Source organism: Ferrimonas aestuarii (assembly GCF_005116665.1).
In the GTDB taxonomy this organism is placed as follows: Bacteria; Pseudomonadota; Gammaproteobacteria; order Enterobacterales; family Shewanellaceae; genus Ferrimonas; species Ferrimonas aestuarii.
Genome location: NZ_SWCJ01000005.1, coordinates 1 through 56,587 on the forward strand (window position 1 = coordinate 1; position 56,587 = coordinate 56,587).

The window sequence follows — 56,587 nt, forward strand, 5'->3', positions numbered from 1 at the left end:
CCTATAACAACTTGAGACCGCACCTTAGCCTGGGAATGAAAACCCCAAACGAGGTGCATGGAAAAGCCAGTTGCTGATGCAACTGGCTCTAACTGAAAAGTGTCAACGCATTTCAGGACGACACAGCAACTTACCGGTTTTAGTGAAAGGTTTTTACTCTACTTTGGTCGCAATATGTGATGGGTAAAGTCGATCTTCAGGTAGAAGCCTCTGGGCAGTGTTTGAATTTTGGCGCCGCCGGGACCGATCGCTTCCGTCAGTACCCTACTGTTGGCCGCTTTGGGGCGAAGTTGCAGCACTTCGCCATGACGGGCTGTGATGGACTCCACTTCCCCTAGGGCGACCCGTTCGATGATCTCCTCCCAGTCTTGCTGCAGCAGGGCCAATTCTTGGGCATTTGGACGCCACAGGATCGGCATGCCGATGATTCGATCCGCGACCGCAATTTGTCGCTCTGCCAGAATGGGAATCCAGAGTATGCACTGGAGTTTGTGGAAAACTGGACTGTCGGCCCATCGCAAGCCGGTTAGGTCTGTAAGTGGGCATACGCTAACAAAGGTAGTTTCCAGAGGTTTGCCATGTTGGTTAATTGGGATGGTTTTAAGCTCAATTCCCAATTGCTGAAAGTCTGGCTCCGGTTTTGAACCGGCACTGGCACCCAGCCAACGTTCCAATAACTGTCCGCCCCAGCCCTTGTGGTGCAGTAAGTTCTCGGGAACCTCAACATTAAGCTCAAGGGCCAGTTCGCCTAGAGTCCAACCCGCAATGGCTTCGGCCCGTGATAGCAGCTGGCTTTCGGATGTAGGTGAAACAATTTCCATGGCGGTCATTGTACCTGCTATTGGTTGTAGAAAGACAGCGGGTGTGGATTGGAAGGCCTTGTTGTGTGGATAAACCCATTGAGGCTAAAAAATAAACAGTAGTTTAAATTCAGAGTTATACCCTCCCTATAAGGATCACTAATTGTATGATTTATAGGGCTTTGATCTCGAAACTGAGATGAGAATGAGATTGTTGATTTTAGTTATCCCGTGAGTTGAGGGGGCTTTTTAACAGAGTTATGCACAGTTTGTAGGGATAACTTTTTGAATTTGATCCACAGACTGCAGCCAAGTGATGGGATCGTTGAGGAAAATTGGTCGAGAAATTTGGCACCACAAGTTGAAGTTGTTAGTCAATAGCAGGATGGTTAAACATTGACCAAAGGGGTTGCCTGTAATGAAATAATCTGGGGCTGGAGTTTAAGTTGTTGATTGTAATTGGCTTTTGGTTGTGTCGTGTTGGCGATATTAGTTCATTTACCTCTCTGATTTCATTAAATGTGGATGAATACCACCTTACAAACATGGTTATCCACAGAAGCTGTTAATAACTGCAGGTCGATAGTGGCCGCGATCTTGTCGCCTGTTTATAACTGGAGAGTTTTAGAAAAGTTACCCACTGCGCAATGCATGAGAGTTGGGATTGCGGCCTATGGGTAATCTGTGGAACAATCAACTTAAGTTAGAATTCAAACGGATGACAGCGTGATCGACAATGAAGGCTACAGAGCCAATGTCGGGATCATCATCTGCAATCGTCGAGGCCAAGTTTTGTGGGCTCGTCGATTTGGTCAACATTCGTGGCAGTTCCCTCAAGGGGGCGTCGACCAAGGAGAAACTCCTGAACAAACCATGTATCGGGAGCTCTTTGAAGAGGTCGGTCTGCAAAAATCGGATGTAAAGGTTTTGGCCGTTAGTCGCTCATGGTTGCGCTATCGATTGCCAAAGCGTTTGATACGCCAGGACTCAAAACCGGTGTGTATTGGCCAAAAACAGAAATGGTTCCTGCTGCAACTGGTCGCGGATGAGAAGAAAATCGATCTGCGTCGCAGTGGACACCCGGAGTTTGATGACTGGCGGTGGGTAAATTATTGGTACCCAGTGCGCCAAGTCGTTTCATTCAAACGGGAAGTATATCGAAAGGTGATGAAGGAATTTTCACCTATCGCCATGCCATTTCAAGAGCGTAGCGAGACCAGCAATCGCCGCCACCGAGATGGGAACTTTAAGGCAAGACGGCGAAGACGTAATCGATGATAACCACCTTACGCAGTTTAGTGCAGCGTGTTGCTGAAGCCGAAACCGTCGAGCAATCGATGACGGTTTTGGTGCAGCAGACTCGCTTTGCCATGAATACCGATTGTTGTTCCCTCTATCTGGTTGATGGGGAAGGGCTGATTTTGAAAGCCAGTGACGGGCTGGCCCCTCAGGCGGTTGGTCGCGCTAAGCTGCAACCCGGTGAGGGTATTGTCGGCATGGTGATGCGCCGTGAGGAGCCCATCAACCTCGCCGATGCCCCCTCTCATCCTTCCTTCAAGCGCCTTCCTGAAGTCGAGGAAGATGACTTCAAATCATTCTTAGCTACCCCCATAACCCACAGAAGTAAAGTGTTGGGCGTATTGGTGGTGCAGCAGAAGGTGGCTCGACAGTTCAACGAAGATGAAGAGGCGTTTCTGGTGACCTTGGCGTCGCAGTTGGTCCCTGAACTTCGTGAGAGTCAGCAGAGCACCACGTTGAGCCAAAGTGGTCCACGTCGTTGGAGTGCCCAAGTAGCCAGCACAGGCATTGCCGATGCAACCATCCTGTTAGCTCGCCCTCGCTTGTCTTTGGAGCAACCAGAGACCAAAGGCCAAGGAGAGGAGAAGGAGTGGCTGCGATTAGAGCGGGCGCTGCTGGCCACTCAAGATGAGATGGCCAGTTTAAGCAGCCGCCTAAGTGGCGATTTGGAAACTCAGATCAGCGCCATTTTTGATATCTATCAGTACCTTATTGCCGATCCTGTGATGCAGACGGATCTGATGCAAGGCTGCGACCAAGGCTGGTCCGCAGAAACCGTGGTCAGCAAGGTATTCATTAACTACATCGCTCGTTTTGAAGCGATGACCGATCATTATCTGAAAGAGCGCGCTTCCGATCTTAAAGATTTGGGGGAGCGCATCCTAGGCCAGTTGTCTCGACCGGGGCAGCCGGGCAAGGCGCCTAAGCAGCCTGTTATCTTGGTGGCCAAAGAGATCACCGCCACCATGTTGGCGGAGGTTCCTCGAGATAAGCTTGCCGGCATCGTCAGTGTTGAAGGGGGCTCTAGCTCTCATGCTGCCATTTTGGCTCGAGCCATGTCGATTCCAGCACTGTTCGGCGTCGAAGGTTTGCCGATGATCGCGGTGGCAGACAAACGCGCCATTGTGGATGCGGTTCGAGGGCAACTGCTTATTGAGCCAACGGAAACGGTGGCTCAAGAGTTCCTTCGGTTCCAATCGTTCTTGGCGGAAAAAGACGCCAAGTTTGAGAAGGGACTGTCTCGCCCAAGCTACTGCCAAGATGGTCAGCACATCCAGTTGATGATCAACGCGGGCCTGGTGGCTGAGGGTGAGCAAGTGGACAAAGAGAGCGTGGCTGGCATTGGCCTGTATCGCTCTGAAACGCTCTATATGATCCAAGATCACTTTCCTACAGAGCAAACGCAAGAGCGCGCCTATGGGCGAATTCTGAAGGCGCTTGGGGATAAGCCGGTGACCGTGCGGACCTTGGATATCGGTGGCGATAAACCGCTGAGCTATTTCCCCATTCGAGAAGAAAATCCTTTCCTCGGGTGGCGAGGTATTCGCTTAACCTTGGATCACCCAGAGTTATTTTTGGTGCAGGTGAAAGCGATGCAGCGGGCCAATATTGGCTGCGGCAACCTGAGAATCTTGCTGCCGATGGTGTCGTCGGTGGATGAGGTGAAGCAAGCTAAACGGCTGATTGAACAAGCTCGAATTGAACTCCAAGAGGAGTTTGAACAGGCGGTGCCACCGGTAGCCATCGGCGTGATGATTGAGGTGCCCGCGGTTATCTACTTACTGCCACAGCTTGCCAAGTTGGTGGACTTCTACTCCGTAGGCAGTAACGATTTAACCCAATATCTGTTGGCGGTTGACCGCAACAACGCTCAGGTGGCGGATCGTTTTGATCACTATCATCCAGCAGTGATTGCAGCTCTGGCGCAGATTGTGGCCAACAATCACGATGCCAAAAGCTTAAGCGTATGTGGTGAGATTGCCGGTGAGCCTGAGGGGGCGCTGATTCTGTTGGCTTTGGGCTATCAGGAGCTCAGCATGAATCGACCTAGCTTGGGGCGGATTCACCATCTGGTTCGACACCTGAATTATGGCGACTTAGCACAGTTGAAAGTGCAACTGTTGCAAGCAGAAACCAGCGCTCAAGTGGTTGAGTTAGCCCAAAACTGGATGCATCAACTGGGCTTGCAAGAGCTGTATCAAGTCGATTAAGGCCAAGTTGCTAATTCGATAAAATCGGGGATAGGCCGTAGTAAATGACGGCCTATCCCTTTATTCTTATGAACCAAATTATTGTTTCGACTCACAGAATAACGACTCATGACGGAATCCTACTTTATCTTTCCCCAGATCGATCCCATCATCGTTGAGATCGGTCCATTGGCGCTGCGCTGGTACGGCGTGATGTATCTAGTTGGCTTTATTGGTGCCATGTTTATGCTCAACCGTCACGCAGATAAACCAGGTTCCACCTGGACTCGTGAGCAGGTTTCCGATCTGTTGTTTTACGCGTTTTTGGGCGTGGTACTCGGTGGCCGAATTGGTTACGTGCTGTTTTATGGCTGGCAGTGGTTTATTGAAGATCCACTCTACCTATTCAAAATCACCGACGGTGGCATGTCATTCCACGGCGGCTTACTTGGGGTGATTACCGCCATGTTCTGGATCGCCAAGAGCCAAGGACGTACCTTCTGGCAGGTAGCGGATCTGGTGGCTCCTACCATTCCCATCGGCTTGGGCTTTGGTCGCATCGGTAACTTCATCAACGGTGAACTGTGGGGACGGGTTACCGACGTGCCTTGGGCGATCATCTTCCCTGGGGCAGGGCCGCTGCCTCGTCATCCCTCTCAGCTTTATGAAGCCTTCCTTGAAGGTTTGGTGCTGTTCCTACTGTTGGCGTGGTTTAAGAATCGCACCAACAAGCCAGGTGCCGTCGCGGGCATGTTCCTTGTGGGCTATGGCATCTCCCGTTTCTTGATCGAGTTTGTGCGCCAACCTGACGCGCACCTCAGCCTATACTGGGGTTTCTCCATGGGGCAGTTGTTGACCATTCCTATGTTGGCCTATGGCACTTACTTGATCGCTCGTCGTACTAAAAACGGATAATAATTAAATGAAGTCTTACCTCGACCTACTCGAACACGTCTACCAACACGGCAGCGACCGAGACGACCGCACTGGCACCGGCACCCGCTCGGTGTTTGGTCATCAGATGCGTTTTGATCTGAGCCAGGGGTTTCCTATGCTCACCACCAAGAAGCTGCATTGGAAGTCCATCGTTCATGAACTGTTGTGGTTCATCAGCGGTGACACCAACGTCAAGTACCTGCAGGAAAATGGCGTACGTATTTGGAATGAGTGGGCCACCGACCAAGGGGATCTGGGGCCGGTATACGGAGCTCAGTGGCGCCATTGGCGCACCCCAAATGGCGATGAACTGGACCAGTTGTCCAAAGCGATGGAAGATCTGAAGCTTCGCCCAAACAGCCGCCGCATTATCATCTCCGCTTGGAACCCTGCCGATCTGCCCGATGAAGGGGTAAGTCCATCGGCCAATGCTGAAAACGGCAAGATGGCTCTGGCGCCATGTCATGCTTTCATTCAGTTCTACGTGGCCAATGGCAAGCTGTCTTGCATGTTGACTCAACGTTCGGTGGATTGCTTCTTAGGCCTGGCGTTTAACATTCCAAGTTATGCGCTGCTGACCCACATGGTGGCCCAGCAGTGTGGTCTGGAAGTGGGGGATTTTGTTTGGAGTGGCGGTGATGTTCATATCTACCACAACCATTTCGAGCAGGTTCAAACTCAGCTGCAGCGTACCCCTGGCGCGCTGCCAACGCTGAAGATTGTGCGTAAGCCTGAGAGCATCGACGATTACCGCTTCGATGACTTTGAGTTGGTTGGCTATGAGCCACAGCCTCATATCCCGGCTCCAGTGGCGATCTAAACGGCGTTTGCATTACCGAAAGCCCCGAAGTGTGACCTGCGCTTCGGGGCTTATTTTTTGGGCTTTGACTTGCCTACTCTGCTAGATGTGTAAAATCTGCCCATAGTTGGCGCAGCCTCTTACAAATTAGCGATCTCTGAATAACTTAGGCTGTGGTAACCTGATGCCTCGTAACATTGACTTAGCCGAAGGTTTTGACTCTCTGCTATGTTCATTAAGTATTTTTGTTAGCTGGGGAATGGCCCGTTGGGGCATGGCGTTATGGCACATCTTAATTACAATCACCTGTATTACTTCTGGATGGTTCGCAAAAAAGGCTCGGTTACCAAGGCTGCTGAGGCCCTGTTCCTGACTCCGCAAACCGTTACCGGTCAGATTCGTCACTTGGAGCATCGTCTTGGAGGCAAACTGTTTCGTCGTCAAGGACGCCAGTTGGTGGCATCGGATCTGGGCGAGTTGGTGTTCCGTTATGCGGATAAGATGTTCAACCTCAGTTACGAGATGTTGGATCTGCTCAGTTACAATCAAGACAGCTCCATACTGTTTGAAGTGGGCTCCTCCGATGCGCTGTCAAAATCCCTTGCCAGCCGCTTGCTTCTGTCGGTGATCCCAGATGACGGCTCAATTCATCTATGCTGCTATGAGTCCGGTGAAGAGTCGCTGATGGAGCGTTTGTCCCAACATAAGTTGGATATGGTGATCTCAGGCAGTGATGCCGAGTCGCTAAAATACCCTGAGATTCTCAGTAAGAAGCTGGGGGAAACCGGGGTGAGCTTCTTCTCCATGAACGACGTTGATGGCCGCTTCCCTGCAAACCTTGACGGTGCCAGAGTGCTTATCCCTCATCGGAAAACCGCACTAGGCCAGCAGTTACTGCGTTGGTTTGATGAAGTTGGGGTGTCACCGGTCATCTTGGGCGAGTTTGATGACGCGGCCATGATGAAAGCCTTTGGTATGTATCGCCAAGGCATCTTTGTGGCGCCGACCCTGTATCGTGAAGAGTTGCTGGCTCAAGGGGTGCAGCTCATCGGCGAAACCGTGGACGTGAAAGAGCAGTATCACGTGATGTTTGCTGAGCGCATGATTCAACACCCTGCGGTTAAGCGGGTGCTGGAGACGGACTTTGATCCACTGTTCGCCGGCAAAGAACCGGCGTTCAGTCGATTCCAATCCAATAACTGAATTTCAATTTTTGGAGCAGCAATCGCTGCTCCATTTCATTAAAGAAGGTGGTTGTGACTCAAAAATCCTCTGAACAATCCTGGTATCTGATTGCACTTCTGGGTGTGCTTGCTGGCTTGACGCCTCTGGCCATCGACATGTATCTCCCCGCACTTCCTGCCATTGCCGACGAGTTTGAAACTAAGGTGGCCATCGCTCAGCTGAGCGTCAGCTTCTACCTAGTGGGTTTTGCTGTCGGCCAGCTGTTTTATGGCCCGCTGACGGATGCCTTTGGGCGGATGCCGATTTTGGCTGTCAGCCTGACGGTGTTTGCCTTTGCTAGCTTTATGGCGACCCTAGTTAACAGTGTCGAGGCGTTGATCGCAATGCGGGTCTTACAGGCGCTTGGCGGCGCTGGAGGCTCGGTGGTGGTGATGGCGGTGATGCGGGATCTGTATCAGAGGGAGCAGTTTTCCCGTGCCATGTCCTTTGTGATGCTGGTGATGAATCTGGCCCCTTTGTTGGCACCCGTATTGGGGGGCTTTCTGCTTACTCACGGTGGCTGGCGCGTCATTTTCTACCTATTGATGGCCATCGCCATTGGCATCACCTTGGCAATGCTGTTTGCGGTCGGGGAGACCTTAGCACCGGAGAAGCGTCAGCGGCTGAGTCTAAAACAGGCGATTGGCCAGTACGGCAATATTTTAGCTCACAGACAGACTCGGATGTACCTGACCATTGGCATGTTCAATTCGGCGGCACTGTTTCTGTTCATTACCGGTTCCTCGTATGTGTACATCCGCTACTTTGGTGTGCCAGAGGAAAATTTTGGGTATCTGTTTGGTATCAATGTGGTGATGATGATGGTGCTAACCAGCCTAAATGCCCGTTACGTGGCGCGGCTGGGTAGCCATAAGATGCTGCGGATTGGCCTGTGGATTACGGCGCTTGGGGGCGTGACCGCCCTAGTGGCTGCTGCATTGGGCACGCCTCATATTGCTTGGGTCATCGGGCCGGTGATATTGATCATGGCACCTTTAGGCCTAGTGGCCGCCAACAGCACCAGTTTGTCGCTGGATGCGTATGGTAAAGCGGCGGGCTCAGTGGCGGCCATTGGCGGAGCGCTGCGCTTTACCTCAGGTGCCGTGGCGGGAATGCTGCTTAGCGCTTGGCATCCGCAATCGCCGCAACCTATGCTGTTGGCCATGGCGGTATGCTCCGTACTGGCCTTGGGGTATTATGAGCTGATAACAAAAACTGCGGTAAAGGAATGACGATGGAAAATAGAGAACATATGGCGCGCCTAAAGTGGGCTTGTCGTCGCGGGATGTTGGAGCTGGATGTGTTGCTCGAGCCCTTTGTTGAGCGCCACTTTATGAGCTTGACCGTTGAGCAACAGGCAATTTTCGAGCGCCTGCTTTGCTGTGATGACCCGGAGCTTTTTGCGTGGTTTATGGGTCATGAAAAGTGTGACGACCCGCAGTTAGCGGCAATGGTGGCACTGATCCTTGAGCGCAACACCCAGGTCGCGTCGGCCTAACCCACCGAATCGGTGAGGCACTACAGCTTTACCGCACCCAAACGCCAGTGGCCGACATCAAGGTTGCTGGCGACCCTATCTCTTTGTGTGAGCCTGGGTCTTTGGCCCGAGGAACGCCTGCCTTGGCAGTGGCTGTGGCAATTGGTGGTGCTCATCGGTGGCGGTTATCTCCTATGGCGCCAACCACCACTGACTATCCCGTCGTTTACCTTGAATGAATCCGGTTGCGGTGTGCGTCTAGACAGCGGCGAAGCGATCGAAATTGCTGCAGGCTCCATGACGGCACCTGGATTGATTTTGCTTAAGATTGAGGGGGAGCGATTGCCTTGGTGGCTGTGGCGACGACAATACACAAAAGCCGAGTGGTCTCGGCTTATGCGCATTGTTTTGGGGTGTCGTCGCGACTAGTTGGATTGGCTCGGAGAGAGAACGGATGGCGTTGGATTTTCCAGTTGCTCAGGATAATCCAAGGTGTAGTGCAGGCCTCGACTCTCTTTGCGCATCATGGCGCAGCGGATAATCAGTTCGGCAATCTGCACTAGGTTACGGAGCTCCAACAGATCGTTGCTGATCTTAAAATCGGAGTAGTAGTCGTGGATTTCGCCTTTGAGCATCTCCACTCGGCGCAGGGCGCGCTGCAGCCGCTTATCGGTGCGAACAATGCCAACGTAATCCCACATAAATAACCGCAGTTCGTGCCAGTTGTGGGCGATAACCACGTGCTCATCGGAATCGGTTACCTGACTTTCATCCCAGTGAGGGATGTCGTCAATCCACTTAGCGTCGTCAAGCTGGTTAAAGATAGATCGAGACGCGGAGCGAGCAAACACCAAACACTCCAGCAGTGAGTTGCTGGCCATGCGATTGGCACCATGAAGGCCAGTGTAGGCAACTTCACCAACGGCATATAAACCGTTGAGATCGGTTTTACCGTCCAGATCCGTCATGACACCGCCACAGGTATAGTGGGCAGCAGGCACTACGGGTATCGGTTGTTTGGTGATGTCGATGCCCAAGCCTAAGCAGCGTTGGTAGATGGTTGGGAAATGCTTGGTGACGAACTCAGCGGGTTTGTGGCTGATGTCCAAATACATGCAGTCGGCCCCAAGGCGCTTCATCTCAAAGTCGATGGCGCGGGCGACCACATCACGGGGTGCCAACTCTTCGCGCTCGTCAAAATCGGGCATAAAGCGTGTGCCATCAGGGCGCTTTAGATGAGCGCCTTCGCCGCGCAATGCTTCCGTTAGCAGGAAGTTGCGAGCTTCGGTGTGGTACAAGCAGGTCGGGTGGAATTGGTTAAATTCCATGTTGGCCACTCGGCAGCCGGCACGCCAAGCCATGGCAATGCCGTCACCGGATGCCACATCTGGATTCGAGGTGTATTGGTAGACCTTAGAAGCGCCTCCGGTCGCCAACACCACAAACTTCGCGCGGATGGTTTCAACATGCTCAGCGCTGCGGTTCCAGACGTAAGCGCCCACCACCTTGTTGTCTCCGGCAAGGCCGAGTTTGTCAGTGGTGATCAGATCCACCGCATTGTAGCGTTCCATCAAGGTGATGTTGGCGTGTTGGCTGGCTTGCTGCTCAAGGGTAAGCTGCACCTCTTTGCCGGTGGCGTCGGCGGCGTGTAAAATGCGCCGATGACTGTGACCGCCTTCCCGAGTTAGGTGATAGCGGCTGTGACCATCATGTTCCTCTTCATCGAAGTCGACGCCTTTGCGGATCAGCCACTCCAGTGCGCGGCGTCCCTCTGAGGCAGTAAACTCGACTGCTTTGCGGTCGCACAATCCGGCGCCAGCAATCAGGGTGTCTTCGACGTGAGATTCAATGGTATCGTCTTCATCAAAGACAGCGGCGATTCCCCCTTGAGCGTAATAGGTGGAGCCTTCAGCCAGTGGGCCTTTGGCGAGTACCATTACTTGGCATTTATTGGCCAGTTTCAGAGCTAAGGTGAGTCCGGCGGCACCGCTACCGATGATTAACACGTCGGTGCTGTGTTCAATCCCTGCAGTCATTAGGTATTATGATGTTTGGAAAAGGTAGCCGTTATGGTACTCAATTCCTTGGGGAAGCAGCAAATTCTCTCTTTGAAAAATTTTTTTTTAATTAGTCACACTTTTTTACGAACTTTTACTACGCGCCGCAGTCTATTACTGTGCGTAAGGCAAGTAAAAGCAGAATCAGCAGTTTAGTTATGGGAGAAAGCTCTTAAGTGAAAGAGCCAAGCAGCGATCAGCAACTCGTCGAACGCATTCAGCAAGGTGATAAGCAAGCCTTTAATCTGTTGGTCATGAAGTATCAACACAAAGTGGCCAACTTAATCAGTCGTTACGTCAAAAACCAAGGTGACGTCGCGGATGTGGCCCAAGAGGCCTTTATTAAAGCTTATCGGGCATTGCCAAACTTTCGAGGAGAAAGTGCTTTTTACACCTGGTTGTACCGGATTGCAGTGAACACTGCCAAAAATTATCTGGTCTCCCAAGGTCGGCGGCCCCCAGCAAGCGATGTGGATGCCGAAGAAGCGGAATTTTATGACGGTGCAGATGCTCTGCGAGAGCATGCATCGCCAGAACGACAGTTGTTGTCAGATGAGATCAAGCAGGTGGTGTTCAGCACCATTGAAAGCCTGCCTGAGGAATTAAGGGTAGCAATCACGCTTCGTGAACTCGAAGGGATGAGTTACGACGAGATTGCGACCGTTATGGAGTGTCCGGTAGGGACGGTACGAAGCCGAATCTTCCGAGCACGAGAAGCAATTGATAAACGCATTCAGCCGCTTTTGGAGCGGTAGCATTAATCAAGGTGAGTCATGGTTACAGAACGTAAAGAAGCAGTGTCAGCATGGGTGGATGGCGAAGGCAGTGAGCTGGACCTGAAGCAGTGGCTGCGCGATGAGCCCAGTAAGGATGAGTGGGAGCGCTATCACTTGATTGGTGATGCCATGCGCAATGAGCTGCCTCAAACCCTGAATTTGGACATCGCCGCCAGTGTTGCCAGTGCGTTGGAAGATGAACCAACAGTGATGGCCCCGAAGCCTAAATCTGCAGTAACTGAGCGGATCTCTGGCAATGTTGTGGCGTTTTCTCGCAAGTTTGGTCAATACGCCATTGCGGCCACGGTTGCAGCGGTTGCTGTGGTGGGTGTTCAGCAGTATGGCAGTCAAAGCCAGATGCCATCACCAGTATTGAATACCCTGCCAATCATGGGCGCGCCGACTCCGGCTAGCTATCAAGCGAACACGCCATCGGTGCAGCAGGCTCAAGATAGCGAACTGCAAGCGCAAGAGCAGCGCCGACGTGTGAACGCTTATCTGCGAGACCACCTGTTGCAACAGCGATTAAAAGGGCATAATACCGCCAATAACGATTAAGCCCCTAATTACGAGGCTCACCTTGCGAAAAATTTGGCTGTTTCTAGCGTGGGTATTGGCGATGCCAGCCCACGCTGTCGACGACAACTCTCCAATCTCTTGGCTGCGTAAGATGCAAACCGCATTGAATGAAAGCCAATTTCAGTACTCTTTGATTCACCTACAGATGGACCACATTCGTCCTCTGCGATACCTGCATGGTGTGGTGGATGGTAAAGAGGTTGCCTATCTAGAACACCTTAACGGGCCTCGTAAAAATGTGGTCCGAGTAAATAATCAGGTCACCTATTTAGAACACGAAGTGAAACCCTATTCGGTTCAGTCTGAGCGGATCAGTGGTTTCATCCCACCGGCGTTTGGTACTGGCGTTGAGCGCTTCACTCCATTCTATCAGCTCGCTTTAGTGGGCAAAGATAGGGTTGCCGGCCGCTCTGCTCAGGTACTCAGAATCGTTTCAACGGATCGTTTCCGCTACAGCTACCAAGTCTGGTTGGACGTAGACACCGGCTTGCCGCTGCGTATCGATACTGCCAATGCCGAAGGGCATCTGCTTGAGCAATATATGGTGGTTGAACTGATGCTGTTCGAGAAGCCGGTTCCGGTTATCGCCGAGTTGGCGAAACAGAAGTGGCCACCGATTCTGGTTCCCGCTCAGCCCAGTGATAAGCAGCAGTGGCGTTTTGGCTGGCTACCGAAAGGCTTTGAAGTGACCCATGTGGATCAGCATCGCCTATTAGGTATTAATGAGCCGGTTCAGTATCTGTCATTGAGCGATGGTTTGACTGACATGTCGGTATACATCGGCTTAGTTGGTCCAAGTGAGCTGCCTTCTGACATCAGCGTAGGCAATGGCTTGTCTTTGGCGTCCGCTCGTCACGGCGATGTGGAAGTGGTTGCCGTGGGCAAACTGCCGAAAGAGACCCTAGCCAATGTGGCTGGTTCAATCTATCCGGTCACGGAAAAATGATCACCGCCTTGGGCCGAGTGGAGGCTTGGCAAGATGGCTGGGTAACGGTGAGTTGGCGGGCGCAAAGCGCCTGCGGCCACTGTGAACAGTCTGAAAGTTGTGGTACCTCAGCGGTGGCCAAAGCCGTTGAGGTTAAGCGCCAGCAACTTATTTTGCCTTATGAAACGCCCCTAGTCCCTGGCGCTCAAGTTCACCTGAGTATTCCCGAGCAACAATTGGTTACCGCTGCAGCGCTGGTTTATCTGCTGCCCCTGCTAGGCTTACTGTTGGGAGTGGGGTTAGGATCGGTGGTTGGGTTGGCTGAGTTACTAACGCTTCTGTTGGGCCTGACAGTAGGTAGCTTGGGGTTTTGGGTCGCCAGAACACTGGCACCAAGACTCACGCCTGTACCGAAAGTGACTCAGGTGCTATCTACTTCAGCACAAGAGAAAAACAGCGAATTTCAACCCTAACTGCAGCGCCTTTTTGCCAGCGGCAGTACTGGGCGTTGGAAATTGTCGTCAATGCCCATCAACGCTGATAGCAGCGGCGGTTAAAATCCGTTAAAATCCCCCCCCAATATCATTTGTTCCTGTAGTTTTTTCAAGAAGCGGCCTAGATGAAGCATATTCGAAATTTCAGTATCATCGCTCACATCGACCATGGTAAGTCGACCCTGTCCGATCGTTTGATCCAAGTGTGTGGCGGTTTGAGTGAACGTGAAATGGCCGCGCAGGTTCTCGATTCCATGGATCTTGAGCGCGAGCGCGGTATTACGATTAAAGCGCAGAGTGTGACTCTGGATTATGTCGCCAAAGATGGCGAAACCTATCAACTGAACTTCATTGATACCCCAGGGCACGTGGACTTTAGCTACGAAGTGTCCCGCTCTCTGGCTGCCTGTGAAGGGGCGCTATTGGTAGTGGATGCCGGTCAGGGCGTAGAAGCGCAGACCTTGGCAAACTGTTACACCGCCATTGAGATGGATCTGGAAGTTCAGCCAATTCTGAACAAAATCGATTTACCACAAGCCGATCCAGATCGGGTGGCCGAAGAGATTGAGGACATTGTCGGCATCGACGCCATGGAAGCGGTACGTTGTTCCGCGAAAACCGGCATCGGTGTTGAAGACGTGCTTGAGTGCATTGTTGAGAAGATCCCAGCTCCAGAAGGCGATCCAGAAGCGCCTCTGCAAGCCCTTATCATCGACTCTTGGTTTGATAACTACCTGGGCGTAGTTTCTTTGGTGCGCATTAAAAATGGCAGCCTGAAGAAGAACGACAAGATCAAGGTGATGAGCACCGGTCAGGTTTGGGGTGTGGATCGTCTGGGTATCTTTACTCCGAAACAGAAAGACACCACCGAGCTGAAAACCGGCGAAGTGGGCTGGGTAGTCTGTGGCATCAAAGAGATTCACGGCGCGCCTGTGGGCGATACCCTGACTCTGGCCAAGGGCGGTACCGACGTGGCATTGCCGGGCTTCCAGAAGGTGAAGCCGCAGGTATATGCGGGTCTGTTCCCGATCTCCAGTGAAGACTATGAATCCTTCCGTGATGCCTTGAACAAACTGTCGCTGAATGACGCGTCTCTGTTCTTCGAGCCGGAAACCTCCACTGCACTGGGCTTCGGTTTCCGTGTTGGTTTCCTAGGTATGCTGCACATGGAGATTATCCAGGAGCGTCTGGAGCGTGAGTACAACCTGGACCTGATCACCACGGCGCCAACGGTAGTGTACGAAGTGAAGACCACCAAGGGTGAAACCTATATGGTTGATAACCCGTCGGAACTTCCGCCGCTGAATAACATCGAAACCATTGCTGAGCCGATTGTTGAAGCCAACATCTTGGTGCCTCAGGAGTACCTAGGCAACGTCATTACCCTGTGTATTGAAAAACGCGGTGTACAGACCAAGATGGCTTACCACGGTAACCAAGTGGCAGTGACTTACGAACTGCCGATGGCGGAAGTGGTACTGGATTTCTTCGATCGCTTGAAGTCGACCAGCCGTGGTTTCGCTTCTCTGGATTACAACTTTATCCGTTTCCAGGAAGAGGACATGGTGCGTTTGGATGTGATGATCAACGGCGACCGCGTAGATGCGTTGGCGATGATTACTCACAAAGAAAACGCCCAGTTCCGCGGTCGTCAATTGGTTGAGAAGATGCGTGAGCTGATTCCTCGCCAAATGTTCGATATTGCTATTCAGGCTTCTATCGGCAGCCAGATTGTGGCGCGCAGTAACGTTAAAGCACTGCGTAAAGACGTAACCGCCAAGTGTTATGGCGGTGACGTGAGCCGTAAGAAGAAGCTGCTGCAGAAGCAGAAAGAAGGTAAAAAGCGCATGAAGCAGCTTGGCAACGTGGAAGTGCCTCAAGAAGCCTTCCTGGCAGTTTTGAAAGTCGGAGAGTAACTCAAAGATGGCAGCAATGTTTTCACTGTTCCTAGTACTGATCACCTTAGGTTCAGGTTTAATTTGGTTGTTGGATCACTTCTATCTGGCGCCAAAACGTCAAGAAAAACTGGCGTTTGCAGATGGTCAGACGGAAGGTGAACTTCCAGAAGAAGCCAAAGAGAAACTGGTGGCAGAGCCTTGGTTGGTGGAAACGTCGAAGTCCATCTTTCCGGTTATCGCGTTTGTAACCATTTTGCGTTCCTTCTTATGGGAACCGTTCCAGATCCCGTCAGGCTCAATGATGCCAACCCTGTTGGTGGGCGATTTCATCTTGGTAAACAAGCATGAATATGGCTTGCGGGATCCGGTATTTAGACACAAGTTCTGGGATAACGAGCTGCCATCACGGGGTGACGTGGTGGTGTTTAAATACCCAGAAGACCCTCGCGTTGATTACATTAAGCGAGTGATTGGCTTGCCCGGTGACAAAGTGGTTTACCGCAATAAAGAGCTCTTCATTCAGCCGAAGTGTGAAGCCGGCGTTGAGAAGTGCCCTGAGCTGCAGCGAGTTAACACCGCGAAGGTGAACAGTGGCCAGTTTAAGCAAGATGGAACCCCACTGCTGCGCCTTAAAGAGGATCTGCTTGGGGTGAACCACGATACCCTGATTAACCCTCGTCGCGGCGAGCCACTGCGTTACTATTATCAGCAGCCTGGCCGCACCACGGGTGAGTGGGTGGTTCCGGAAAATCACTATTTCGTGATGGGAGATAATCGCGATAACAGTACCGACGGACGTTTCTGGGGCTTTGTGCCAGAAGAGAATTTGGTCGGTAAAGCGACCGCCATCTGGATCTCATTTGAGTTCGAGCGTGGCGCAGACAGCATCCTGCCAGGATGGATTCCTACTGGAGTGCGTTTTAACCGCGTTGGCGGCATTCAATAAAGGTTAGCTGTGGCTGATTTAAACCGTTTACAGAAGTCGCTGGGCTATCAGTTCCAGCGGCTTGAATTGTTAGAGCAGGCTCTAACACATCGCAGTGCCAACAGTCGTCATAACGAGCGCTTGGAATATCTGGGGGACGCCGTACTGGGTGTGGTGATCGCCGAGGATCTGTTCCATCGTTTCCCTAAGGCACCTGAAGGCGACATGACCCGCATGCGTGCGACCTTAGTCCGTGGAGTGACCTTGGCTGAGGTTGCCCGTGAATTGAGTTTGGGTGAATACATCCGTTTGGGCTCAGGTGAACTCAAATCTGGCGGTTTCCGTCGTGAGTCGATCTTAGCCGATGCGGTTGAGGCGATCTTAGGTGCGGTATTCCTAGATGGTGGTATTGAGGCTTGTAAGCCGCTGCTGCTCAATCTTTGGAAACAGCGCCTGGATACCATCGAGCCGGGTGCGGGTCAGAAAGATCCGAAAACCCGTTTGCAAGAGTGGCTACAAGCTCGTAAGAAGCCGTTGCCAACTTATGAGGTGATCACCGTAACCGGTGACGCCCACAATCAGAAATTTACCGTGCATTGCCAAGTGTCGGCCCTCGAAGAGCCTGTGATGGGCGAGGGCAGCTCAAGGCGCAAAGCAGAGCAGGAAGCCGCCGGTAAGGTCTTGGAGATTTTACAAGTATGACCGATACCACCTATTGTGGCTTTGTCGCCATTGTTGGCCGTCCCAACGTGGGCAAGTCGACGCTACTAAATCGTCTGCTTAAGCAGAAGATCAGCATCACCTCTCGTAAGCCGCAGACCACTCGTCACCGTATCATGGGCATTCATACCGAAGGCCCGAAACAGGTGATCTTCGTGGATACCCCTGGGCTGCACATCGAAGAGAAGCGCACCATCAACCGTTTGATGAACCGTGCCGCAGCCTCCTCCTTGGCAGACGTGGAGCTGGTGCTGTTCGTGGTCGAAGGCACCAAGTGGACTGCCGACGACGAGATGGTGGTGAAGAAATTGCGTGGAGCTGGTGACCGTAAAGTGGCGCTGGTGGTCAACAAAGTGGATCAGGTTAAGGATAAGGAGGAGCTATTTCCTCATATCCAGCAACTGCAACAGAAGTACAATTTTGATGCGGTATTCCCTGTGGCTGCGGGTAAAGGCGGTAACGTTGACCCCATCATGGATATGGCGATGGACAGCGTGCAGGAGTCGATTCACTACTTCCCTGAAGATTACGTGACCGATCGTAGCCAGCGTTTTATGGCTTCGGAAATTCTGCGTGAAAAGCTGATGCGATTCATGGGAGATGAACTTCCCTACGCTGCCACGGTGGAGATTGAGCAGTTCAAAGTTGACGAGAAGGGCACCTTCCACGTTAACGCGTTGATTTTGGTTGAGCGTGAAGGCCAGAAACGCATGGTGATCGGCAACAAAGGTGACAAAATTCGCACCATCGGCCGTGAAGCCCGTCTTGAGATGGAACAGATGTTCGAGACCAAGGTGTATCTGGAGACCTGGGTTAAGGTGAAATCCGGTTGGGCTGACGATGAACGTGCCCTGCGTAGCCTAGGTTATGGCGACGACTGATCGCTTTGGGCAGCAACAGCTGGGTTGGCAATCTGCCTACCTGTTGCATGCCCGTCCCTATCAAGAGCAGCGGCAACTCCTTAGCCTGCTGACTGAAAACGACGGCGTCATTGGCGCCGTTGCTCGTACTTCTGGTAAGCAAGGTGGGCTAACCAAGGCCGCTTTACAGCCATTTAGGCCGTTGCGCGTTCAGCTAAGTGGCCGCACCAGCTTGAAAACTCTCTCTCAACTCGATGCCCCCAGCCTTCCCATCCCTTTAAGTGGTAAGCCCCTGTTTTGTGGTTTGTATTGCAATGAAATAGCGGTACGATTACTGCCAGAGCGACAGGAGTGTCCTGAAGTGTTTTCCGCATACCATCAGAGCTTGATGCAGTTGGCTCAAACTGATGAGCCTCAGTTGGTGTTGCGTTACTTTGAGTGGGCCCTGCTCGATCATCTTGGCTGTGCACCGTCATTGGCTGTGGACACCCAGGGGGAACCGCTGGATGACACCGCTCAGTATGCGTTAGTGCCTGAGCAGGGGTTTATGCCGGTGATGCACTCTGGTTATGCTGGGCAGATGCTACTGGGCTTGAGAGATCAGGCCTTATCAGAGATGCACCTGTCGCAAGCGAAGCACCTGTCTCGAACTTTGCTTAAGCCATTGCTTGGAGACAAGCCGCTGCGTAGCCGAGAACTATTTCAAACTAAAACATCAATAAGGACATCCGCACCATGAGCATACTATTGGGCGTAAATATTGATCACATCGCCACCCTGCGTCAGGCTCGTGGCACCAGCTATCCCGACCCTGTTCATGCCGCTGCTGTGGCTGAGCATGCCGGTGCCGATGGCATCACCATTCACCTGCGTGAAGACCGTCGCCACATTGTCGACCGCGATGTGGAAGTGTTGGCTAAAACATTAAAAACTCGCATGAACCTTGAGATGGCGGTGACCGACGAGATGCTTGAGATCGCCATCAATACTCAGCCAACTTACGTTTGCTTAGTGCCTGAGAAGCGAGAAGAGCTGACCACCGAAGGTGGTTTGGACGTGGCTGGCCAGCTGGATAAAATGCTGGGTGCGGTGTCACAGCTGAAGAGCGCTGGCATTAAGGTATCGCTGTTTATCGACGCCGATAAGGCGCAGATCGACGCAGCGGTCAAAGTGGGTGCGCCTTACATTGAGATTCATACCGGTGCCTACGCCGATGCGGAAACCGAGGCAGAACAGCAAATAGAGCTGGAACGCATCCGCGACGGAGTAAAATACGCTCACAGCCAAGGTTTGATTGTGAACGCTGGACACGGCCTTAACTATCATAATGTCAAGCCTATCGCTGCCATTGAAGAGATCTACGAGCTTAATATTGGCCACGCCATCATCGCTCGAGCAGCCATCGATGGTTTGGATCTGGCGGTACGTGATATGAAGCGTCTGATGATTGAGGGTCGCAATGGCCATTAAGGGCCTAGGCACCGACATTGTCGAGATTGAGCGAGTCGAGGCGCAGTTTGAGCGCCTCGGCGAGCGTTTTGCCGCTCGTATTCTGACTCCTTATGAACTAGAGCAGTGGCACGACTCTAAGGTTCAGGCACGGGTATTAGCCAAGCGCTTTGCGGTTAAAGAAGCGGTGGGCAAAGCCCTTGGCACCGGCATTGGCCGAGGGGTGTCATTTCAGCACATTGAGCTTCGTCACGATGTCAATGGCGCGCCGGTGCTTAAGCTAATCGGCGGCGCACTTGAGCGGATGCAGGCACTTGGGGCAAGGGAATCCCACATCAGTTTGGCCGACGAGCGTCGTTACGTGGTGGCGACCTGCATTCTTAGCAGTTGAAAGGACGTTAAAAGGTAAGCACGGTTGAGAACCCTATTTGGGTTTGGTGCTTCTGTTGTGGATTGGTGTAATTCAGATCAACGGTGACTTTCATTGGCCCCCATTGAATGCCACTGCCGATCTTGGCGTTGATGCCGCTTCGCACTGGGGCGGTGAGTGATGGGCCCTGTCGTACCGCCTCCCCAAGTTCGGTTTCTGTAATCCAAAACCCCGATTGCCACTGGCCTTTTAGGTAGGCTTTTGGGGTGGGATTGTAGTTAGGGTCTTGCCAAGTAAGTGGTGGTGGCTCAGGGATGGCGCTAAGGGCGTCATTCGCTTGGGCGTTGGTGATGTTTAATAAAACCAGACTTAAGCTGCCTGCGATGATGAGCACCTGCTTGAGCATTCTTCTCTCCCTGAAAAAGCCAGCCTTTCGGCTTAGCTTTTAACAATAGTTCAAGATGACTGATTTAGCGGGTGCTATTTTGCTACGGGCTCCACCTTGACCGTGGTTACCATGCTCTCGTTGGCATCCAGTACTTCAATCTTGTACTGGCCGATGGTGACGGTGGTGTGGGTTTCAGGGATCTCTTCTAAGGTCTCGAGTACCAGACCGTTCAAGGTCTTTGGACCATCGGTAGGGAACTGCCAGTTCATTTCGCGGTTCATATCTCGAATGTTGATGCTGGCGTCCACCTCAAAGCTACCATCTTCCTGACGGTTGATCTCATCACTGACCGCTGGCTGCAGTCCGGTGGTAAAATCCCCCACGATCTCTTCCAGGATGTCCTCTAGGGACACTAAGCCTTGGATGTCACCATACTCATCCACTACCAGTCCTAAGCGCTCTTTGGCGCGCTGGAACTTCAGTAGCTGAACATTGAGGGGCGTACCCTCAGGAACGTAGTAGATCTCTCGAACTTCCCGCAGCACCATGGCTTTGTCGGTAATGCCCCCTTCACGGGTCATCAATCGCAACAGATCGCTCATGTGCAGAAAGCCCACTACATCGTCAATGTTGTCTCGGTACAGCAATACTTTACTGTGGGGACTGTGGGTGAGCTGTTTCATCATCGCCTTGAAGTCATCGTTGATGTCGATGGCGTACAGGTCGTGACGGGGTACCATGATGTCTTCAACGGTGACCTTCTCCAGATCCAGAATCGACACCAACATCTCTCGGTGACGACGGGGGATCATGGCGCTGGCTTCGTTAAGCACCGAGCGCAGCTCATCCGCGGACAGGTCGTCGTCGCCGCTGGTACTTGGGGCGACGCCAACCAGCTTCAATAAGTTGTTACTGACCAGGTTAACCAGCCACACAAAGGGGTAGAACAACGTCATTAGTGGTTTTAGTACGACGCTGTTAGGAAATGCCAGTTTCTCTGGGTAGAGGGCGGCTAGGGTCTTTGGGGTTACCTCTGCAAAGATCAAGATCACCAAGGTTAAGCCCCCGGTGGAGATCGCTAATCCCCAGTCGCCGAATAGTCGCAGGCCAAGAACGGTGGCGATGGCTGAGGCGAAGATATTAACTAGGTTGTTGCCGATCAGAATCAGCCCGATAAGGCGGTCTGGGCGCTCAAGCAGCTCGTTGGCGCGTTTGGCACCGCGATGTCCCTGCTGGCTCAGATGGCGCAGGCGATAGCGGTTGAGTGACATCATCGCCGTTTCGGTGCTTGAGAAAAACGCCGACAGTGCAATCAGCAGACCTAAGGCGATGAGTAGGCCTGCAGTGGATATGTCGTCCAAAAGGGGAAATCCTTTACCTTGTATGAGTCCCTAGAATTAGGAAATGTGCGCGCCCTGTCAAGAGAGGCAGGGCGCGACCGGCGATTTAAGCGATAAACAGCTCACGAACCAAGCGGTTACCGAAGTAAGCCAGGGTCAATAAAATTACGCCAGCGGTGGAGTAGATGATGGCACTGCGGATTCTCATGCCCTTGGTCTTGTGTTGCCATAGCATGGCTCCATACACCAACCAAGCGGCGCAGGTGAAGATCACCTTATGGGCTTGGCCGCTGCCGAAGAACCCTTCTAAGAAGATAAAGCCGGTAACCAAGGCGAAGGTCAACATGGCAAAGCCAATCATAATGAAGTGGTACAGTTGTTTTTCCACGGTCATCAGTGGTGGCAGAGTGGATTCCAGCATCAACTTGCGATCTTTGAGGCGGCGGTTGATGGCTGCCAACTGGAAGGCATACAGGGAGCCAATCAGAAAGACTGAGTACGCCAGCAGCGAGGAGCCAACATGGACAAACAGAGCTGGGTTGGTGAAGACGTAGCCTTCGTTTTGCGGCAACAGCACCATCCCCGCTGCGCCAAAGATGCCGCACAGATAGACGGAAGGCACCACCACAATCACCTTAATGCGAGTCAGCATCAGGGTAATGGCGATAGTGAGCATTAACATCACCAGAGAGGCAGTATTGACCAAGCTGTAATGTTGACCACTGCCATCGATAACCAAAGGCACTAGGGCGGCAGCGTGTGCCAGCACACCAACGCCACCGGCGATGGTTGCCATTTTGCGATTGGGCCCATTTGCGTCCAGTAGCTTGCTCGCCACCAGATAAAAGGCGACGCCGTACCCCAGGATCGCAATAATCGCCAATAACTCCATAAAGCCTATGCCCTCAATAACGTACTTCTATATAAATAAGAAAGAAATTGCCTATTTGAACCCAGCTTATCACGCCCATTTGGCTTTGGGCAGCGGTGTAATTCTCATTTTCACCCCCAAGCGAATTTTTGGGATCTATCTAGCCAAAAACGGCTTTTAGGCTGGACATTGTTCAAAGGGGGGCTTGGTTTGTGTTTGTCCACAGCTGGCCGCTATAATGCGGGGATTTCCTAAACAACGAAAAGCGCAGGCGATGTTTCAGAATTTATCCGAACGCTTAGGCCAAACCCTGAAGAACATCAGTGGTCGTGGCCGTCTTACCGAAGACAACATTAAAGATACCCTGCGCGAAGTGCGCATGGCACTGCTGGAAGCCGACGTGGCTTTGCCGGTGGTTCGTGATTTCGTCGCCAAGGTGCGCGAACGTGCGGTAGGGACCGAAGTTTCTAAGAGCCTGTCTCCTGGGCAGGCCTTCATTAAGATTGTTCAGTCCGAGCTGGAAGTGGCCATGGGCCAGTCCAACGAAGCGCTGAATCTGGCCAGCCAGCCACCAGCTATTGTGATGATGGCGGGCCTGCAGGGTGCCGGTAAAACCACCAGTGTGGGTAAACTGGCCAAACTGCTGAAAGAGCGTGAAAAGAAATCCGTACTGGTGGTCAGTGCCGACGTTTATCGTCCGGCGGCGATCAAGCAGCTGGAAACCCTGGCTACCGACATCGGAGTGGAGTTCTTCCCATCGGATGTGAATCAAAAGCCTGTAGACATTGCCAATGCGGCGGTGGATCACGCCCGTAAGAAGTTCATCGACGTGGTGATCGTCGATACCGCCGGTCGTCTGCACGTCGACTCCGACATGATGGACGAGATTAAAGCCCTGCATGCGGCGATTAATCCGGTGGAAACTCTGTTTACTGTCGACTCCATGACCGGTCAGGATGCTGCCAATACTGCTAAGGCGTTCGATGAAGCGCTGCCGCTGACCGGTGTGATTCTGACGAAGGTGGATGGTGATGCCCGTGGTGGTGCGGCACTGTCTATCCGTCACATTACCGGCAAGCCGATTAAGTTCTTGGGTGTGGGTGAGAAGACCGACGCTCTGGAACCGTTCCACCCTGAACGTGTTGCTTCCCGAATCTTGGGCATGGGTGACGTACTGTCTCTGATTGAAGAGGTGGAGCGTAAGGTCGATAAGAGCCAAGCGGAAAAGCTGGCTAAGAAGATCAAAAAAGGCGAAGGCTTTGATCTGACCGATTTCCGTGAGCAGCTGCAGCAGATGCACAACATGGGCGGCATGATGGGCATGTTGGAAAAACTGCCTGGTGTCGGCCAACTGCCCGCAGAAGCGTTAGCTCAAGTTCAGGACGACAAGATGACCAAGCGCATGGAGGCGATCATCAACTCCATGACGCCGAAGGAGCGCGCTCGTCCAGACATCATCAAGGGTTCCCGTAAACGCCGCATCGCGGCCGGTTCCGGTACCCAGCTGCAAGACGTAAACCGCCTGCTGAAGCAGTTTACTCAGATGCAAAAAATGATGAAGAAGATGAAGGGCGGCGGCCTGAAGAAGATGATGCGTGGTATGGGCGGCATGCTGCCTCCTGGCATGAAGATGCCGCGCTAATTTAGTTTCGAATCTACCCACAAGCACCTACACTCCAGTGTGGTGCCTATAAACCCGCCGAAATGGTTGCATTGAGCAAGTATTCAGGTAAAATCGGCGGGCTTTCTACCTTGGGGCCCTTTGCGGCCCCAATTCTATTGCTATAAACACCATTAGAGGAATTACCTTATGGTAACCATTCGTTTATCTCGTGGCGGCGCTAAAAAGCGTCCGTTTTATCAAGTGGTTGTAACCGACAGCCGTATGAAGCGCGACGGTCGTTTCATCGAGAAGATCGGTTTCTTCAACCCAATCGCTCAAGGCCAAGCTGAAAAGCTGCGTCTGGACCTAGACCGTGTTGACCACTGGGTTTCCCAGGGGGCATCTCTGTCTGACCGTGTAGCGACTCTGGTTAAGGACGCCCGCAAAGCTGCGGCTTAATGGGTGTTGGTTAAGGTAAGTTGATGAGTCAGCAAGAACTAATGTTGGTGGGCCGTCTGGGTGCGCCTCATGGGATTCGGGGCTGGTTGAAGGTCAACCCCTTTACCGAAGATAGAGAAGGTATCTTTGAGTACACACCTTGGTTGGTAACCTGCGGTGGTGAACAAAAAGAGATGAAAGTGCTGGATTGGCGTCGTCAAAACAACGGCCTGATTGTGCGCTTAGAAGGGATTGACGACCGCAACGCGGCCGCACTGTACACCAACGGTGAAATCTCCATCTCTGCTGACCAGCTGAAAGAGCTGCCGGAAGACGAGTTCTACTGGCGTGATCTGATTGGCTGTAATGTCGTGAACCTGCAGGGGTACAACATGGGAACCGTTTCCGGAATTCTGGAAACTGGCGCCAATGACGTACTGGAGATCAAGGCGAACGCAAAAGACGCCTTTGGCAAACGGGAACGTATGGTCCCCTTTGTCCCGGAACAGTTCATCATTGAGGTGAAGCTGTCCGAAAAACAAATTATCGTTGACTGGGACCCTAACTTTTAATGGCTCACGACAACTCAATGTGGCTCGGGGTAGTAACCCTGTTTCCAGAGATGTTTCGTGCTATTACTGAGCATGGTGTGACTGGTCGTGCTGTGAAGAACGGCTTGCTTGGAGTGCAAACGTGGAATCCCCGTGATTTCACCCATGATAAGCATCGTACCGTGGATGACCGCCCTTACGGTGGTGGCCCGGGGATGTTGATGATGGTGCAGCCCCTGCGTGATGCCATTCGCGCTGCGAAAGCGGAAGCGGGTGACGATGCTAAGGTAATTTACCTGTCCCCTCAGGGACGTCCTTTAACTCAATCTGGGGTAGAGGAGCTGGCACAAAATAAGCGCATGGTGCTGGTGTGCGGTCGATACGAAGGTGTTGATGAGCGCATCATCCAATCGGAAGTTGATGAGGAGTGGTCCGTTGGTGACTACGTTCTCAGTGGCGGTGAGCTGCCAGCGATGAACTTGATTGACGCAGTATCTCGGTTAGTTCCGGGAGTACTGGGGAAGCAAGCGTCGGCAGAGCAGGATTCATTTTCGGATGGCCTGCTGGATTGTCCTCACTACACCCGTCCAGAAGTTCTGGAAGGTCAAACTGTCCCGCAAGTGTTATTGAGCGGCAATCATGAATCAATTCGGCGTTGGCGCCTGCAGCAGTCCCTAGGACGCACATGGCAGCGACGACCCGAGTTACTTGACAACCTAGCTCTGACTGACGAGCAAGCTCAACTGCTTGCCGAGTTCGTCGCCCAAACGGGACAAGATGAGCGTTAGAGTTTTCAGTTTATTCTAGGAAGAGAGAAATTATGAGCAACATCATTAAGCAGCTTGAACAAGAGCAAATGAAGCAGGACGTACCTGCTTTCGTAGCCGGTGACACTGTAACCGTACAGGTTCGCGTAACCGAAGGTAACAAGACCCGTCTGCAGGCATTCCAAGGCGTTGTTATCGCTAAGCGTAACCGCGGTCTGCACTCTGCGTTCACAGTTCGCAAAATCTCTAATGGTGAAGGCGTAGAGCGTACTTTCCAGACTCACTCTCCGCTGGTAGAAAGCATCAAGGTAGAGCGTCGTGGTCGCGTTCGTCGTGCCAAACTGTACTACTTGCGTACACGTACTGGTAAGGCGGCTCGTATCCGCGAGCGTCTGGGCTAAGAATTACCTTAGTTCATACCGGAAAAGCCCGCCTTTGGCGGGCTTTTTTGTGTCTTTTTGGCCGCTTTATAACAACTTTGGCGTAAAAGCGGCGTTTTGTTATTGCATCTTAATTGTATACAAGGCACATTGAATTCAGGCCGGACGCACCGGTTGGGTTCATACCCTATCAGAGACGCGTAAAACTGATAGGCACTACTTGGAGATGCAGTAATGCAAAAGGACAGTATTAATAACATTCACATTCAATCCGAACAGGTCCTGACTACCCCAGCGCAATTGAAAGCTCAGTTGCCACTCTCCGAGCATGCCTATCGATATATTAACGGCGCCCGCGCCGAGGTCGCCGATATCATTCACAAGCGCAATAATCGTCTGCTGGTGATCAGCGGCCCTTGCTCTATTCATGATATCGATGCGGCCAAAGAGTACGCGTTAAAGTTAAAAGGCCTGCAGGAGCAGGTGAAGGATCAGATGCTGATCTTAATGCGAGTGTACTTTGAGAAGCCACGTACTACCGTGGGCTGGAAGGGGCTGATTAACGATCCTGGCATGGACAACTCCTTCGATGTGGAAGGCGGTCTGCGCATGGCTCGTGAGCTACTGATCTGGTTGGCTGAGCAAGAGATCCCTGTGGCGACTGAAGCGCTGGATCCCATTAGCCCTCAGTACTTGGGCGAGCTGTTCAGTTGGTCCGCCATTGGCGCTCGTACTACCGAATCTCAGACTCACCGGGAGATGGCCTCAGGGTTGTCGATGCCGGTGGGCTTTAAAAATGGCACCGATGGCAAGCTGGATGTGGCGATGAACGCTTTGCAATCTGCGGCCAGCGGTCACCGTTTTATGGGCATTAACCAAGCGGGGCAGGTGGCACTGCTGCAGACCCAAGGTAACCCAGACGGCCACGTGATTTTACGTGGTGGCAAGCAGCCAAACTACGACTCTGTGAACGTGGAGATGTGTACTCGCCAGCTGCATGAGGCTGGCCTCACCTCCCGTTTGATTGTGGATTGCAGCCACGGTAATTCCTCTAAGGATCACCGTCGCCAGCCTCTGGTGGCGCGTAATGTGTTTAACCAGATTGTTGAGGGTAACACCTCCATCATCGGCATCATGCTTGAGAGCCATCTGAACGAGGGCAACCAGTCCTCCAATCTGGCTAAAGAAGAGATGGCCTACGGTGTCTCCATTACCGATGCCTGTATCGACTGGAACGCCACCGCAGAGCTGCTTGAGTCTGGGGCTCAGCAGCTGGCTGACATCCTGCCTGTGCGCTTTGGAGGTCAGTGATGAGTGAACCATCCAGTGTCGAACTCGATCGCATTCGCGACCGCATCGACGAGGTTGATCAGGAGCTACTGACGCTGCTGCGCCGCCGCCTGAATCTGGTTGGCGAAGTGGGGGCCATTAAGCATAAGCAAGGGTTGCCAATCTACGCGCCAGCGCGAGAAGCGGCGATGCTGATGAAGCGCCGCAGTGAGGCGCAGGCCATGGGCGTGCCACCTCAACTGATTGAAGATCTGCTACGGCGGATGATGCGCGAGTCCTACGCCAGCGAAAATGACGTCGGATTTAAGTGCATCAATCCGGATGTGGGTCCGGTGGTGATTGTGGGTGGTAACGGCAAATTGGGCTCGCTGTTTAGCCAACTGTTCCGCCTGTCTGGCTACGAAGTGCGCATTCTGGATAAAAACGATTGGGATCGTGCCGATGAACTGCTCAGTGATGCTGGTGTGGTGGTGGTCACGGTGCCCATCAATCACACCGCCGAAGTCATTGAGCAACTGCCGAGATTGCCAAAAGAGTGTGTGCTGCTGGATCTAACCAGTATCAAACAAGCGCCACTTGCTGCGATGCTGGCTAACCACGCCGGCCCCGTTGTGGGACTGCACCCGATGTTTGGCCCAGACGTCAGCTCGCTGGCCAAGCAGGTGGTGGTGGTCTGTCACGGCCGCTTTGAAGAGAAGTATCAGTGGCTTTTGGAACAGATTCGTATCTGGGGCGCGAGGTTGCATGAGGCTTCTGCTGCCGAGCACGACCAAGCGATGCAACTGGTTCAGGCGATGCGCCACTTTACCGCTTTTGTTTACGGTAGCCATCTGCGCCGCGAGCGGGCGGACCTGGATCAGCTGTTGCAGTTCAGCTCGCCAATCTATCGATTGGAGTTGGCGATGGTGGGCCGACTGTTTGCGCAAGATGCTAAGCTGTACGGTGACATCATCTTCAGTCAGCCGGACACCTTAGCTCGAGCTCGCCACTATATGGACCGTTATCAGGAAGCGCTATCGCTGCTGGAAGCGGGGGATCAGGAGGGCTTTGAAGCCCTGTTTGATGACATCGCCGATTGGTTTGGTGACTTCGCCACACAGTTTCGCAACGAGAGCGGCAACATGTTGCTAAGCGCCAACGACAACCGCAGCGAGACCGGTTAATCCCAATAACCAGTTGAAATAATAAGGGAGCCAATTGGCTCCCTTTTTGATCTAGTTGCTTTAACTTTTGAGGTTCCCGCCCCTAGCTTTTGAACTGTCGCAGTTGGCTGCTTAAGCGTTCCGCCAGTTCATCCAGTGCTAAACTGGCCTGCTGGCTCTGTTCACAGGAGCTGACGGCCTCAATCAGTTGATGTTGGCCAAGTTGCACCAACTGCTGTACCTCATTGCCCAGGGTTTCCTGAGAGCCGCAGGCGGCCACCACCTCTTCACTGCTTTTCTCGATGCTCTTAAGTCCCGCCTCCAATTCATCTAGGCCTTGAGCCAGAGCGTTGACCTGCTTGTCGGCCTCCTGAGCTTGGCTGTTGGAGTGAGACATGGCTCCAGTAACGATCTTAGTGGTGTTGACCACCAGTTCCAGCATCTCGCGGATCTCGCCGGTGGCGTTGGCGGTTCGAGTAGCAAGGGTGCGCACTTCATCGGCAACCACCGCAAAGCCGCGGCCTTGTTCGCCGGCGCGGGCGGCTTCGATGGCGGCGTTCAGCGCCAAGAGGTTAGTCTGCTCGGCAATTTGGGCAATTTCGGTGACGACGGAGTCGATACGGCCATTGGTTTGACTGAGCTCATGCACATGTTGATGGGCTTGAGAGATGCTCATGCTGACCCCTTTTACCTCGGTGCGGGCGCTGGACATCAGACTCAGGCCAGAGGTCATCTGCTGTCTAAGCTGGTTGACGGTAAGCTGCTCTTGTTCGGCGCGGCGAGCCATCTCTCCGGCGTGTTGAACCACCTGAGTGTTGGCATCAGCCAGCTCAGTGAGCCGTTGCTGTTGGGTGTGCATGGTGTCGTTGGCTTGCTGGGCGGCGACTGATACCTGCTGGCTTTGCTGGCGCACATGCTCGGTTCCCAGTTTGCTTTCAGACACCAACGCGGTGGTGGTGATGGCCATCTGGTTGAATTGCTGGGCGATGCGGCTGAGTTCATCTTTGCCCGTTACCTTGATGCGCTGGGTCAGATCGCCGCCGGCAAAGGCGGTGGCAGCGGTTTCTGTTTGATTAACCATGGTGCTGATCTGGCGATAGAAGCCATAGGCCAGCCACAGGGTGAGTAGCAAACTGACCACAAGCAGAGTGGTTTGTAGAATCAGTGAGCGAATGCTGTGCTGCTGCTGTTGCTGTAATTCGACGCCGAGATTGATGCCCAGCTGATGTTGGAAACGACCGATGGCGTTAGCCAATTGCTGTTGCTGCTCATCGAGGTTAAGGCCGGTATCGATGCTGTCGGCATCGATAAAGTCTCGGCGCACTGAACTGAGGTAGCGTTCAATTTCGGCCAATACCCCTTGGGCGGAGCGGCTGGTGAGGCTTTTGGGCTGTGCCGTCAGTTGTTGGGCCAACTGCAGGTGTTGACGGGTGAGTCGCTCCATTTGACCGGTGAGCGCCAAGTAGAGCTCAGGCGTAAAACGACCTTGTGCCAGCAGGGCGGCGGTGATGCCGTCGATGTGGGCCAGCTCCAACTGCCATTGTGTCAGCTGTTTGGCCCACAAGCTCAGAGCGAGAGCGTCTTGGCTCAATTGGTTTAGGCCACTGAGGCGAAGCTGATTGTCGAGCCACAGCAAGACGCCATCGGTGTTGCTGATGGCCGCATCACTAAATTGGGCTTTTAGCTGTGCTGGCAAACGAAACGAGACCGGTGTGGCGGTTTTGCCTGCAGCCAAAAGCCGGTCCACCTCGGCTCGGCGTTGCCAAAACGGTTGCAGCGCCTGCAGTTGCTTTTGGGTGGCGATGCCTTTATCTAGGTTGGCGATGGTGGAGAGCTGACGCTCCACGAAAGGCAGCATCAATGTCAGCAGAGGCAGGGTCAGTAGCAGTGCCAGCAGCAGCAGTTTGGTTCGAAAAGTCAGGCGCGCCATCAGGCGCTCGGCCAAGTTGAGCATCAGGGTCGTCCATGAAGAAAACTATCCATAGGACAGTAGACCGAGGCATTAAGGTTTTTATTTCACTCAGTTTTTAAATAAAAAGCCGCGATGGATATCGCGGCTTCAAAGGGCAAGAGTGGTTGAGCTTATTCTATCTCGGTAGGAATGATGCGCTCGCTCTGGTAGCAGCCCAGCACCTTAATAAAGCGGGTGATGGGCACCAGTTGTGCCATCGCTTGCTTCATGGCATCGCTGTTGATGTTGGCTTCCACATCCAGATAGAACATCTCCTCCCAAGGGTTTCCTGGAATCGGTCGGCTGGTGAGCTTACTCATGATGAGGCCGTTTTGCTTAAGGATAAGCAGCGCGTCCACCAGTGAGCCGGACTTTTGCCCTGTGGCCATGATCAATGTGGTTTTGGCGGGCACCTGCACCGGCACGTCCAGAGCTTTGCGCGATACCACGATGAAGCGGCTTTCGTTCTCCGCCTGATTGGCCAGCTTGTCGATGCGAGCGTCCAAACCGTAGAGCTCACCACCGGCCTGACTCGCAATGGCGGCGTGACTTGGGTCATTGAGGTTGGCAACTTGGGCCATGGCGTGAGCGGAGCTTGAGCAATACTCCAGCTTGATGTTCGGGTATTGACGCAGATGATTGCTGCATTGGGAGATCACTTGAGGGTGGGCGTAGATGGTGGTGATCTCATCCAGATTGGCCCCAGGCAAGGTCAGTAGGCAGTGGCCAATGCTCTCGGTGGTTTCGCCAACAATCTGCAGGCTGGTTTGCTGCAGCAGATCGTACACCTCATTGATGGATCCGGAGGAGGTGTTTTCCAGGGGCAAAATGCCGTAGTCGGCGTTGCCTCGCTCGACCGAGCGCACCACCTCATCGAAGGTCGGAAAGCCCATCTCAATGAGTGACTTATCACGACGAGTGAAGTAACCATGAGCGGCTACGTAACTGTAACTGCCTTTGGCACCCAGATAGGCAACTCGAACCAGATCTTGGCTGGTGTTTTGCTGGCCCTGCAGCCAAGCTTGCTGGCGCAGCACCGAGTCTTCAATGACGGTTTGAAAAATACGCACTACGTACTGGGCATCCAACCCCTGTTCTTTCCCCTGAGCAACCAGTTTTTCTAGCAGTTGGGCTTCCCGCTCTTGATCGCGAACCGGTTTAAGATCGATCTCTTTACTGCGAGCCACATTGAGGGTGAGCTGACGACGGTGGGCCAGCAGTTTCAGCAGGTCACTGTCGACCTGATTGATGTCTTTGCGTATCTGATTTAGATCCATCTTGTCCTCGGGTACAAAAAAGCCTCCCTAGTGGGAGGCTGTTAGGTTGTATTCTGTGTTGCAGACACCCAGCATCGCCTCCCTTATAAGGGTGGAAAAAATAGGCTAAAAAATCGAATGGTCTGCATTTTATTCATGGAATCTACACTAGCCTTTGGCGATTGGGGTTGTCAACCAACAAAAAGCGCCAGCGTAATCGCTGGCGCTGCCTCCTTAGTAGAAGGGTGGGGAGAATTAGGCGGCGACTTCCTCATCTTCGGCGTCGTCGGTACCGATTTCCATGGCCACTGGTTTGGCGTGGCGGCGGGCTTCGCCCTTATGGCTGTACTTATTCAGCTGTCTTTCTAGCTGCTTGCCCATCTTGTTGATGGCGCTGTATAGGTCTTCATGAGAAGCTTTAGCAAACAGTTTTCCATTTGGAACGCCCATCGACGCTTCGATTTGGAACTCTTTTCCCTCCTGAGTGATGATAACGTGAGGCCGAATTAGGTCGACTTCATAGCCGGATAGTTTTTCGAAGCGGCTCTCAATACGCTCACGGATTGGGGTGGTAACGGAGAGGTGTTTGCTGGTGATTTCAATTCTCATAGAGTTCCCCTTTTGCTGACCCAAAATCAGGTTCAACTTCAGACTACTCCTGTTAATTAGCGTTCGTAAAGTGATATAGATCAACTTTTTACTCCTTGTTTAAAACTTGCCCATTCAGATCATAAAAGGCCAAAAAAGCCGCCAAATTTGCTTGAGCCGTGGCCAAAACAGGCGCATAGTGGGTGGGATTTATGGCAAGGGAGTGCTTGGGTTCGACGGTATTTTGACCTGCTATCGCTGTCCTTGTTGCTGCACGTTTCAAGGAGTAAGTGGTGAAAGTCAAAATCTGGGATGGCATGGTGCGCCTGTTTCATTGGGGAGCAGTCGCGTTGGTGCCGTTATGTTGGTATACGGCCGAACAAGGGATGATGGAGTGGCACATGACCGCCGCTTACTTGTTGGCTTCTCTTCTCACCGTTCGCATTCTCTGGGGCTTCATCGGAACCACCACAGCCCGCTTCTCTCACTTCGTTAGATCCCCCGCCGCAGTCATTCACTATCTGAAAAAATGGCGCAACGAGCGCAAACCCTATTTTGGCCACAACCCAGCTGGTGGCTACATGGTATTGATGATGTTGCTACTGCTAGCAGCTCAGATTACTACGGGTCTGTTTGCCAGTGACGACATTTTTGTGGAAGGCCCGTTGTACGCTTATGTGAGCGGAGAAACCTCAGGGCTTCTGACCACACTGCACCATCAGTTGTTTGATGGCATCTTGATCTGTGTGGCGCTGCACCTGTTGGCCATTGTGAGTTATCGCTTTAAAGGGGTGAACTTGGTTGAGGCGATGATCACCGGTTATGGCATGACCGCCCAAGGTCGACGCTCCAATGCGGTACCCCCAATTTGCTGGTTGGTGCCTTTAGTGATCGCCCTTGCCGCCAGTGTGTATTGGTTGATTCTGCCGTTGTGGTAAAGGCTTGGCTGTAGCAAGCTTCAAAGAAAAGAGCCGCAATTGCGGCTCTTGTTGTATCAGGCGTCATTCGATTTAATCGCGCTTGAAGTTGTCGTGGCAGCCTTTACAGGTTTTGCCAGTGGCGCCGAACGCTTGCTTAATGGCTTTGTCGTCGCCACTTTGGCTGGCGCTGACTAACTGCTGGGTGGCCATCTGGAATTCGCTGGCAATCTCCATAAACTTGGCGTTGTCACTCCAAACTGATGGCAGGGCTTCGGTGTCCCCTTGATCTGAGCCTTTTACCTTAAAGGCGTCAAATGGAATGTTGCTCAGCAGCGCCAGGTGTTCGGCTCGGCGCTGAAACTGCTCGGCGTCCATCGGTTTTTTGCCCTTCACCATGGCGTAGATCTCGCCAAAGTTTTCCTTAATTAGGCTAAAGGCGTGTTGGCGGTATTCGATGGCGTCGCTGGCGTCTTCGAAAGCGCCTTTGGCGACGGCACTGCCACTGACAGCTAGCATCACGGCGGCAAAGGTCAAACTCACTGCTTTCATTGTCGTTATTTCCCTATGTTGTTGTTATGAGCCCAATCATACCTATGAGTCACTGCTGTGACCAGTGTCACGTCTGAGTGGGATTCAAGATCTGGCTCTCATTCTCTGTTTTTAATGGTCGCTTTTGTGCTGTTGTAGCGGTGTAATGCTACGGCATTACATGTGGAGACTAACAAATGAAGGAATCTGATTATTGGGATAAGGCCCTGGGACTTATCGTCGACCAAGAAGGCAAGGATTCAGCCAGCTCACTGTTCAATCTGTTGTTGACTGTTGATGAGCGTGATGCCATTGGCGCGCGCCTCGCGGTGATGCGAGCCCTGATACAGGGGGAGTTAACTCAAAGGCAGATAGCGGAACAGTTGAATGTCAGCATCGCCACCATTACGCGCTGCTCGAACACATTAAAAAATTTACAACCAATGGAAAGGGATAAGCTGCAGCAGCAGTTACTTTCCGCAACATAACAAGACCTAACGGGAGTGACCGATGTCAGAAGCAGTATTAGCGACATCAGCAAAAACCAAAAGCCCTAGCATTGTCGGTGGGGCGACAATTATTGCCGGTACGGCCATCGGCGCGGGGATGTTGTCTCTGCCAGTGATGAGTGCCGGTATGTGGTTTGGATGGTCGATGATCATCTTGGCCATCTGCTGCTTCTGTGCATACAGCTCCGCCATGTATCTGGCGGAAGCCAACATGAACTATCATGCGGGCGCCAGCTACGCCACCATGACCAAAGATACCTTGGGCAAGCCCGGTATGTTTGCGTCGTTGGGTTCGGTGGGTTTTGTTAGTTACATCCTGTGCTACGCCTACATCTCCGGTGGCTCCTCTGTATTGGCCAGCTCCATTGCGAGTGGGTTTGGTTTGGAGATGGCGAATTGGCAGGCGGGATTGCTGTTTGGCATTGTGCTTGGTGGCATTGTGCTCTTAGGGTCCCGTGCGGTCGACCGAGTCAGCACCATCATGATTGGTGCCATGATCATCTCATTCCTACTATCTACCGGTATGCTGTCTGCGGAAGTGAGCAGCACTACGCTGTTCCCTGAAGTCGGTATGGCTGACACCATGCCGTTCATCTGGTTGGGAATCCCTGTGCTGGCCATCAGCTTTGGCTACCACAGCACCGTACCTAGCGTGGTAAAGCACTACCAAAAAGACTTCGGCAAGGTTCGCAACGCGGTATTGCTGGGCACCATCTTGGCAATGTCCATCTACACCCTGTGGCAGTTGACCATTTTGGGTACCGTTGAACGCAGTGACTTTGCTCAGGTGGTTAAGGACGGCGGTAACGTTAGCGCCATGATCGCCGCCGTTGGTGAAGCGGTGGATGGCCAGTTCATCGACACCCTATTGAGCTTCTTTGCCAAGTTTGCTTTGGCAAGCTCCTTCCTTGGAGTTGCGCTGGGTCTATTGGACTTCATGAAGGACCAATTGGGCCTAGGGGACAGCGCTCGTGATACCGTCATTGGCGGTGCAGTGACCTTCCTGCCACCTATGGTATTGGGAGTGGTATTCCCGAACGGCTTTATTACTGCCATCGGCTACGCCTCCTTACTGGCAAGTATCTTTGTGTTCATCTTGCCTTGCGCCATCGCGTTAGTGCTGCGCCGTCGCGGCAAGAGTACTGAGCACCGGGTTGCTGGCGGTAACGGTCGCCTATACATGGTGTTGGTGTTTGGCGTATTGGTAATGCTGTGCGAGACCTTGGCCCTTTTGGGCATGTTGCCAACCTACCCATAGAAAATGACTGCAACAGAAAGGAGGCTTAATGCCTCCTTTTTTGGATCTCGCTAGTGACAACGGGAGACTAACGTATAGCGGTGATGGCAGATCTCCTAAGCCATTGGCAGTCTCTTCTGCTTCTCAAAATCTAAGCCTAAAGTCATAGTGAATCTGGATAAAATAAATAAAAGAACAGAAGGTTATGACCTCAAAGCTCCGCGTAGTCCTATTCCATGATAAGCAGCCGCTGAATCTCGATGCCAATATTGCCCTCTCCTGCTTGTCCCATGAAGCGGTCAGAGATTCGATTGATCTGCATGAATGTTGGGATGGAGAGGAGGGAATTGAACAGCTTTTGCAACCTGAGATGTTAATTTTGGCATCAAATCCTATCAGCAGCAGAGCCACGGTAGCGAATTGGATTGGCGGCTGCACTCTGTGTGTCGGTACGGCCTCCGGAGCCCAATTGCTGTTGGAATCGGGCCGATTTCGAGACACTCGGGTTCCAGCGACCTTGGTGGATGCCTGCACGTCACAATCGCTGAATGTGCTGCACGATGACTCCCTAAACTATGCCAGTGCCAATAACTGTTATGTGGTGCAGTCGGGCATTCCCACCATAGAGTTGTTGCTGCAATTGATCGCGGCGCAAATCGGCCCTAAATCGGCACTGGAGATGGCACCTAAGTTTGGGGTGGCGCAGTCACGGCTGGAGATCTTGCTGCAAAAAGCCGACAGCAAGCAGCGCCGCCCAGCGCAGATGGCACGGGTTGTTGAGTGGGCTGAGGCCAACATCAATCGTGTGGAATCTGTCGACTGTTTGGCGCAGCAGGCCTGTTTATCACGGCGCAGTTTCGATCGCCACTTCAAAAAGGAGATGGGCATTAGCCCCAAAAAATGGCTGCTGCAGAAGAAGACCGAGCTGGCAAAAGACTATCTGCTAAACAGCGATCTCAGTATCGAGGATGTGGCCGAAGTGGCGGGTTTCGGTTGCAGTAATAATTTACGGAATAGCTTGAATCGGTTCGGCGAAGGTTCGCCAAGCTGTTTTAGAAATGGGGTATACAAATAGGGGAACCTTGAGGGCTCCCCCTAGTATCTGGCTAATCGGGATCACCGCACCCTAGGTTGGGGCTCGAGGTTCCTCCGGATGCTTCTGACAGAATTTCGTCTTCCAGTTGCTGAAGCGCATCGTCTTCAGAATTCACATCATTTGGATTGGTTTCCAAATCGCTCATAGTAATCTCCTTTTATATAACAAGCAGAATTGAGTCTAATAAAATATTTAATCAGTTGAAGGGCTGTTTTCATAGTTGGCTGAAATTTATTGATGGATGGCTGGTTTTTAAATTTGTATGTTTAATTTTGTAAGAATCGTTGTCTTAAAATTGTTGATTGCTGTCCTTATTTTGGTTTGTCATTAATTTTTATCGGGTTAATTTATTACTTGTCGACTATGTAGTACGGCCTGGACTTTTATTTTAATAAGGAAATTAATTATGTCTGACAAGATCAAGAATGCCATCGAAGATATCAAGCGTGAAACTCTGGAGCGTCTGAGCGCAGAAGAGAATGAGCTGCTGGAAGATGAGGTTGCAGGCGGTTCTAACGGTGTATTCCAATGCTGTAACGCTCAAGAAGAAATGAAGCAGTACTAATTATTGCTTGGTTTTGGCGAGCACCATTCTATGGTGCTCGCTTTTATTGCCGTTATAAAATAAGGATAATAACAATGTCAAATTCAATTAGTTTAGATTCGGTTGGCGACTACTTTAAAAAAGAATACGTGAGGAGTGCCAGCGATGGTCACCTTTATCTAACCATTCTTCCAACGGAAAAATGTAATTTTAGATGCACGTATTGCTACGAAGATTTTGAAATTGGCAAGATGACAGATGACACCTTACACGGCATTAAAAATCTACTGACCAAAGCGGCACCAACGTTAAAAAATCTCATGATCTCTTGGTTCGGTGGTGAACCGACCTTAAATGCCAAGGCGATGATTGAGATTTCAGAACACATTCGACAGTTGCAGAGCCAATATGGCTTTGTTTATAAGGCACACGTAACCACCAACGGCTACCTGTTGGACGAAGCGATGTTTACTCGATTTGTCGAACTGGGCATCAATGACTACCAAATTACCCTAGATGGCGACGCCGAGTGCCATGATGTCACGCGCAAGCAAGCCAGTGGTAAAGGCTCGTTCGAGGTTATCTGGAATAACCTGCTCAACTTTAGAAAAATCAAAGACAACTTCATTGTGATGCTGAGATTGCACATCACCAAGCTCAATGAAGAGTCGATGTACCGCTTATGTAAGATGATCAAAGCGGAATTCGGTGACGACCCTCGCTTTACCACCGTAGTGGAAGAGATTAAGAATCTGGGGGACGGTGTGGATGGTGCCGATGCCAAGCAGTTTGTGGCCAGCGACGCCAAAAGCCGTGCCGAAGAGATCAAAGAGCTGATGCACGAAAGCAAGGATGAACAGGTAAAGCTGATTGAAAATGGTAATCCCTACATTTGTTACGCCTCTATGCCTCGTCAATTGCTGATTCGCCCCAACGGCACCATTGGCAAGTGCACCGTAATGCTCAACAAAGATGCCAATCATCTGGGGAAGTTGAACCGAAATGGCGACTATGAACTGGATGGCAAGAAGATGGATCTTTGGGTTCGTGGGTTCGTGTCATTGGACGCCACGGAATTGAGCTGCCCGGCACGGGGAATACCTAGCTCACCCAAGTACCAAAATGAACTCAATGCCGTTGCCGTTGCATAAGGGGATGGCATGGCAGCCAAAAAGAGATCTATCTATCGCAAAGAGGTGTTTGACGCCTTAACTGCACGCCATGGTGACGTGCTGTTGACCCGTCCCACCTCCTTCTCTGTCATCAGCCTGTTTTTGGTGGTGGTGGCGGGCTTACTGCTGACCTACGCCATCGTGACCCAATTTACTCAAACACGGGATCTGCCTGGAGCCATGGTCATTGAACAGGGGGAAGTGAAGGCGCGGGCACTGGAAGCCAGCTTAGTGGAGCAGGTGCTGGTGCAGGAGGGGCAGCAGGTCACTCAAGGCCAGCCACTGCTGAAGGTCACGGTGCCAAGTCGTCGTTACGACAGTGACAGTTTGGCAAAGATGCAGTCGGCCATCGAAGAGAAGATTGACAGCGCAGAGCGGCGGCTGGGATTTCAGCGGCGGCTGAATCAACTGCAGGCCGATGCCTTAGCCAATGAAGAGCAAACCCTGATTGAGCAGCAGCGCCAACTGCAGGCGCAGATTCAGCTTGAGCAGGAGTTTTTAGAGCACCTAACGTCGATGGCGAAACAGGCTAAGACCGGAGAGCAGGGCCAGTATGACCGCCTCTACACCCAGGTGCTGGAAAAGCGCATCCACATTCATGGTCTGAACCAAGACAGCCAACAATTGACACTGAAGATTGGCAGCATTGAGCAGCGGCTGCAGAGCGCGGTAATCAAAGGTGAGGAGATGCTGACCGGTTACCGCCAGCAACTGGGGCAATTGCAACTGGACTTAGCCAAGCTGACTGGCGATCAGAGTTACATGATCACCGCCCCTCGTGGCGGCGTCGTGGCGCGACTTGGGGTGACGAAAGGGCAATTTCTGCAATCCGGCGATGCGGCGGTCACCTTGATGCCTGAAGCGGCCAAATTGGTGGCTGAGCTCAAGGTTCGCTCCGACTTAGTGCGCCACATTGAGGCGGAGCAACCGGTGTGGCTCAAGATTGATGCCTTTCCTTATCAGCGCTTTGGGTTGTTTGAGGGCAAGGTAACTAAGGTGTCTCACTCCGTGGTGGAACCTGAGGCGTTTGCCAATGCGCAAGGACCTCAGGTGCCGATGTATCGTGCCATCGTTGAGTTGCACCAGCCTCAAGATTCCAAGCTTGGGCCCATCACCTTGCAATCAGGCATGTCGCTCCAGGCTATGGTCAAAGGGGGCACCCAGTCGATCTGGTCATGGATGGTTGCGCCACAAACAGAACAATAAGGACGTGGCATGAGTGAACTATTAGATAAGTTATCCTTTAGCAGCCGCAAACGCTTGCCGGTTATTTTGCAAAGTGAAGGCGCCGAGTGCGGCCTGGCCTGCCTGTGCATGATTGCCAACTATCATGGCCACAAGTTGGATCTATTTACCCTGCGAAAGAGCTACCCCATCAGCTTAAAAGGCGCCAATCTTAAACAGCTGATTGGCATCGCCGCCAAACTCAATTTGGTTGGTCGCCCGATTAAAGCCGCCCTTGAGGATCTCCCAAAACTGGCAACGCCGGTGATTTTGCATTGGGATCTCAACCACTTTGTGGTGCTTAAAAAAGTGGTTGGCAATAAGGTGATCATCCACGACCCAGGCAAAGGGCTGGTGAAGCTGTCGATGGACGAGGTGTCCAAATCCTTTACCGGTATCGCCTTGGAACTTCGCCCATCAGAGAATTTTCAGCCTAAAGACGAGCAGCTGAAACTGAGCCTCAACGTATTGTGGCGCAATGCCGTTGGGCTTAAACGAAGCCTCGGCCAGATTTTGCTGTTGTCGTTTTTGCTGCAACTGTTGTTGTTGGTCTCGCCCTATTTTGTCCAGTTGATTGTCGACAATGTGGTGGTGAGTCGCGACTTAGATTTTCTGTTTGTACTGGGCATCGGCTTCTCATTGGTGTTGCTGATTCAGGTGGCCACCAAGGCGTTTCGGTCTTGGATTGTGCTCTATTTCCAATCGACCTTGGGCATTCAGTTGGTTGCCAACCTGTTTAAGCACCTGCTTCGCCTGCCAATGAGCTGGTTCGGTAAGCGCTTTACCGGTGACATCCTGTCCCGTTTCCAATCACTGGATTTTATTAAGAAATTACTCAGTGAGGGGTTCGTAGAAAGTGTGGTCGATGGCGTGATGACCATATTGACCGTGGTGATGATGCTGATTTTAAGTCCTGGGCTGGCGCTCATCTCCATCGTGGCAGTGCTGACCTACAGCGCCGTGCGGCTTGGGATCTACCCAGCGATGCGCAACCACACCAAAGAGAGCCTTCAGTATAAAGCTTCCGCCGATGGGCTGTTTTATGAGGCCATTCGTACCGTTCAGCCGGTTAAGGTGTTCAATGGTGAGTCGATTCAGCAATCGAAGATGGAAAACGCCAATGCCACTTGGATGAACTCAGAGATTAAGTTGGGTCGATTGACCATCGCTTACAACACCTTCAAGGAGCTGCTCTATGGGGCAGAGTACCTCGCACTGCTGTGGCTTGGGGCCTATTTGGTGATTGCCGAATCGATTACCGTGGGGGTGCTGTTTGCCTTTTTAGCCTATCGACAGCAGTTTGCTACCAGCAGTCAGATGCTGCTGGAAAAGCTGTTTGAGTGGAAGATGCTGGGTATTCACCTGTCGCGCGTGGCCGACATCGCCTTGGAAGATCAGGAGGCGCACCTAGACAGCCAGCTGCCGGTACCGCAGCGACCCAAAGGGCGAATTGAACTGAAGAACCTGTCGTTTCGTTACAGCGACAATGAGCCCTACCTGTTTGAAAACCTGTCATTGACCATTGAACCTGGGGAGTGCGTGGTGCTGACTGCACCCTCTGGCTTTGGCAAAACCACCTTAATGAAGATCATGATGGGTTTGATGCCGCCTACCAGTGGCACCATCAGTTTTGATGGGGTCGATATCCACACATTAGGCCTCTCGAACTACCGCAGCATGATCTCGGCGGTGATGCAGGGCGATCACCTGCTCTCCGGCTCCATTGGCGACAACATCAGTTTCTTCTCTATCGACCAGGATCTGGAGCTGTTGGAGTCGGTGGCCCAAGACGCTCACATTTTGGATGACATCAATGCCATGCCCATGGGGTTCCACTCGCTGGCGGGCGACATGGGCAGCACCCTCTCCGGCGGACAGATTCAGCGGGTACTTCTGGCGCGCGCCATGTACAAGCAGCCTAAGGTGTTGTTCCTCGATGAGGCCAGCAGCGCCCTAGATGTGGATACCGAGCGGCGCATTAACGGCGTACTTAAGGGGCTGGGGATGACCCGAATTATGATTGCCCACCGAGTGGAAACCATCAATATGGCCGACCGCATTATCGACTTAACTCAGCCGGAAACGGTGCAAAAAACCAATAATGTGGTCGCGCATACGGCGTTGGTTTAGGGAGAACAACAATGAAATACCTAACAACTTTTCTGCGGTTACTGGTTGTGGTCGTCGCCTTCGCAACGCCCCAATTCTCAGTGGCCAAAGAGCTGAGCCGAGAGCAGAAGCTGTATGGTTTGGCGCAATTTTGGAAAGAGGTCAGCTACAACTTTGCCTACTTCGATCAGGTGCCAGAGCTGGACTGGGATCAGCAGTATCTGCATTTCATTGAGGTGGTGGCCAATACCGAAAATGACCACGAGTATTACCGTCAGATGCTCCGTTTTGCGGCGCTGCTTCAAGATGGCATGACCCACATTACTCCGCCAGCACCACTGTTGGAGCAGTATGTGGGCTGGGCTCCCATTCAGCTGAGTGAGCACAACCGAAAGGCGGTGGTGACTGCCGTTGCCGAGTCTCTGCAGCAGCAGTTACCGACAGGCGCCGTGATTACTCAGGTAAACGCAATGGCAGTGGATGAGTTCCTCGCCAAACAGGTGTTTCCGTTTATCAGCAGTTCGACCGAACAGATCTTGTGGGATAAAGGCATTCGCGGCAGCCGCAAAACCGGCGTGGGTTTGCTGGCGGGACCGGTCGGCGCGACGCTTGAGATCACCGCGGTTACCGCCGAAGGGGAAACGGTTAAGGTGAGTACTCAATACCTGTCCAGCTCCGAGGCTCCAACCATGGTGGGGCAGGCAAACCCGCGTCGCAGTGCCAATTTTGAGTACAAAGCGCTAGCGGATAATTTGGGGTACGTGCGCATCGGAACCTTTGCGGACACCAAGGTGGTGACTCAGTTTCGGGAGGTGTTGCCACAGCTGCAGCAGCACCAAGGCTTGGTGCTGGACATTCGTCACAATGGTGGCGGCAATACCTTCATTGCCGAAGAGATCCTAAAGCACCTCTCTTTTGTGAATTTGATTGGTGCCAAGAGCAAGATGCGGGTGCACAACTCCACCTACAAAGCGTGGGGGCGATTCGCCTCTGAGTACGCTTGGGCTGAAAAATACCTGTCCTATTTTAATGGCGACGCTTGGGTTGAAAGTGAGCCCAACCTGTTGGAAGTGGACGATGTGGACATCGCCGATAAGCTGGTGGTGCCTACTGTGGTGCTCATCGGTAAAAACACCGCCAAAGCGGCAGAAGATTTTCTTATCTATCTGGATGACGTTAGCCACGTCAAAACCCTAGGCCAACCCACCTATGGCAGTACTGGCCAACCGCTGATTTTCGATCTCCCCGGTGGCGGTTCTGCAAAGGTGTGCACGAAAAGAGAGACCTACGCCGATGGTCGTGACTTTGTTGGCTTTGGCATCCAGCCTGATCGGTTTATTAGCCAAAATATCAGTGATATAGTCGATGGCGAGGACGTGGTGTTAATGGAAGCGACCAGCCTTCTCAATCAACAACTTCACGTATCAAAATCTGCTTTTGTTCAATAACAATAAATCGTGCCCCCAGGGGAGCGTTTAGCGACTCAATTGCTGAGACGTAGGCAAAAACCAAAAGCGCAAGGAAGCGATTATGAGAAACAGTGCCCGAAGTTGGGTGTATGGTGGCCTGAGTATCGCCTCTGCGGTGATGTTGGCGTCTGGATGGTTGATGGGCTTTGCCGATCCCGTCCAAGTGGTGTCGGCTCAAGGGGTGGTCATTGAGAAAGTTCGCTCCGGGGACTTTGCTTTGACCGTGGAGGGTTACGGTACCCTGCAGTCGGTCAATCGACGCCTGATCACCGCCACCAGTACTGCCATCGTTGACGAAATTCGCTTGAAAGCCGGTGCGCCGGTGGAGCCGGACACCGTCATTCTTACCCTGAAAAACCCCGAGCTCGAAGGCCAGTTGCGTCAAGCCTTAGCCTTCTTAAAGAGCGCCAAAACCTCCAAACGCCAGCTTAATCTGCAGCAGCAGCGAGAGCTGCTCAACAGTGAATCCCAATTTGCCGAGCTTAAGGCGGAAGCGGAGATCGCCCAGTTGCAGATGGAAGCGGAGCGCTCCTTGGTGGAGTCTGGCGTCATCTCTGGCATCAGTGCTAAGCGCAATCAACTTAAAGCCGCGCAGCTTCGTCAGCGGGTTGAGCTGGAGAAAGCCAAGTTGCAGAAACTGCAGCAGGTTCACCAAGAAACCTTGTCGATTCAAGATGAGTTGATCGCTCAGGCGGAAGATAACTACCAACAAGTGAAACATCAGGTGGATCAGCTGTCGGTTAAAGCTGGCATCTCCGGAGTGATTCAGCAGTTGCCGGTTACCCTAGGAGAGAGCGTGGTCCCAGGTACTCGCATTGCGACCGTCGGTAGCCTGTTTCCTTTGGTGGCGGAGATAAAGGTTCCTCAGCTGCAGGCCAATCTGTTGATGAGTGGTCAGCAGGCGGAGATCACTGCACTGGATCAATCGGTGTATGGCCAAGTGGTGCGCATCGATCCTGTGGTAAGCGAAGGTGCGGTTCAGGTGGATATTTTGTTGGACGGTGAAACCAAGCTGAAACCGATGCAGATGGTGGATGCGTTGATTCAGGCTAAGGTCGACCCCAATGTTCGCTTCATTCATGCCCCTGCGGGCATTCAGCAAAACAGCAAACAGCAGCTATTTAAGGTTGCCGAAGACAACTCCGGTGTCCGCGTTGAGGTCAATTTTGGTAAGCGCTCCGGGGATTTGATTCAGGTCATTGCTGGCGTGTCTCCGGGAGAGCGGCTGATCACCTCTCAAATCGATGTGGACGAATCCATCTCCCGCATCCAACTCAAACTATAAGAGAGCAAAACATGGACGTATTGCAGCTAAACAACATTCAGAAAACTTTTGGTGAAGGTGGTCAGGCTAACGCCGTATTAAAAGGCGTGAGTTTCTCCGTTGCCAAGGGTGAATTTGTCGCAATCAGTGGCCCATCGGGCTGCGGGAAATCCACCTTGCTCAGCATTATGGGGCTGTTGGATACCCCTGATGGCGGTGACTATCTCATTGAGGGGCAAAACGTCTCCTCCCTGAACGCCGATGGACGGGCGCAGTTACGGGGTAAGCAGGTGGGGTTTGTGTTTCAGGCCTTTAACCTAATTGACGAGTTAACGGTACAAGAGAACGTCGCCCTGCCACTGAAATATCAAGAGGTTGCTAAATCAGAGCGACTGTCTCGAGCTAAACACTGCCTAGAGCAGGTTGGCCTTGGGGATAAGCTTAACTTGCTGCCGAACCAGCTTTCCGGTGGGCAGCAGCAGCGAGTTTCCATTGCCAGAGCCTTAGCTGGCCAGTCGGGCATCGTGCTGGTGGATGAGCCAACTGGAAACCTAGACTCCAAAAACGGCGACGCGGTGATGAAATTGCTGCAGGATCTTAACGGGCAGGGCACCACCATCGTGCTGGTAACCCACGATCCCCGTTATGCAGACATGGCTCATCGCACCATCATGTTGAAAGACGGCTTGGTGGAGCGTGAAATGGTGGCTTCATCGGGGTTGGTGCCGGCTAACCAGCCCATCCGTGAGAGCGATACGGTGGCGGTATGATGATACGTCAATTAAAAGCCACGTTTGATCGGGCTCGTCATTACTACTTGACGGTGATCCTGACCCTAACCCTCACCCTATCCATGGTGATCTCAGTATTCAGTTTGGTGGATTTGGTGTTCTTTACCCCTCTGCCTTATGACAAGGCCGAGGAGCTGCACCTCGTTGAGGGCAAAGTGGTCCTGCCATCCGGGCTATTCGACGGCAATAACCCTCAGTTTATTGAGTATCTCGAGAAAAACTTGCCAGAGGATCATCAGCTGGCAGCCTATCACCGCTGGAGCGAATATAAGTTATCGGAGCGTCCAGCTAAGCCCACCGTTGAGGTTCGCCTTGCGACCCATAACCTGTTCTCTTTGTTGGGGGTAAAGCCGATTCTAGGTCGAACCTTTGATGAAACCGAGGCCACGGGCAATGCCCAGCCTTCGCTGCTGCTTGGGTATCGAGCCTGGCAGCAGTGGTTTGAAGGCAATCCTCAAATCATTGGTCAAAAGGTTCAGCTTAACCAGCGCCGCTTCACTGTGGTTGGCATTTTGCCCGATGACTTGACCCTTCCTGGAACCCACAACATCAATGATGCCCTGTGGTTACCTATGGACATGGACGAGAGCCTGAAAATCAAAGGTTCTCAAAGTTACATGGGGGATTACAAAACCCTGCTGAGGGCGCCGGTCAGCCATGATCTGGCGACCCTCGACGAGCGCCTACACAAGTTGCAAAATGAGGCCGGTGAACTTTACACCCCAGAGGTGATGAAGCAGTTTGAGATCAAGGCGATCCGCACACCCATGAAAGACTCCATCAGTGCTGGCAGCGAAACCTTAGTGCTGCTGCTGTTCTCTGGGGTGATGGCTTTGATGCTCATCGCGCTGATCAACTTGTCTGGCATGCAGATGGCCAGAGCCATCGCTCGGGTCAAGACGGTGGCGGTAAGCTTTGCCTTTGGCGCCACCAATGCTCAGATCATGAAAGAGGCTCTGCGTCACCACTTGGTGGTGGTTGGCAGCTCGGTGCTGATGGGGCTGATATTGGCGTTGGTGGGTTTTCAATTTATTGAACTGCTGGCGGCCGGGGCGATTGCTCGCTTGGATACCCTCAGCATCAGCTTTAACACCTTGATGTTCTGCGTTGGACTGACCCTGATCATTGCCCTGCTGTTTGCGTGGATTGAGATGAGGGCCGTTAATGAAACTCAGCTTATCACTAGCTTACAGGCCAGTGGTAAAGGGGTGGGTAAGCAGATGTCGGCGGGCGTTAGCCACCTGCTCATTGGGGTGCAAACGGCGCTGTCATTCTTGATTTTGTTGGCAACCTGTCATGTGGTGTTCTTTACCTTGGCCGAAGCCAATCGCAGCCCTGGCATTGAGACCGACAACCGCTGGAGTGTGACGGTGAAATACCGCGCCTTGGAATCCAAAGAGGAACGCATTGCGAGTCACCGCAGCGTGCTCAATGAGTTGGCCAGTCTCACTGGGGTAACCAAGGTGACTCACGCCTCTGAGCCTCAACCGCCGGAGGAGCTTAACCTAGACCGCGTATTGAACGAGCAAGGGGACTACATTATGCAGGCCAGGCGCTTGCATGTGGGCCAAGGCTATTTCGATGCGTGGGGAATGCCGGTGGAGGGGCAGAACTTCTCCGCAGGTGACGGCGAGCTAAGTGATTATCCGGTGATCGTCAGTGCCAACCTTGCTAAGCGCATCGCGGGCAGTGAGAGTGAGATGCTAGGGCAGAAGATCAGCTCCAATGGCAAGCGCTTTTATCAAGTGGTTGGCGTGGTTCCTGAGATTCAGGTTCCAGGAGAATCGAGCCTTGAGCAGAGCGTTATCTACACCCCCAGAGGCTTTAAAGGCTGGGCTAAGCAAACTTATCTGCTACAAACGGATGAACGTTTCGCCTCGTCAGATCTGATGTTAACCCTAGTGGAGATGCTGGGGCGGGTGCATCCTGAGCTGGAGGTCACTCACGCCGACTCCATCACCAATATGTTTGATCGATATCGTGCTCGCCACATCGCGGCCGCAGGAGTGTCGTCGCTGTTGGCGGTGATCTCCGTGCTGATGGTGGTTGCCGGCGTCAGTGGGATCGTTGGTTACCTGCTGCGCTCACGGCGATACAATCTGGGCGTGAAATTGGCCATGGGAGCCAAGGTGCAGCGGCTGTTTAAAGAGAGCTTTTCTGAGCTGCTGTTGCCGGTATTGTTTAGTTTGTGGGTGGCCTTTAGCTTCAGCTTTATGATGATTGGCTATGGTCGCACCCTTCCCACCTTGGACGTCAGTGTGGATTGGGGGCTGCTAGTTGCAGTGATTGTGGGCTTTATCCTGCTGGTAACTGTGGTGGCGTACTTCCCCATTCGCCAAGTGCTTTATGACGACCCCATCAAAGCACTGCGAAACGAGTAGCGCTGGATTGGCGACAACCTAAAAAAACGGCAGCCTAAGGGCTGCCGTTTGTCATTGTGCGTCGTGCTTAGTGGTGACCGTGGCCGCCACAGCACTGATGGTCTGGGCCTTTGCCTTCACCACAGTTGCCTTTGCCGCCACAGCACTCGTGTTCTTCGTGAGCTGGCTCTTCAGCAACGGCGCTGTCGCAACCTTCTTGCTCGTCGCAGCCGCCACAGCCGCCGCCACAACCACCGGCACCGTGCAGGTGACCGTGAGCGATCTCCTCTTCGGTGGCTTCACGGATGTCCATCACTTCCACTTCGAAGTTCAGGGTAACGCCCGCCAGAGGGTGGTTGCCATCAACCACAACGGTGTCGTCTTTCACTTCGGTTACCGTAACCGGAGTTGGGCCCTGATCGGTCTCTGCCATGAAGCGCATGCCAGGAACGATGTTATCGATGCCACCAAAGGCTTCCAGCGGTACTTCCTGCTTTAGGCCATCTTGGTATGGGCCGTAGGCTTGCTCTGGGGCGATGCTGGCGCTGATCTTGTCGCCAACCACTTTGTCAGTCAGTTCAACTTCCAAACCCGGGATCAGGTTGTTGGTGCCGTGCATGTACTGCATTGGCTGGCCATCAAAGGAATCTTCAATGAGCTCGCCTTCGCCGTTGCGCAGGCGGTAGTGCATAGTCACTACGGTATTCGCAGCAATTTTCATCCGGGTCTCCAAAATACAATTCGGTGTGAAAGTGCCAAATCATACGGCTTTCAACGTCCATAGACCATGACTTATGCCGCATTTACACATCGGTTTGCTGCAATTACAGTCGGCAGTCCTCTCGATAGGGACGAATTTCCGGGTAATTGCCCGCTTCAATCTGCTGCTTTAGGCCGTTCCAGTAGTCGGCGGTAAGCAGATCTCGATGCTGAGCTAGGAAGCTCTTGCGAATGGCAAGCCGCCCCAGCAGGAAGCGGCCAAACTCCTCAGGAAAGATGTCTTTGGGGCCCACGCTATACCACGGCTCGGCGGCCATCTCATCTTCTGGGAAGCGAGGCTCAGGTATGGTGCGAAAGTTACAGTCGGTCATGTAATCAATTTCATCGTAATCGTAGAACACCACTCGGCCGTGGCGGGTCACGCCAAAGTTTTTAAACAACATGTCTCCGGGAAAGATATTGGCAGCGGCTAACTGTTTGATGGCGTTGCCGTACTCACCGACGCCATGGGCCACCTGCTCATCATCTTCGGCGTTATCGAGGTAGATGTTTAATGGCACCATGCGCCGCTCTATGTAGAGGTGTTTGATGATGATGCGATCCTCCTCCACTTCCACCTCTGAGGGAGCGACCTCGAGTAACTCCTCTAACAGGCTGGGGCTGAAGCGATGGCGAGGAAAGGCAAAATTGCGAAACTCTTGAGTGTCTGCCATGCGGCCAACTCGGTCGTGCTCTTTTACCAGATTGTATTTCTCTTGAACCTGCTGTTTGTTGCTCTCTTTTGGCGGTGCGAAGCGGTCTTTGATCAGCTTAAACACCACGTCGTAGGAGGGCAGGGTAAATACGCTCATCACCATACCTTTGATTCCCGGAGCTATCACAAATTGATCGCTGGATTGGTTAAGGTGGCGCAGAAAATCTCGATAGAACTCGGTTTTGCCATGTTTTTGCAGGCCGATGGCGGTGTAAAGCTCTGCCCAGGATTTGTTGGGCATCAAGTGACGTAGGTAGCGTAGTAGTGCTGCCGGGCTCTGGGTGTCTACCATGAAGTAGGCGCGAGTGAAGCTAAAAACCACAGAGCAGTCATCCTGACGGGTGATCGCCGCATCCAGTACCAAGCCATTGTCGCCATGGCGTACCGCCAAAATCAGCGGGGATTCTCCGTGATCGCCGATGATGCGGCCCACCAGATACGCGCCCTTGTTACGAAAGAAAACCGGTTTGAGTAGCTCCAATGTGGTGGCACTGAGCTGTTTGAGCAGAGGGGTTAGCCGCTGTTCCAACTTGTCGAGATCGCCATCTAAATCTTCAAAGTGCGGCAGCAGGCGGGCAAAGTTAAACCCTTGGCGAAACGCATATTTACAGGCATGTGTCAGGGAAAAACGGTGGCACAATTGATTGGGAATAAAGGCGGCTCGGTGAGCACGCTCGGCGCGAATATAGAGGTGTTGATCATCCAGCCCTCGATGACGAAACAGGCGTGAGAACACCGAATTAAAGAAGGTTTCCGCCAGCTCTGCTTGAGGGTGCCCCTCCAGTAGGGTGCTGTAATCTGCCTTCGTTTGGCGCCACAGCTCGGTGGAGATGGTCAGACTGCCCAGTTTGGGCATCAGCGCCGCGACGGTTTCGGTGACTCGGCGGCTGTAGTAGCGAATCCGCTCTTTTTGTGCCCGCTGCACCCCGTGCCAATCGCCTTTAAGAAAGCGCTCTGGCGCGCCAGCGTTGATGCGGGAGAACAGGCGGTAGTGCTGGTCAAAGCCCGTCAGGATGCGATAGGCCAGCTGTTTGGGTGACGCTTGTTTGGGGGGATTCGCCTTCTGGGCGGGTTGGGAGCCGAATTCCATGGCTAAACCTCGACATCGTAAGCAGTTAACCTAACCTACCTCGGCGCCGCTTGCTTCTCAATTCAATTTCGCTACCCTTGCGACAAACGAGAGGAGTCATTGTGGAACTGAATTTTATTTTGGTCTCCCCAGCGCGGGGAGAAAACGTAGGAGCGGTGGCCAGAGCCATGAACACCATGGGCTTTGAGCGCTTGGTGGTGGTCAACTCCGAGGCACATCTGTCGGAGGAAGCCAGCTGGGTTGCTCACGGCAGTCAGCACATATTGACCGAAGCGCACACCTTTGGCTCTCTAAAAGAGGCGGTGGCAGACCTAGATTTAGTGATTGCCAGCACCGCTCGTAAGCGGGGGGATAAGCGCAGCATCCATACACCATCCCAGGCGGTAAAGCAGGTTGAGCAGTTGGGGCACGCCGCATCGAAAATCGGCTTGGTGTTTGGCTGTGAAGCATCCGGACTTTCCAATGACGATCTGGCACTGGCGGATCTGCTTACCACCATCCCTCTGGCCAACCCCTATCCCTCTTTAAATTTGGCCCAAGCGGCGATGCTTTATGCCTATGAGTTTTCTCAACTGAGTTTGCCCGAGCAGGAAACCTCAGCTCAGCCAGCGCAACTGTCGGCGCTGAAATCTCGCTGCATAACTTTGGTTGATGAGTTAAGTCTTGCGGAGAATGATCCCGTCAGGCCTTGGCTGCAGGATAAGTTAGCTCTTGCTAACCAGCGCGATGTGGCCATGGCACACACCCTGTTGGGCGACATCGAAAAGGCCCTGAAAAAATAGCCCTTGACATCATGGCGGATTCTAAGCCACTGTAGAAAAACAGACGTAAGAAACTTATTCAGAAGGCTTTGCCGAATACTATGCTAAACCGCTTCGCTACCATCACAACAATCGTGATTACCACCACCGGTACCGGTGGGGGGGCGGGCTGCTAGTACCTGGATAACTTCAATCCAAATACTGATAAAAGCCCGCTCCCAGAGCGGGCTTTTATCGTTTCTGGGGTGGGCAAATGGAGAGGCTAAATAGATGAAGGTTATGAAGTTCGGCGGTTCTTCGCTAGCGAATGCCAAACGATTTCAACAGGTTGCGCAATTGGCACTGAACAGTGTCGAGGGCTATTCCCTCGCGTTGGTGCTGTCGGCACCCCAAGGGGTAACCAACTCACTGGAGGCGGCGGTTCGCCGCGCTGTGGGTGGATTTAACGATGGCTTACTGGAACCGGTTGAAGCGAAACTGGCTGAGCTTCTCCAAGGCGCACAGCTGGATGCCAAGGCTGCTGGAGCCCTAGAGGCGCAGTGGCGGCAGGAGCTTGATGGCGTACGTCAGCGCCTGCAAGGGGTGGCACTGTTGGGCCGCTGTCCTGATGAGGTGATCGCCGAGGTGATGGTGGTCGGAGAGCGGTTGTCGGTGCATCTGATGCTGGCCTTATTAGCCCAAAGCGGTGAGCGCTGCGCGCTGCTTGAGCCCCGCCGCTACCTAATGGCCCACGGTGAGCCGCTGGACTCTCAGGTGGACATTGAAGCCAGCCGCGCCCGTCTTGCCTCTCTGCCAGTGGGCGAATACCGCTTCTGGGTGATGCCAGGTTTTACCGCCAGCAATGAGATGGGTCAGGTGGTGACTCTGGGCCGTAACGGCTCTGATTACTCGGCGGCGGCGCTGGCGGCTTGTTTACATGCAGACAGTTGCGAGATCTGGACTGATGTGGATGGGGTCTACAGCGTTGACCCTCGTCTGGTACCGGATGCCAAGCTGCTGGAGCAGATGAGCTACCTCGAAGCGATGGAGCTGTCCTACTTCGGTGCCAAGGTGCTGCACCCCCGTACCATCGCCCCCATTGCCCATAATCAAATTCCTTGCCGCATTCGCAATACCTTGAATCCAGAAGCGCCGGGCACCTTGATCCACAAAGATGGCAGCGCCGACCAACCGGTGAAGGCGGTGAGTCATCTCGCCAAGCAGACCATGATCAGTGTCTCCGGACCGGGCATGAAGGGCATGGTGGGCATGGCTGCTCGAGTGTTTGATGCCATCAGTTTGGCTGGGGTGTCTGTAAGCCTGATCACCCAAAGCTCGTCTGAATATTCCATCTCCTTCTGCGTGGACGCCAAGGATCAGCCTCGGGCAGTAAAAGCGCTGGAGTCTACCTTCGCCCTTGAGCTGAAAAGCGAAATGCTGGAGCCGCTGGAGCTGAAGCCAAATCTGGCCATCGTTACTTTGGTGGGCGAGGGCATGAAAACTCGCAAAGGCGTGGCTGCCCGATTTTTCCGCTCCTTAGCTCAAGGCTCAATCAACATCGCCGCCATTGCTCAGGGAAGCTCTGAGCGTGCTATCTCGGCGGTGATCAATAACGACGACGCCGAAGCGGCGCTGCGCATCTGCCACCAAAACTTCTTCGATAGCCGCATGTTTGTGGATGTGCTGCTGGTGGGCTGCGGTCAGGTTGGCCGTGAGCTACTGGGGCAGATTCAGCAGCAGCAATCGGCACTGAGTAAGCAGCAATTGGCGCTGCGGGTTTGTGCCATTGCCAACTCCAGACAGATGCTGCTCGACCGTCATGGTCTTGAGCTTGCGCACTGGCAGGACAAGCTTGCCAGTGGTGGTCAGCCCATGGATTTGGACGCCCTGTTCCAGTTTGCTCATGACGCGAAGCTGACCAACCCAGTGCTGGTGGACTGCAGTGCCAGCGGCGATCTGGCACTGCGCTATCTCGATGCCATGAATTCTGGACTGCACGTCGTGACCCCAAACAAGAAAGCCAATACCGGCGATTACGACTACTACCAAGCACTGAAGCACACCGCCCAGCGCCAGCGCCGTCAGTTCCTGTATGAAACCACCGTGGGCGCAGGTCTGCCGGTACTGGATAACCTGCAAGGTTTGATGCGTGCTGGCGATGAGCTTAAGCGCTTCAGTGGTATTCTGTCTGGCTCGCTGTCCTACATCTTCGGTTTGTTGGAAGAGGGCCACAGCCTGTCAGAAGCCACAGGACTTGCCAAAGACAAAGGCTTTACCGAGCCAGACCCTCGTGATGATTTATCTGGCATGGACGTGGCTCGTAAAGTATTGATTTTGGCCCGTGAAGCGGGAATGGCGCTGGAGATGAGCGACATCGAAGTGGAGTCGGTGCTGCCCGCTGAGTTTGATGCCAGCGGCGATGTGGCGAGTTTCATGGCCAATCTGCCTAACGCGGATGAGCGGGTTGCTGCACGGGTGGCCGAGGCGAAGGCCAACGGTCAAGTTCTGCGCTATGTCGGTGCCATCGATACCGATGGTCGCTGCAAAGTCTCGGTGCAAGCCGTAGGCGCCGACCATCCACTGTACGCCATTAAGGGCGGCGAGAATGCCCTGGCGTTTTACAGCCGTTATTACCAACCGCTGCCATTTGTGTTGCGCGGCTATGGTGCCGGTACTGCGGTAACCGCCGCTGGGGTGTTCGCCGACATTCTGCGCACCCAAGCGTGGCAGAAGGAGGCCTAATATGGCTGAGCAAAATCGAGCGGTAACGGCTTACGCTCCCGCCTCCATGGGCAACGTCAGTGTGGGGTTTGATCTGCTTGGGGCGGCGCTGTCGCCCATCGACGGCAGCCTGTTAGGGGACCGGGTCAGCGTCAGCCGAGCCCAAAGCGACAAAATGAGCTTTGAGGCGTTTGGTGCCTATGCAGATGTGCTGCCTCAAAACCCTCAAGACAACATCGTGCTGCAGGCGGCGGAGGCGTTCTTTGCCAAAAGCGGCCTAGCCCCTGAGCCGTTGGCACTGAAACTTGAGAAAAACCTGCCTGTGGGCAGTGGCCTAGGCTCCAGCGCCAGTTCTGTAGTGGCGGCCTGTGCGGCCTTAAACCGCTTTTATGAAGATGCGCTTGAGCCCAAAGCTTTGCTGCAACTGATGGGCGAATTGGAAGGACGCATCTCCGGCTCCATCCATTACGACAACGTCGCGCCCAGTTACCTAGGAGGGCTGCAGCTGATGATGGCAGACTTTGCCCGGAAGCTGCCGTCGTTCCAACAGTGGTATTGGGTGACGGCCTATTCTGGCATCAGTTTGTCTACGGCTAAGATGCGAGCGCTGTTGCCTGAGGCGTATGACAAAGCCACCAGCATCGCATTTGGTCAGAACTTGGCGGTGTTTGTGGACGCTTGCCACCGCCAAGATGAGCAGCAGGCGCTGAGCGTACTCAAAGATGAGCTGGCAGAGCCATACCGAGCGCCGCACATTCCCGGATTTTTGGCGGCCAAGGCCGCTCTTGAGGAGTTAGGAGCCTCTGCCGTCGGGATCTCTGGCTCAGGCCCAACCCTGTTTGCGGTGTGCCGTGACCAAGCCAGCGCCGAGCGTGCACTGGCCTACCTAAATCAATGTTATCTGGCCAACGCCAGAGGCTTCGCCCACATCTGCCGTTTGGCGGATGAGGGAGTCCAATACCAAAGCGAGAAACTGTAATGCAACTGTATAACCTGAAACACCCAGATGAAAAAGTCAGCTTCTCCCAAGCGGTACAGCAGGGCCTTGGTAAAGACCGTGGTCTGTTCTTCCCCGAGCAGTTGCCTAAAATCGAAGACGTAAACGCGTTGTTGGCGCAGCCGTTCGTGGAGCGAAGCGTCAACATCCTCTCCCTGTGGCTGGCACACGAGCTTGGCCAAGACAATGTTGAGTCGCTGGTGCGTGATGCCTTTAACTTTGCTTGCCCTTTGGCGCAGGCGCAAAGTCAGGTGGATGATGAGCAGTACTGCTTAGAGCTGTTCCATGGACCAACCTTGGCATTTAAAGATTTTGGTGCCCGTTTCTTGGCTCGGGTGCTATCACAGTTAAGTGATAAGCCGCTGACCATTCTAACGGCGACCTCCGGTGATACTGGTGCTGCGGTGGCTGATGCCTTCTTTGGATTGGACAACATCGACGTGGTGATTCTGTACCCGAAAGGGCGCATTAGTCCGCTGCAGGAGAAGATGTTCTGCACCCTTGGGGGCAACATCCGCACCGTGGCGGTTAATGGCAGCTTCGATGATTGCCAAGACTTGGTGAAGCGCAGCTTTGAAGATGACGAGCTGAAACAGGCGATTGGCCTAAACTCCGCTAACTCCATCAACATCGCTCGTTTGCTGGCTCAGATCTGTTACTACTTCGAAGCCATCGCTCAATTACCAGAAGCCAAGCGTAATCAGGCGGTGGTGGCGGTACCAAGTGGCAACTTTGGAAACCTAACTGCGGGCTTGTTTGCCAAGGCGATGGGGCTGCCGGTGAAGCGCTTTATCGCGGCCACCAACAGCAACGATACCGTGCCTCGGTATTTGGATAGCGGTAACTGGCAGGTAAAGCCCACCATCGCCACCCGCTCGAATGCCATGGATGTCTCGGCGCCGAACAACTGGCCTCGGGTCGAGCAGCTATGTCAGGTGAATGGTTGGCCGCTGGCAAGCCTAGAAGGGGCGGCGGTATCCGAAGCCCAATGTGAGCAGCAGCTAAAACAGCTGCATCAGCGTGGCTACCTATCTGAGCCCCATGCGGCAGTGGCAAGTTATGCCCTGAGTCAGTCTCTGCAAGGTGATGAGGTTGGCGTATTCTTAGGCACGGCTCACCCTGCCAAATTTAAAGAGTCGGTGGATGAGCTGCTTGAGATGGACTTGCCGTTACCACCAGCGCTGGCGGAGGCGGATAAGAAGCCGCTGCTCAGTGATGAGCTTGAGGTGGATTTCGGCGCGTTGCGTGCGTATTTGCTTAGATAGCGGCGATTGAACAGTGAAAAGGGCGCCAGATGGCGCCCTTTTGCTTACTCACCATAAAGGCTTTCGAAATAGCCTTCGATGATCAGTGCTGCCGAGGTGGCGTCGATGCTGTCTTTTTTAAGGCCACGAAAACCGCGGCGTTCAAACAGGTGCGCTTTGGCATCGGTGGTCGTGAGGCGCTCATCTTGAGTGACGACCTTAACTCCAAAGCGGCCATGCAGTCGATTGGCGAACTTACGGGCTCGGACGGTGATCTCTTGATCGGTACCGTCCATGTTAAGGGGCAGGCCAACCACGATAAGCTCAGGTTGCCATTCGTTGATGATTTTGCCTATTTCATCCCAATTAGGAATGCCATCGTTGGCTTTGAGGCCACACAGAGGCTGAGCGGTACCGGTAATGCTCTGACCGATGGCAACGCCGATCGCTTTGGTGCCGTAGTCGAAACCGAGAATGGTTTGGTTACTCATGCGTGGGCTAACTCCCGGCCACAGCGCCACAGCGGTGAACGACGGCCTTGAATACTAGGGGCTGAAAAGTGGTGAATTGAAAATACACTCATGCGTGGCCGATCTCCCCGTTGAGCTGCCAAGGCTCGATGCCTAAACGCTGGGTGGCCGCGGCGTAACGGTCGGTATGGGGCAGTTCAAACAGCAGCTGGGGATCGGCGGCCACGGTAAGCCAAGAGCCCTCCTGGATTTCCCCTTCCAACTGGCCAGCATCCCAGCCAGCGTA

56 protein-coding genes (1 of these 56 cut by a window edge) are annotated in these 56,587 nt (G+C 53.1%); 42 read left to right on the forward strand and 14 right to left on the reverse strand.

The annotated features are described in order from the left end of the window. Window positions 1-158: 158 nt before the first annotated feature. Window positions 159-821: a DNA mismatch repair endonuclease MutH gene (mutH, locus tag FCL42_RS08840; protein WP_136863299.1), complete on the reverse strand. Its 663-nt coding sequence runs from the start codon at window positions 819-821 to the stop codon at window positions 159-161. Window positions 822-1,526: 705 nt separating this feature from the next. Here mutH and rppH point away from each other — a divergent pair. From rppH to FCL42_RS08880, 8 genes are all read left to right on the forward strand, one after another. Continuing rightward, entirely contained in the window at window positions 1,527-2,078 is a 552-nt protein-coding gene (rppH, locus tag FCL42_RS08845) for an RNA pyrophosphohydrolase (RefSeq protein WP_136863053.1), read from the forward strand. Next, on the forward strand, window positions 2,075-4,309 hold the full coding sequence (ptsP, locus tag FCL42_RS08850; protein ID WP_136863054.1) for a phosphoenolpyruvate--protein phosphotransferase: 2,235 nt from the start codon (window positions 2,075-2,077) through the stop codon (window positions 4,307-4,309). Before rppH ends, ptsP begins: the two co-directional genes overlap by 4 nt. A gap of 108 nt (window positions 4,310-4,417) precedes the next feature. Next, window positions 4,418-5,203 (forward strand): prolipoprotein diacylglyceryl transferase, encoded by a 786-nt coding sequence (gene lgt / locus FCL42_RS08855; protein WP_136863055.1) that lies wholly within the window; start codon window positions 4,418-4,420, stop codon window positions 5,201-5,203. A 7-nt stretch (window positions 5,204-5,210) separates the two neighbouring features. Next, window positions 5,211-6,044, forward strand: coding sequence for a thymidylate synthase (locus FCL42_RS08860; protein WP_136863056.1), 834 nt, complete (start codon window positions 5,211-5,213; stop codon window positions 6,042-6,044). A gap of 261 nt (window positions 6,045-6,305) precedes the next feature. Beyond that, the gene (gene nhaR, locus FCL42_RS08865) at window positions 6,306-7,226 is read left to right on the forward strand and encodes a transcriptional activator NhaR (RefSeq protein ID WP_136863057.1); all 921 of its coding nucleotides are present in this window, start codon (window positions 6,306-6,308) and stop codon (window positions 7,224-7,226) included. Window positions 7,227-7,279: 53 nt separating this feature from the next. Further along, on the forward strand, window positions 7,280-8,479 hold the full coding sequence (locus FCL42_RS08870) for a Bcr/CflA family multidrug efflux MFS transporter (RefSeq protein ID WP_169308343.1): 1,200 nt from the start codon (window positions 7,280-7,282) through the stop codon (window positions 8,477-8,479). A gap of 2 nt (window positions 8,480-8,481) precedes the next feature. Beyond that, the gene (locus FCL42_RS08875) at window positions 8,482-8,745 is read left to right on the forward strand and encodes an FAD assembly factor SdhE (protein ID WP_136863059.1); all 264 of its coding nucleotides are present in this window, start codon (window positions 8,482-8,484) and stop codon (window positions 8,743-8,745) included. A gap of 87 nt (window positions 8,746-8,832) precedes the next feature. Beyond that, window positions 8,833-9,153 (forward strand): hypothetical protein, encoded by a 321-nt coding sequence (locus FCL42_RS08880; RefSeq protein ID WP_136863060.1) that lies wholly within the window; start codon window positions 8,833-8,835, stop codon window positions 9,151-9,153. Here the strand turns inward: FCL42_RS08880 and nadB are convergent. Further along, entirely contained in the window at window positions 9,150-10,760 is a 1,611-nt protein-coding gene (gene nadB / locus FCL42_RS08885; RefSeq protein WP_136863061.1) for an L-aspartate oxidase, read from the reverse strand. The two genes, FCL42_RS08880 and nadB, sit on opposite strands and share 4 nt — an antisense overlap. 197 nt (window positions 10,761-10,957) lie before the next feature. Between nadB and rpoE the strand changes: the two genes are divergently transcribed. From rpoE to acpS, 11 genes are all read left to right on the forward strand, one after another. Continuing rightward, window positions 10,958-11,536 (forward strand): RNA polymerase sigma factor RpoE, encoded by a 579-nt coding sequence (gene rpoE / locus FCL42_RS08890; protein WP_136863062.1) that lies wholly within the window; start codon window positions 10,958-10,960, stop codon window positions 11,534-11,536. Between the two features lie 18 nt (window positions 11,537-11,554). Next, window positions 11,555-12,115, forward strand: a complete 561-nt coding sequence (locus FCL42_RS08895) for a sigma-E factor negative regulatory protein (RefSeq protein WP_136863063.1) — start codon at window positions 11,555-11,557, stop codon at window positions 12,113-12,115. A 22-nt stretch (window positions 12,116-12,137) separates the two neighbouring features. Then, entirely contained in the window at window positions 12,138-13,082 is a 945-nt protein-coding gene (locus tag FCL42_RS08900) for a MucB/RseB C-terminal domain-containing protein (RefSeq protein WP_229359819.1), read from the forward strand. Continuing rightward, complete coding sequence (locus tag FCL42_RS08905) at window positions 13,079-13,534, forward strand: SoxR reducing system RseC family protein (RefSeq protein WP_136863064.1); 456 nt, start codon at window positions 13,079-13,081, stop codon at window positions 13,532-13,534. The genes FCL42_RS08900 and FCL42_RS08905 overlap by 4 nt, the downstream gene beginning before the upstream one ends. A 146-nt stretch (window positions 13,535-13,680) precedes the next feature. Beyond that, on the forward strand, window positions 13,681-15,471 hold the full coding sequence (gene lepA, locus FCL42_RS08910; RefSeq protein ID WP_136863065.1) for a translation elongation factor 4: 1,791 nt from the start codon (window positions 13,681-13,683) through the stop codon (window positions 15,469-15,471). A gap of 7 nt (window positions 15,472-15,478) precedes the next feature. Beyond that, window positions 15,479-16,399 (forward strand): signal peptidase I, encoded by a 921-nt coding sequence (gene lepB, locus FCL42_RS08915; protein ID WP_136863066.1) that lies wholly within the window; start codon window positions 15,479-15,481, stop codon window positions 16,397-16,399. Between the two features lie 9 nt (window positions 16,400-16,408). Then, window positions 16,409-17,080 (forward strand): ribonuclease III, encoded by a 672-nt coding sequence (rnc, locus tag FCL42_RS08920; protein ID WP_136863067.1) that lies wholly within the window; start codon window positions 16,409-16,411, stop codon window positions 17,078-17,080. Further along, window positions 17,077-17,979, forward strand: a complete 903-nt coding sequence (era, locus tag FCL42_RS08925; protein ID WP_136863068.1) for a GTPase Era — start codon at window positions 17,077-17,079, stop codon at window positions 17,977-17,979. The genes rnc and era overlap by 4 nt, the downstream gene beginning before the upstream one ends. Continuing rightward, on the forward strand, window positions 17,966-18,697 hold the full coding sequence (recO, locus tag FCL42_RS08930; RefSeq protein ID WP_136863069.1) for a DNA repair protein RecO: 732 nt from the start codon (window positions 17,966-17,968) through the stop codon (window positions 18,695-18,697). The genes era and recO overlap by 14 nt, the downstream gene beginning before the upstream one ends. Next, complete coding sequence (gene pdxJ, locus FCL42_RS08935) at window positions 18,694-19,428, forward strand: pyridoxine 5'-phosphate synthase (RefSeq protein WP_136863070.1); 735 nt, start codon at window positions 18,694-18,696, stop codon at window positions 19,426-19,428. The genes recO and pdxJ overlap by 4 nt, the downstream gene beginning before the upstream one ends. Next, window positions 19,418-19,798 carry a holo-ACP synthase gene (acpS, locus tag FCL42_RS08940; protein WP_136863071.1) on the forward strand — a complete coding sequence of 127 codons (381 nt, stop codon included), beginning with the start codon at window positions 19,418-19,420 and terminating at the stop codon, window positions 19,796-19,798. The genes pdxJ and acpS overlap by 11 nt, the downstream gene beginning before the upstream one ends. Window positions 19,799-19,805: 7 nt before the next feature. Here acpS and FCL42_RS08945 read toward each other — a convergent pair whose 3' ends face one another. The 3 genes from FCL42_RS08945 to FCL42_RS08955 all read right to left on the reverse strand — a co-directional run bounded on the left by FCL42_RS08945 (window position 19,806) and on the right by FCL42_RS08955 (window position 22,397). Then, window positions 19,806-20,183, reverse strand: a complete 378-nt coding sequence (locus FCL42_RS08945) for a hypothetical protein (RefSeq protein ID WP_136863072.1) — start codon at window positions 20,181-20,183, stop codon at window positions 19,806-19,808. 74 nt (window positions 20,184-20,257) lie between these two features. Then, window positions 20,258-21,526 (reverse strand): HlyC/CorC family transporter, encoded by a 1,269-nt coding sequence (locus tag FCL42_RS08950; RefSeq protein WP_136863073.1) that lies wholly within the window; start codon window positions 21,524-21,526, stop codon window positions 20,258-20,260. Window positions 21,527-21,611: 85 nt separating this feature from the next. Next, window positions 21,612-22,397, reverse strand: a complete 786-nt coding sequence (locus tag FCL42_RS08955; protein ID WP_136863074.1) for a cytochrome C assembly family protein — start codon at window positions 22,395-22,397, stop codon at window positions 21,612-21,614. 253 nt (window positions 22,398-22,650) lie between these two features. Here FCL42_RS08955 and ffh point away from each other — a divergent pair, with 253 nt between their 5' ends. From ffh to tyrA, 7 genes are all read left to right on the forward strand, one after another. Continuing rightward, the gene (ffh, locus tag FCL42_RS08960) at window positions 22,651-24,018 is read left to right on the forward strand and encodes a signal recognition particle protein (protein WP_136863075.1); all 1,368 of its coding nucleotides are present in this window, start codon (window positions 22,651-22,653) and stop codon (window positions 24,016-24,018) included. 168 nt (window positions 24,019-24,186) lie between these two features. Next, entirely contained in the window at window positions 24,187-24,438 is a 252-nt protein-coding gene (gene rpsP / locus FCL42_RS08965) for a 30S ribosomal protein S16 (protein ID WP_136863076.1), read from the forward strand. A gap of 20 nt (window positions 24,439-24,458) precedes the next feature. Continuing rightward, entirely contained in the window at window positions 24,459-24,989 is a 531-nt protein-coding gene (rimM, locus tag FCL42_RS08970; protein ID WP_169308344.1) for a ribosome maturation factor RimM, read from the forward strand. Between the two features lie 17 nt (window positions 24,990-25,006). Further along, window positions 25,007-25,756 (forward strand): tRNA (guanosine(37)-N1)-methyltransferase TrmD, encoded by a 750-nt coding sequence (gene trmD, locus FCL42_RS08975; protein WP_136863301.1) that lies wholly within the window; start codon window positions 25,007-25,009, stop codon window positions 25,754-25,756. A gap of 32 nt (window positions 25,757-25,788) precedes the next feature. Next, complete coding sequence (rplS, locus tag FCL42_RS08980; RefSeq protein WP_136863078.1) at window positions 25,789-26,136, forward strand: 50S ribosomal protein L19; 348 nt, start codon at window positions 25,789-25,791, stop codon at window positions 26,134-26,136. A gap of 213 nt (window positions 26,137-26,349) precedes the next feature. After that, window positions 26,350-27,426: a 3-deoxy-7-phosphoheptulonate synthase gene (locus FCL42_RS08985; RefSeq protein ID WP_136863079.1), complete on the forward strand. Its 1,077-nt coding sequence runs from the start codon at window positions 26,350-26,352 to the stop codon at window positions 27,424-27,426. Beyond that, on the forward strand, window positions 27,426-28,568 hold the full coding sequence (tyrA, locus tag FCL42_RS08990; RefSeq protein ID WP_136863080.1) for a bifunctional chorismate mutase/prephenate dehydrogenase: 1,143 nt from the start codon (window positions 27,426-27,428) through the stop codon (window positions 28,566-28,568). The genes FCL42_RS08985 and tyrA overlap by 1 nt, the downstream gene beginning before the upstream one ends. Before the next feature lie 82 nt (window positions 28,569-28,650). Here the strand turns inward: tyrA and FCL42_RS21685 are convergent, their stop codons facing one another. The 3 genes from FCL42_RS21685 to hpf form a co-directional block, all read right to left on the reverse strand. Continuing rightward, window positions 28,651-30,501, reverse strand: a complete 1,851-nt coding sequence (locus FCL42_RS21685; protein WP_169308345.1) for a methyl-accepting chemotaxis protein — start codon at window positions 30,499-30,501, stop codon at window positions 28,651-28,653. 128 nt (window positions 30,502-30,629) lie between these two features. Continuing rightward, the gene (locus FCL42_RS09000) at window positions 30,630-31,775 is read right to left on the reverse strand and encodes a chorismate mutase (RefSeq protein ID WP_136863081.1); all 1,146 of its coding nucleotides are present in this window, start codon (window positions 31,773-31,775) and stop codon (window positions 30,630-30,632) included. 234 nt (window positions 31,776-32,009) lie between these two features. Next, window positions 32,010-32,363, reverse strand: a complete 354-nt coding sequence (hpf, locus tag FCL42_RS09005) for a ribosome hibernation-promoting factor, HPF/YfiA family (RefSeq protein ID WP_136863082.1) — start codon at window positions 32,361-32,363, stop codon at window positions 32,010-32,012. A gap of 272 nt (window positions 32,364-32,635) precedes the next feature. Here hpf and FCL42_RS09010 point away from each other — a divergent pair, with 272 nt between their 5' ends. After that, on the forward strand, window positions 32,636-33,280 hold the full coding sequence (locus FCL42_RS09010) for a cytochrome b/b6 domain-containing protein (protein ID WP_136863083.1): 645 nt from the start codon (window positions 32,636-32,638) through the stop codon (window positions 33,278-33,280). A gap of 72 nt (window positions 33,281-33,352) precedes the next feature. Here the strand turns inward: FCL42_RS09010 and FCL42_RS09015 are convergent, their stop codons facing one another. Continuing rightward, window positions 33,353-33,811, reverse strand: coding sequence for a c-type cytochrome (locus FCL42_RS09015; RefSeq protein WP_136863084.1), 459 nt, complete (start codon window positions 33,809-33,811; stop codon window positions 33,353-33,355). Between the two features lie 176 nt (window positions 33,812-33,987). Here FCL42_RS09015 and trpR point away from each other — a divergent pair, with 176 nt between their 5' ends. The 3 genes from trpR to FCL42_RS09030 all read left to right on the forward strand — a co-directional run bounded on the left by trpR (window position 33,988) and on the right by FCL42_RS09030 (window position 36,611). Beyond that, window positions 33,988-34,278 carry a trp operon repressor gene (gene trpR / locus FCL42_RS09020; RefSeq protein ID WP_136863085.1) on the forward strand — a complete coding sequence of 97 codons (291 nt, stop codon included), beginning with the start codon at window positions 33,988-33,990 and terminating at the stop codon, window positions 34,276-34,278. A gap of 22 nt (window positions 34,279-34,300) precedes the next feature. Continuing rightward, window positions 34,301-35,557: an amino acid permease gene (locus FCL42_RS09025; RefSeq protein ID WP_136863086.1), complete on the forward strand. Its 1,257-nt coding sequence runs from the start codon at window positions 34,301-34,303 to the stop codon at window positions 35,555-35,557. Window positions 35,558-35,741: 184 nt separating this feature from the next. Next, window positions 35,742-36,611, forward strand: coding sequence for a helix-turn-helix domain-containing protein (locus tag FCL42_RS09030; protein ID WP_136863087.1), 870 nt, complete (start codon window positions 35,742-35,744; stop codon window positions 36,609-36,611). 31 nt (window positions 36,612-36,642) lie between these two features. On the opposite strand, the gene FCL42_RS21990 is transcribed toward FCL42_RS09030, so the two are convergent. Beyond that, window positions 36,643-36,777, reverse strand: coding sequence for a hypothetical protein (locus tag FCL42_RS21990; RefSeq protein ID WP_267873233.1), 135 nt, complete (start codon window positions 36,775-36,777; stop codon window positions 36,643-36,645). 261 nt (window positions 36,778-37,038) lie between these two features. On the opposite strand from FCL42_RS21990, the gene FCL42_RS21690 reads away from it, so the two are divergent. The 8 genes from FCL42_RS21690 (at window position 37,039) to FCL42_RS09065 (ending at window position 47,586) form a co-directional block, all read left to right on the forward strand. Then, the gene (locus tag FCL42_RS21690; protein ID WP_169308346.1) at window positions 37,039-37,197 is read left to right on the forward strand and encodes a hypothetical protein; all 159 of its coding nucleotides are present in this window, start codon (window positions 37,039-37,041) and stop codon (window positions 37,195-37,197) included. 74 nt (window positions 37,198-37,271) lie between these two features. Continuing rightward, window positions 37,272-38,327 (forward strand): radical SAM protein, encoded by a 1,056-nt coding sequence (locus FCL42_RS09035; RefSeq protein ID WP_136863088.1) that lies wholly within the window; start codon window positions 37,272-37,274, stop codon window positions 38,325-38,327. A gap of 9 nt (window positions 38,328-38,336) precedes the next feature. Beyond that, on the forward strand, window positions 38,337-39,554 hold the full coding sequence (locus FCL42_RS09040) for an HlyD family secretion protein (RefSeq protein ID WP_136863089.1): 1,218 nt from the start codon (window positions 38,337-38,339) through the stop codon (window positions 39,552-39,554). 9 nt (window positions 39,555-39,563) lie between these two features. After that, a complete protein-coding gene (locus FCL42_RS09045; RefSeq protein WP_136863090.1) occupies window positions 39,564-41,702 on the forward strand; it encodes a peptidase domain-containing ABC transporter in 2,139 nt (712 codons plus the stop codon). Between the two features lie 11 nt (window positions 41,703-41,713). After that, window positions 41,714-43,129 carry a S41 family peptidase gene (locus FCL42_RS09050; RefSeq protein ID WP_136863091.1) on the forward strand — a complete coding sequence of 472 codons (1,416 nt, stop codon included), beginning with the start codon at window positions 41,714-41,716 and terminating at the stop codon, window positions 43,127-43,129. An 82-nt stretch (window positions 43,130-43,211) separates the two neighbouring features. Then, a complete protein-coding gene (locus FCL42_RS09055; RefSeq protein ID WP_136863092.1) occupies window positions 43,212-44,435 on the forward strand; it encodes an efflux RND transporter periplasmic adaptor subunit in 1,224 nt (407 codons plus the stop codon). Between the two features lie 11 nt (window positions 44,436-44,446). Then, window positions 44,447-45,184, forward strand: a complete 738-nt coding sequence (locus tag FCL42_RS09060; protein WP_136863093.1) for an ABC transporter ATP-binding protein — start codon at window positions 44,447-44,449, stop codon at window positions 45,182-45,184. Next, window positions 45,181-47,586: an ABC transporter permease gene (locus FCL42_RS09065; protein ID WP_136863094.1), complete on the forward strand. Its 2,406-nt coding sequence runs from the start codon at window positions 45,181-45,183 to the stop codon at window positions 47,584-47,586. The genes FCL42_RS09060 and FCL42_RS09065 overlap by 4 nt, the downstream gene beginning before the upstream one ends. Window positions 47,587-47,653: 67 nt before the next feature. Here the strand turns inward: FCL42_RS09065 and slyD are convergent, their stop codons facing one another. Beyond that, window positions 47,654-48,286: a peptidylprolyl isomerase gene (slyD, locus tag FCL42_RS09070; protein WP_136863095.1), complete on the reverse strand. Its 633-nt coding sequence runs from the start codon at window positions 48,284-48,286 to the stop codon at window positions 47,654-47,656. A gap of 103 nt (window positions 48,287-48,389) precedes the next feature. Next, window positions 48,390-50,129, reverse strand: a complete 1,740-nt coding sequence (aceK, locus tag FCL42_RS09075; RefSeq protein ID WP_136863096.1) for a bifunctional isocitrate dehydrogenase kinase/phosphatase — start codon at window positions 50,127-50,129, stop codon at window positions 48,390-48,392. A gap of 101 nt (window positions 50,130-50,230) precedes the next feature. Between aceK and FCL42_RS09080 the strand changes: the two genes are divergently transcribed. The 4 genes from FCL42_RS09080 (at window position 50,231) to thrC (ending at window position 55,852) form a co-directional block, all read left to right on the forward strand. Continuing rightward, window positions 50,231-50,911, forward strand: a complete 681-nt coding sequence (locus tag FCL42_RS09080) for a tRNA/rRNA methyltransferase (RefSeq protein ID WP_136863097.1) — start codon at window positions 50,231-50,233, stop codon at window positions 50,909-50,911. A gap of 249 nt (window positions 50,912-51,160) precedes the next feature. Next, window positions 51,161-53,611: a bifunctional aspartate kinase/homoserine dehydrogenase I gene (thrA, locus tag FCL42_RS09085; RefSeq protein ID WP_136863098.1), complete on the forward strand. Its 2,451-nt coding sequence runs from the start codon at window positions 51,161-51,163 to the stop codon at window positions 53,609-53,611. 1 nt (window position 53,612) lies between these two features. Further along, window positions 53,613-54,569 (forward strand): homoserine kinase, encoded by a 957-nt coding sequence (gene thrB, locus FCL42_RS09090; RefSeq protein ID WP_136863099.1) that lies wholly within the window; start codon window positions 53,613-53,615, stop codon window positions 54,567-54,569. Continuing rightward, window positions 54,569-55,852, forward strand: coding sequence for a threonine synthase (thrC, locus tag FCL42_RS09095; protein ID WP_136863100.1), 1,284 nt, complete (start codon window positions 54,569-54,571; stop codon window positions 55,850-55,852). Before thrB ends, thrC begins: the two co-directional genes overlap by 1 nt. A 44-nt stretch (window positions 55,853-55,896) precedes the next feature. Here the strand turns inward: thrC and ruvX are convergent, their stop codons facing one another. Together ruvX and FCL42_RS09105 are read right to left on the reverse strand one after the other, a co-directional pair. Continuing rightward, on the reverse strand, window positions 55,897-56,322 hold the full coding sequence (gene ruvX, locus FCL42_RS09100; protein WP_136863101.1) for a Holliday junction resolvase RuvX: 426 nt from the start codon (window positions 56,320-56,322) through the stop codon (window positions 55,897-55,899). An 88-nt stretch (window positions 56,323-56,410) separates the two neighbouring features. Beyond that, window positions 56,411-56,587 carry the final stretch of a YqgE/AlgH family protein gene (locus tag FCL42_RS09105; RefSeq protein ID WP_136863102.1) on the reverse strand. Its footprint extends 387 nt past the window's final position, so 177 of the gene's 564 nt are visible here — the last part of the coding sequence; the start codon falls outside the window, past its right edge — the gene reads right to left on this strand; its stop codon occupies window positions 56,411-56,413.

Excerpts from the sequence above, each read along its gene's own strand:
- nadB (WP_136863061.1), bottom strand. The coding sequence starts at position 10,760 with ATGACTGCAGGGATTGAACACAGCACCGACGTGTTAATCATCGGTAGC.
- aceK (WP_136863096.1), bottom strand. The coding sequence starts at position 50,129 with ATGGAATTCGGCTCCCAACCCGCCCAGAAGGCGAATCCCCCCAAACAA.
- FCL42_RS21990 (WP_267873233.1), bottom strand. The coding sequence starts at position 36,777 with ATGAGCGATTTGGAAACCAATCCAAATGATGTGAATTCTGAAGACGAT.
- FCL42_RS08945 (WP_136863072.1), bottom strand. The coding sequence starts at position 20,183 with ATGCTCAAGCAGGTGCTCATCATCGCAGGCAGCTTAAGTCTGGTTTTA.
- FCL42_RS21690 (WP_169308346.1), top strand. The coding sequence starts at position 37,039 with ATGTCTGACAAGATCAAGAATGCCATCGAAGATATCAAGCGTGAAACT.
- nhaR (WP_136863057.1), top strand. The coding sequence starts at position 6,306 with ATGGCACATCTTAATTACAATCACCTGTATTACTTCTGGATGGTTCGC.
- acpS (WP_136863071.1), top strand. The coding sequence starts at position 19,418 with ATGGCCATTAAGGGCCTAGGCACCGACATTGTCGAGATTGAGCGAGTC.
- FCL42_RS21685 (WP_169308345.1), bottom strand. The coding sequence starts at position 30,501 with ATGCTCAACTTGGCCGAGCGCCTGATGGCGCGCCTGACTTTTCGAACC.
- mutH (WP_136863299.1), bottom strand. The coding sequence starts at position 821 with ATGGAAATTGTTTCACCTACATCCGAAAGCCAGCTGCTATCACGGGCC.
- ptsP (WP_136863054.1), top strand. The coding sequence starts at position 2,075 with ATGATAACCACCTTACGCAGTTTAGTGCAGCGTGTTGCTGAAGCCGAA.
- lepA (WP_136863065.1), top strand. The coding sequence starts at position 13,681 with ATGAAGCATATTCGAAATTTCAGTATCATCGCTCACATCGACCATGGT.
- lgt (WP_136863055.1), top strand. The coding sequence starts at position 4,418 with ATGACGGAATCCTACTTTATCTTTCCCCAGATCGATCCCATCATCGTT.
- thrA (WP_136863098.1), top strand. The coding sequence starts at position 51,161 with ATGAAGGTTATGAAGTTCGGCGGTTCTTCGCTAGCGAATGCCAAACGA.
- recO (WP_136863069.1), top strand. The coding sequence starts at position 17,966 with ATGGCGACGACTGATCGCTTTGGGCAGCAACAGCTGGGTTGGCAATCT.
- rpsP (WP_136863076.1), top strand. The coding sequence starts at position 24,187 with ATGGTAACCATTCGTTTATCTCGTGGCGGCGCTAAAAAGCGTCCGTTT.
- ffh (WP_136863075.1), top strand. The coding sequence starts at position 22,651 with ATGTTTCAGAATTTATCCGAACGCTTAGGCCAAACCCTGAAGAACATC.
- FCL42_RS08875 (WP_136863059.1), top strand. The coding sequence starts at position 8,482 with ATGGAAAATAGAGAACATATGGCGCGCCTAAAGTGGGCTTGTCGTCGC.
- FCL42_RS08955 (WP_136863074.1), bottom strand. The coding sequence starts at position 22,397 with ATGGAGTTATTGGCGATTATTGCGATCCTGGGGTACGGCGTCGCCTTT.
- era (WP_136863068.1), top strand. The coding sequence starts at position 17,077 with ATGACCGATACCACCTATTGTGGCTTTGTCGCCATTGTTGGCCGTCCC.
- FCL42_RS09025 (WP_136863086.1), top strand. The coding sequence starts at position 34,301 with ATGTCAGAAGCAGTATTAGCGACATCAGCAAAAACCAAAAGCCCTAGC.
- thrB (WP_136863099.1), top strand. The coding sequence starts at position 53,613 with ATGGCTGAGCAAAATCGAGCGGTAACGGCTTACGCTCCCGCCTCCATG.
- FCL42_RS08985 (WP_136863079.1), top strand. The coding sequence starts at position 26,350 with ATGCAAAAGGACAGTATTAATAACATTCACATTCAATCCGAACAGGTC.
- pdxJ (WP_136863070.1), top strand. The coding sequence starts at position 18,694 with ATGAGCATACTATTGGGCGTAAATATTGATCACATCGCCACCCTGCGT.
- FCL42_RS09050 (WP_136863091.1), top strand. The coding sequence starts at position 41,714 with ATGAAATACCTAACAACTTTTCTGCGGTTACTGGTTGTGGTCGTCGCC.
- ruvX (WP_136863101.1), bottom strand. The coding sequence starts at position 56,322 with ATGAGTAACCAAACCATTCTCGGTTTCGACTACGGCACCAAAGCGATC.
- thrC (WP_136863100.1), top strand. The coding sequence starts at position 54,569 with ATGCAACTGTATAACCTGAAACACCCAGATGAAAAAGTCAGCTTCTCC.
- trpR (WP_136863085.1), top strand. The coding sequence starts at position 33,988 with ATGAAGGAATCTGATTATTGGGATAAGGCCCTGGGACTTATCGTCGAC.
- FCL42_RS09030 (WP_136863087.1), top strand. The coding sequence starts at position 35,742 with ATGACCTCAAAGCTCCGCGTAGTCCTATTCCATGATAAGCAGCCGCTG.
- FCL42_RS09035 (WP_136863088.1), top strand. The coding sequence starts at position 37,272 with ATGTCAAATTCAATTAGTTTAGATTCGGTTGGCGACTACTTTAAAAAA.
- rplS (WP_136863078.1), top strand. The coding sequence starts at position 25,789 with ATGAGCAACATCATTAAGCAGCTTGAACAAGAGCAAATGAAGCAGGAC.
- slyD (WP_136863095.1), bottom strand. The coding sequence starts at position 48,286 with ATGAAAATTGCTGCGAATACCGTAGTGACTATGCACTACCGCCTGCGC.
- FCL42_RS08905 (WP_136863064.1), top strand. The coding sequence starts at position 13,079 with ATGATCACCGCCTTGGGCCGAGTGGAGGCTTGGCAAGATGGCTGGGTA.
- FCL42_RS09015 (WP_136863084.1), bottom strand. The coding sequence starts at position 33,811 with ATGAAAGCAGTGAGTTTGACCTTTGCCGCCGTGATGCTAGCTGTCAGT.
- FCL42_RS09045 (WP_136863090.1), top strand. The coding sequence starts at position 39,564 with ATGAGTGAACTATTAGATAAGTTATCCTTTAGCAGCCGCAAACGCTTG.
- lepB (WP_136863066.1), top strand. The coding sequence starts at position 15,479 with ATGGCAGCAATGTTTTCACTGTTCCTAGTACTGATCACCTTAGGTTCA.
- FCL42_RS09000 (WP_136863081.1), bottom strand. The coding sequence starts at position 31,775 with ATGGATCTAAATCAGATACGCAAAGACATCAATCAGGTCGACAGTGAC.
- FCL42_RS09065 (WP_136863094.1), top strand. The coding sequence starts at position 45,181 with ATGATGATACGTCAATTAAAAGCCACGTTTGATCGGGCTCGTCATTAC.
- trmD (WP_136863301.1), top strand. The coding sequence starts at position 25,007 with ATGTGGCTCGGGGTAGTAACCCTGTTTCCAGAGATGTTTCGTGCTATT.
- hpf (WP_136863082.1), bottom strand. The coding sequence starts at position 32,363 with ATGAGAATTGAAATCACCAGCAAACACCTCTCCGTTACCACCCCAATC.
- tyrA (WP_136863080.1), top strand. The coding sequence starts at position 27,426 with ATGAGTGAACCATCCAGTGTCGAACTCGATCGCATTCGCGACCGCATC.
- FCL42_RS08860 (WP_136863056.1), top strand. The coding sequence starts at position 5,211 with ATGAAGTCTTACCTCGACCTACTCGAACACGTCTACCAACACGGCAGC.
- FCL42_RS08895 (WP_136863063.1), top strand. The coding sequence starts at position 11,555 with ATGGTTACAGAACGTAAAGAAGCAGTGTCAGCATGGGTGGATGGCGAA.
- FCL42_RS09040 (WP_136863089.1), top strand. The coding sequence starts at position 38,337 with ATGGCAGCCAAAAAGAGATCTATCTATCGCAAAGAGGTGTTTGACGCC.
- FCL42_RS09060 (WP_136863093.1), top strand. The coding sequence starts at position 44,447 with ATGGACGTATTGCAGCTAAACAACATTCAGAAAACTTTTGGTGAAGGT.
- FCL42_RS09055 (WP_136863092.1), top strand. The coding sequence starts at position 43,212 with ATGAGAAACAGTGCCCGAAGTTGGGTGTATGGTGGCCTGAGTATCGCC.